Consider the following 57671-nt stretch of genomic DNA (forward strand, 5'->3'; position numbering starts at 1 on the left):
GCAGCGCTGGCCTGGCACCCACCTCGGGCGTGGTCGAGACGCCTTCTTTTTTGTTTGCGCTGGAGCTGATGCACACCACCGACATGCTGTCGCTGCAGCCCGCCGCGCTGGTCGAAAAATACGTGAACAAAGGCCTGCTGGCCCGCATCCCGGTGGAGCTGCCAGACCGCATGCCCGACTATGGCCTGATCACCCGGCTGGGCGAGCCGCCGACACCGGCCGCGCAGGCCTTTATGGACGTTCTGCGCGAGGCGGCCAGTCGCCCAATGGACGGTTTTTGATCGCCCCGATCAATAACGAACAGTTATTGAAAAACAGGTCGATGGCTGCAGGCAAGGGCTGTGCTTGACGGTGCAATGGCCCTGTTCGGTGGCTCTGAATCGCAGCTTTCAGTGCAAGGTGCCCCGAGCCGTTATGCTCTGCGCCCCTCCTTCGCCTCCTTGGCCTTTTTCGCCCCGCCCATGCAAGACACCCACGACACGACCGACGCTGTTCAGGAACCACGCCTTTGGAGCGACGGCCGCTGGACGGCGCGTGTCATCAAAAACGAAGACGATGACGGCTGGGCCGTGGCGATGACGCTGCAAGGCGAGGCAGAGCCCGCCCTGGTGGGGCCCTGGACCATGGGGCGCGACAAGAAGAACCCCAAGCCCCTGGATGTGTCGGCCTTCAACACCCTGGTCAAAACCGCCAGCGAGGTGATTCGCCGCCACGAGCAGCAGTTGCATGCCCAGCTCAACAAGAGTGTGCACGTCACCGTGCAAGGCCAGCGCCTGCGCGTGGCCCTGGCCATCGTGCCGGACGAAGAGGGCGCCACGGCCACCCTGAGCGCGCATGACGAACTGGGCGAAGAGCTGGGGCGCGTGCGTGTGCCGCCCACCTTCAAGCTCACGGTTGCCAGTGCCGCTGCCTGGGCTGAGGGCGGCTTTGAGCGGCCCCGGTGAGTCGTGTGCAGCAGCGCTTGACCACGCAGCCCTGAAAAATCGCACTGCCAGAGTGAGCAACGTGGGCAAAGCGGTCGACGGCAACGGCATGGTTGGGTGGGCCTAGAATCGCCTGCGCCGGGCTTGGAGCCTTTTCACGCCCGGCAGCGTTCTCAGGGCGGGGTGAAATTCCCCACCGGCGGTATCTGTGGCCTGACAAGGTCGTAGGAGCCCGCGAGCGCCTGCAGGGCCGTTCCTCCTTCCGGAAGAACCACCCCGCAGGGTCAGCAGATCTGGTGCGATGCCAGAGCCGACGGTCACAGTCCGGATGAAAGAGATCGCGAAGCCATGGGCCTCCCGTTCAGTGGGGTGCCCGTGTGTGGCGCTGCGCGTGTGGCTGCGGTTGGCTTGCTGTGCCTTTTGGGGGCACGGCGGGTGGGCCGCGCAATGCGCGTGGGGCTGTGCGCGGGTGCCTTTTGCTGCACGGGGGTCTTTGTTCGCGCGCGCCCTGATTCTGGTAACCCTTTCTTCGCAACGAGATAAGTCCATGAATCAGTCCTTCCATTCCCATGCCGCAGCCGCCAACGCCGAGTTGGGCCGCACCAGCGCAGTGCCCCGCAACGAGCGCGTGGCCATCCTCTGCGCCAACTGGCATCGGGACATCGTTCACCAGGCCCGCGATGCTGCGGTGGCCGAGTTCGCTCGCAGTGGCTTGCCGCCCAGCCAGGTGGTGCACTACGAGGTGCCTGGCGCCTTCGAGATACCGCTGCTGGCCAAAAAGCTGGCGCGCAGCGGGCGCTACGACGCCATCGTGGCCTGCGCTTTGGTGGTGAACGGTGGCATCTACCGCCACGAGTTTGTGACCTCTGCCGTGATCGACGGGATGATGCGTGTGCAACTGGACACCGAAGTGCCCGTGTTGTCTGCCGTGCTCACCCCCCGCGACTTTCACGAGCACGAGGACCATCTGCGCTTTTACCGCGAGCACTTCGTGAAGAAGGGCGTTGAAGTGGCCCAGGCCTGCCTGGCCACGCTGGACAACCTGGGCGCCCTGGTGGAGACGGGCCGCGAGTAATTGGTTTGCTATTAAAAATATAGCTGCTAGCGCTTGTATATCAAGCGCTAGGCTGTGTTTTTATATAGACAGGGCGGCCCCGCTTCAAGCTCGCTGCAGGGCATGGCTGGCTATTGCAAACCGCCTTGATGTCTGTCAAATCGCCGCGAGCCCTGCGCGCAAGAATGGGGTTTTTGACGATTTTGTGACGTGCACCCAGGTGCGCTGCGACGCTTGCTGTATGGCCCTTGAAGTTCATGCAGTCTGCAGCGTAGCCCCCTGGGGCACCCAACCGGAGACCTTGCCATGACATCACGCCGTGCTCCCACCACCCCATCCGCTTCGGCCAGTCCTTCGATTTGTTCCAGCCCTTTGGGCAATGCAGAGGCTGCGGCGCCCTCCACACGCCGCCGCGCAAGCGCTGCGGCGGGGGCTGTGGTGAAGGCCTCACCCCGCGCCGTGCGCACGGTGGCCCGGGGGGATGTGCCACCCAGCCTGCAGCCCGCCACGCTGGCCCGGCATGTGGCGCAGCAAGCGGTGCAGGCTGCGCAGGGGCAGCAGACGGCAGCGGTGTTGTCCTTGCTCAGCAGCGATGACGCCACCCAATCCACCCAGCAGCGCATTGCCAGCCTGCGGGCGCTGCTGGAGGGTGCATCGCAAGACGACCTGGAGGCGTTGCACGAGGCCCTGCGCCAGCATGTGGGCCGTGAGGCCAGTGGCGACGGAGATGCCGATGGCGTCAACCCCGACGAGGAGCTGGCCCGCGACTGGCGCCGGGGGGCCTACCCTTACCGCAACCTGTTGCGCCGCTCCACCTACGAGCGCGAGAAGTTTCGGCTGCAGGTGGAGCTGCTCAAGCTGCAGGCCTGGGTGAAGGAGACCGGACAGCGCGTGGTGATCTTGTTTGAGGGGCGCGATGCGGCGGGCAAGGGCGGCACCATCAAGCGCTTCATGGAGCACCTCAACCCCCGTGGTGCGCGCGTGGTGGCGCTGCAAAAGCCCACCGAAACCGAGCGCGGCCAGTGGTACTTTCAGCGCTACGTGCAGCACCTGCCGACGCAGGGCGAGATCGTGATGTTTGACCGCAGCTGGTACAACCGCGCCGGGGTGGAGCGTGTGATGGGCTTTTGCTCGGATGCCGAGTACAGCGAGTTCATGCGCCAGGCGCCTGAGTTTGAGCGCCACCTGGTGCGCAGCGGCGTGCATGTGATCAAGTTCTGGTTCTCCGTCAGCCAAAAGGAGCAACGCCGCCGCTTCAAGGAGCGCGAGGCGCACCCGCTCAAGCAGTGGAAGCTCAGCCCCATCGACACCGCATCGCTGGACAAATGGGACGACTACACCCGCGCCAAAGAGGCCATGTTTTGCGACACCGACACGGCCGATGCCCCCTGGACGGTGATCAAAAGCGACTGCAAGAAGCGCGCGCGCCTGAACGCCATGCGCTACGTGCTGCACAAGCTGCCCTATGCCGCCAAAGACCTGGCACGCCTGGGCACGCTCGACCCCCTGATCGTGGGCCGTGCCCATGTGGTGTATGAGCGCGGGGAGCAGCCGGGCGCGATTTTGTGAGTGGCCTTTGTGACCTGTGCTAGCAGCGCGTGGTCAGCCTGCCGCCAATTGCAGGCTGCCTGCGGGGCCTGCCAGAGCGCGCGTGTCGGCATCGTGCGCTGACAGGCGGAACACCGCCACGGCCTCCACCAGTTGCTGCGCTTGCACCCTGAGGCTGTCGGCTGCGGCAGCGCTTTCCTCGACCAAGGCGGCGTTCTGCTGGGTGACCTGGTCCATCTGGGTGATGGCCTCGCCCACCTGGCTCACACCCTGGCTCTGCTCGCTGCTGGCGGCGCTGATCTCGGCCACGATGTCCGTCACGCGGCGGATGGAGGCCACCACTTCGGTCATGGTGGTGCCCGCTTGATCGACCAGCGCCGATCCTTGCTCCACCCGCTCCACGCTGGTGTGGATCAACCCCTTGATCTCTTTGGCGGCTTGGGCGCTGCGCTGGGCCAGGCTGCGCACCTCGCTGGCCACCACCGCAAAGCCCCGGCCTTGCTCGCCCGCGCGTGCGGCTTCCACGGCCGCGTTCAGGGCCAGGATGTTGGTCTGGAAGGCGATGCCGTCGATCACGCCAATGATGTCGGCAATCTTCTTGCTGCTGTCGTTGATGCCGCGCATGGTGCTGACCACCTCGGCCACCACGTTGCCGCCTTGCACTGCCACCGAGGATGCATTCACTGCCAGCTGGCTGGCCTGGCGCGCGTTGTCGGCGTTGGCCTGCACGGTGGAGTTGAGCTCCTCCATCGAGGCTGAGGTTTGCTCCAGCGCGCTGGCTTGCTGCTCGGTGCGCATGGAGAGGTCGTTGTTGCCCGTGGCAATCTCGGCGCTGGCACCGGCCACGCTGTGGGCGTTGGTGCGCACGCGCTGCACCACCTGGGCCAGGCTGCCTTGCATATCGTGCAGGGCGTTGAGCAATTGTGCGATCTCATCCTTGCCGCGCGACGGGTTGGCGGCCGTCAGGTCGCCCTTGGCCACGGCCTGTGACACCTGCACCGCCTGCCCAATGGGGCGCACCACCGAGCGGCTGAACGCCAGTGCCCCCACCACGCTGGCCGCGCACACCACCAGCATCACCAGCAGGCTGATGGTGTTGGCTTGGCTGGCCCGTTGGCCCGCCGCTTTGGCCACCTCCGCGCTGGCCTGGGCAATCAGGTCGCCCGCCTGGTCCAGCAGTTGCGAGGGCTCCCGGTCCATGCCCTGCACGGCTTTATCCCCTGCCTGGGCATCGTTGTCTGCGGCCTGAAAGGCCTCGTAGCCCTTGCGGTAGGCCGCGCCCATGCGTTCGTGCGCCTGACTGAAGGCCCGCACTTTGTCCAGCGCCGGGCCGCTGGGCAGGTCGCTTTGCAGCTGGCTGGCGGCCTGGGCCACGGCTTTTTCCTGCTTTTGAAAGGCTGCCCAGTAGCGGTCGCGTTGGGCGGCGTCCTTTCCGCGCAGCAGTACGTTCTTCCACTCTTGCACCTGCACTTTGAAGTCTTGCAGCATGGTGGCAGCCCGCCGCTCGTGCTCATAGTTGTGGGCCACCGTGGTTTCGTACACGTTCAGCGCCTGGTTGAGCTGCTGGATGCCGAACAGCGCAGCCATCATGAGCAGCAGCAGCGCGGCCATGAATGCGAGTGGGAGCTTGACACTGAGCTTCATGGGAACCTCCTGCAGTGGACACGGGGTCCGTTGGGGCAAAGGGAAGGCCGCAGCACGCCTCGCTGCCACGCGCACATAGTGGCGACATGGGTGGGGGCTGCCCCATTATCAGAATGCGCAGGCTTTTGTGAAGCGCTAAATGGGTCGCAGGGGCGGTGGCTTGCTGGCAAGGATGGTTGAAAGTTGCGGCACCAAAGAAAAAGCCCCGCACAGGGCGGGGCTCAGAGGGGCGAATGCCCAAGGCCTGAAGGTGCCCAGGTGGGCGCAGGTGTTCAGTCCATGGTCAGCTTTTGCTTGGCCACCACGTCTTTGTAGACGGCCAGTTCTTCGCGCATCTGTTTGGCAAAAGCTTCCGGGGTGTCGGCCATGATGATCGAGCCCGTCTCCTCAATGCGTTTGCGGATGGCGGGGTCTTGCACCACCTTGCGCACGGCCGCGTTCACCTTGTCCACGATGTCCTTGGGCAGCCCCTTGGGGCCCACGATGCCGTAGTAGGCCATGCGGTTGACCTGCTCCAGGCCCACCTCTTTGAAGGTGGGCACATCGGGCAAGGCGGCCACGCGCTGCGGCGCCGCCACCACCAGGGCGACCAGGCGCTTTTCCTTGATGAAGGGCAGGGCGGAGGGCAGGTTGTCAAAAATCAGTGGCACCTGGCCCGCCACCGCGTCGGTCAGCGCAGGGCCGGACCCCCGGTAGGGAACGTGCACCATGAAAGTCTGGGTGTCCAGCTTGAACATCTCCATCATCAGGTGGGTGATGCTGCCGTTGCCAGGCGAGGCGTAGGCGTATTTGCCGGGCTCTTTCTTGATGGTGGCCAGCATGCCTTTGTAGTCGTGAAACGGCAGCTTGGGGTTGGCGGCAATCACATTGGGAGTGGCCGCAATGTTCACTATGGGCGTGAAGTCGGTGGCCACGTTGTACGGAATCTTGGGGTTGATGGCCGGGTTGGTGGCGGTGGTGGACACCGTGGCCACGCCCAGGTTGTAGCCGTCGGGGGTGGCGCGGGCTGTTTCTGCTGCGCCGATGCTGCCGCCACCGCCGCCCTTGTTTTCCACCACCACAGGCTGGCCCAGTTCGCGGCCCAGGGGCTCAGCAATGGTGCGGGCCACCAGGTCGGTCGTACCCCCGGCGGCAAAGGGCACCAGCAGGCGAATTGGCTTGGTGGGCCAAGCGGTTTGGGCGTGTGCAGCTGTGCTGATAACAGCGGCGGTGCTGGCGAGTGCGAGGACGCCCAGGGACAGGGCGGTGCGACGGATCATGGTGTTGTCTCCTTGTTATATGTGGCGGGCAGCACAGGCTGGCGCGGGGAATCTCAGCAAAGGGCGCCTGTGCGCCCTGGGGGTTGTCAGAGTGGCCACATCACTTGGCGGGCGCTGTGGCAGCGCCGCTGGGTGGCGCAAGCCGCCCTGAGCGTTTGGCGTTGCCTCAAGCCGTCAAGCGGTGAAGCGGAACCGGTCAAATGGCTTTGGCGGCCCGCAGCGCTGCAATGCGCGCGTCATCCAACCCCAGTTCACGCAGCACCTCGTCGGTGTGCTGGCCCAGGGCCGGAGGCGCGTTGCGCAACACCGGCGGTGTGGCCGACAGGCGCAGCGGGCTGGCCACGCCGGTGATCTGTTGCACGCCATCGCCTGCCTCGCCATCCTTCCACCGTGGCAACGATACGGCCAGGCCGCGCGCCTGCACTTGCGCGTCGTCAAACGCTTGGGCAATGGTGTTGATGGGGCCGCAGGGCACGGCCTTGTCTTCCAGCAGGGCGATCCAGTCGGCGGTGGTGCGCGTGCGGGTCACGGCCTCCATGGCGGGGATCAGCGCGGTGCGGTTTTGCACGCGCAGCGTGTTGGTGGCATAGCGCGGGTCGCTGGCCCACTGGGGTTGCTCGGCGGCGGCGCAAAAGCGCTGGAACTGGCCGTCGTTGCCAATGGCCAGCAGCATGTTGCCGTCGGCGGTCGCAAAGTCCTGGTAGGGCGCGAGACTGGGGTGGCTGTTGCCCATGCGCCCGGGCGCCTTGCCCGTGGCGAGGAAGCCCGAGGCCTGGTTGGCCAGCACGGCCATGCCCACGTCGAGCAGGGCCATGTCGATGTGCTGGCCCTGGCCCGTGCCGCTGGTGGCGTTGTCGCGCACATGCAGCGCGGCCAGAATGGCGTTGCTGGCGTACAGACCGGTGAACAGGTCGATCACCGCCACGCCCACACGCATCGGGCCACCGCCGGGCTGGCTGTCGGCCTGGCCGGTGATGCTCATCAGGCCCGTCATGGCCTGCACCATCAGGTCGTAGCCTGCGCGCTCGGCATAAGGACCGTCTTGCCCGAAGCCGGTGACCGAGCAGTAGATGAGGCGCGGGTTGAGTGCGCGCAGGCTCTCGTGGTCCAGGCCGTATTGCTTGAGGCCGCCGACCTTGAAGTTCTCCACCACGATGTCCGCCTCTTGCGCCATCTGCCGGATCAGCGCCTGCCCGTCGGGCGATGCCATGTCGATGGTGACGGAGCGCTTGTTGCGGTTACAGGCGGTGTAGTAACTGGCCTGGTTGGTGTCGTTGCCCTCGGCGTCCTTCAAAAAGGGTGGGCCCCACTGGCGTGTGTCGTCGCCCACACCGGGGCGCTCCACCTTGACCACGTCCGCCCCCAGGTCGGCCAGGATCTGAGTGCACCACGGCCCGGCCAGCACGCGGGAGAGGTCGAGCACCTTGATGCCTGCGAGGGCGCCTGCGTTCGGGATGGGTGTGGTCATGGGGTTAGTGAACTATAAAATTGATAGCTGCTAGCGCTTGTATATAAAGCGTTAGAGGCCAAAAACGTGTGAAATTGGCATGAGGGCTGAGGTGGGCGTGTCTCCATGCCAGGGACGCCGAGCAAGGGCCGCCCCGCAGCGAGGGCGTCGTCCCCCTTCCCGGCGAAGCCGAGAGAAGGGGGAAGGCGCGTAGCGCCTCAGGGGGATGTCACGAAAACGCTGCAATCCCCGTCTGCGCACGCCCCAGGATCAGCGCATGCACATCGTGCGTGCCTTCATACGTGTTCACCACTTCCAGGTTCACCAGGTGGCGGGCCACACCAAACTCGTCGCTGATGCCGTTGCCGCCCATCATGTCGCGCGCCAGGCGGGCGATGTCCAGCGCCTTGCCGCAGCTGTTGCGCTTGATGATGGAGGTGCCTTCCACGCTGGCGGTGCCCGCGTCCTTCATGCGGCCGAACTGCAGGCAGGCCTGCAGGCCGATGGCGATTTCGGTCTGCATGTCGGCCAGCTTCTTCTGGATGAGCTGGTTGGCAGCCAGGGGGCGGCCGAACTGCTTGCGGTCCAGCGTGTACTGGCGGGCGGTGTGCCAGCAGAACTCGGCCGCACCCAGTGCGCCCCAGGCGATGCCGTAGCGCGCGCTGTTCAGGCAGGTAAAGGGGCCCTTCAGGCCCTGCACTTCAGGAAACGCGTTTTCTTCGGGCACGAACACATCGTCCATCACGATCTCGCCGGTGATGGAGGCGCGCAGGCCCACCTTGCCGTGGATGGCGGGGGCCGTCAGGCCCTTCCAGCCCTTTTCCAGCACAAAGCCGCGGATGGGGCCCACGGCACCGCCTTCGGACACTTCCTTGGCCCAGACGACGAACACGTCGGCCACGGGGCTGTTGGTGATCCACATCTTGCTGCCCTTGAGCTTGTAGCCGCCGTCCACCTTGTAGGCGCGTGTGGCCATGCTGCCGGGGTCGGAGCCGTGGTCGGGCTCGGTCAGGCCGAAGCAGCCGATCCACTCGCCGGTGGCGAGCTTGGGCAGGTACTTCTGCTTTTGCGCTTCGGTGCCGAACTCGTGGATGGGCACCATCACCAGTGACGACTGCACGCTGGCCATGGAGCGGTAGCCCGAATCCACGCGTTCCACCTCGCGGGCGATCAGGCCGTAGGCCACGTACGACAGGCCGGGGCCGCCGTACTCCTCGGGGATGGTGGGGCCCAGGAGGCCCACTTCGCCCATCTCGCGGAAGATGCTCACGTCCATCTTCTCGTGGCGGAAGGCGTCGAGCACGCGGGGTGCCAGCTTGTCCTGGCAATAGGCGGCGGCGGCGTCGCGGATGGCGCGCTCGTCGTCGGTCAGTTGCTGGCTCAGGAGGAACGGGTCATCCCATTGAAAAGCGGCGTTGGCCATGTGTGTCTCCAAGTCGAAAGAAGCGTGAAAAGAAACGGGTCTGGGGTGCATCGTAGGTTGTGGCGTGGCGCCCCGCAAGCGAGTTCTTTTCATCCAGACATGCGTTTATGGAATGTATGGAATACTTGCCACAGACTGCTTCAATGGCTGGTTTTCTTTCCACAAGTTCCTCTTCATCATGCGCCGCAACATTCCATCGACCCAGGCACTGGCCTGTTTTGAAGTCGCAGCCCGCCACGAGAGCTACACCCGCGCCGCGCAGGAGCTGTCGCTGACCCAGAGCGCCGTGTCCCGCCAGATCCAGGCGTTGGAGGAGTTCTTGGGCGTGCAGCTCTTTCGCCGCACACGCCACGGCGTGGTGCTTACGCCCGCCGGCGCACACTATGGTCGCCAGGTGGCGCGCTGGCTGCAGGGGCTGGAGCGCGACACGCTCGATGTGATGGCCCACCAGGGCGAGGGCGGCACGCTGTCGCTGGCGGCCGTGCCCACGTTCGCCACCCGCTGGCTGATACCGCGCCTGCCGCAGTTGGCGCAGGTGCACCCCGACATCGTGGTGCACATCGATACGCAGACGCGGCCGTTCTTGTTTGTAGACACCACGTTCGACGCTGCTCTGTATGCAGGAACGCCCGAGCAGGTTGCCAATTGGCCCGGTGTGCAGGCCCAGTTGCTGATGCACGAAGAGGTCTTGCCCGTGTGCAGCCCGCGCCTGCTGGAGTCCACAGCGCCCAGAGGCCGGGGCAGAGCCCACCAGCCCGTAGCCGCCGAAGCCCTCGCTGACTTGCCCTTGCTGCAGCAAAGCACACGCCCATACGCCTGGCGGCAGTGGTTTGATGCGATGGGAGTGGACGCCTCCCGCGCATTGGACGGCCCGCGCTACGAATTGTTCTCCATGCTGGCGGTGGCAGCCACCCATGGCATGGGCGTGGCGCTCATGCCGCCCATGTTGATCGAGGCCGAATTGGCCAGCGGCGATCTGGTGGTGGTTTGCCAAAAACCGTTGCGCGGCGAGCGCGGCTATTACCTGGTCAGTCCGAATGCGCCGGAGCAGTCGCCGGTGCTTCAGGCGTTTTCGCGGTGGCTATTCCATGTGGCGAAAGCCGCGTAGAGCGACGGTCGTATTCCATAGATTCGCAGCTGGTTATGTGTTTCAGCTGACCGCCAGGTGGCTTGAGAGCAAGGAATGAATCAGAGCACCACGCAGGCAGCATCAGCAGCCCTGCGACGCCCTTTTCAAATCTGCAATGGAGATATTTGCAAGTGCGTCCCGTGATAGCGTAGCAGGGTCGATGAACTGATTGCAGTCTCCATTGCGCCACGGGTGACTTATGGCTGACTCCATCCGCTCAAACGCTGTATTTGGAAACTGGTCGGTCCGGCAGTCAGCGCGTCATAACTGACCATTAGCCAACGCCCTTGCGAGTCGGGAAGTAAGCGAATGGGTGATTGGTTGGAGAGGGGGCCTGTAAAGACCCCTCCAGTACCGAAATCAGTATCAGCAGACCCATTGGCTTTCATGCGCACCCACACCGCACCTGCCTGGGGGTTACTGAAATTTTCCCCATACACGACACGACTGCCTAAGACCATCAGACTGTCGTCCGGCAGCGGTACAGCAGACTGGAGGTTTGTTCTCGCCGGTAGCCCGATTTTGCCAACGCCGTTATTCCCGAAGGACAATTGCAATGTGCCTGCAGTGCCGTAACGGGCGACACCCAGTTGGCAATTGTCATTGTTGGCATCGCAAACGGTACCAATGGACATGAAGCCGCCTTCAGATGTCGGTTGGAGCGACCGAAACCCCAAGTTGCCACCCAATTTAGTCCAAGTGTTTGAAGTCTGCTCACCGGCGTCTTGGGAATGCGTCGCAATGCAGACCCCTGGGTGTTCTGCAGGATTCGTGTAAGTGGTCCCGCCTCGCGTTCCCGCCGACACAATCCTGCCTGAGTTTTGAATGAGCAACGAAGTGCCGGAGGCCAAACATTCAGACGCTGAATTGGCTGTGGTAGTTTTTTGAGCTAACACGCCGTCTGCAGAGAACATATCTAAAACGCGGCCATATTCACTCAGTCCTGTCAGTTCATACCCGGTTGAACGCAGTAGAAAAATGCGTTGATCACTATGGACGGCAAGTGAAAGGGACTCGGGGTTGCGGCTTGCAGCAGTGGATGCCACGCCGCTCTCGCCAAACGTCTTATCGATCGCACCCTCCTGCGTAAGTGCTATCAATTGGCTGAAATACTTGGCGTTCGAACCAGCAGATGTGAGGCAGGGTGCGGTGAGTGAATGCTCTTGAACGGAACACGGCTGGGCCGCATTGACTGCGACTAGGATGCGCCCGTTTTTTTGCAATTTAATATCGCTTGGCGTGTCGCTGCCAAGTACGGAAATCTTTACTTCCCCGTTGGTCCCGAACGTGGTGTCTAGTGTCCCGCTCGCCGTTAAACGGATGACGAATACTTCACGGGCGGCGCGCCCTGTCCAACTGCCAGCTGGTAGAGGTGCTGTTTGTCGCGACCCCGTCAAAACCAACTTGCCATCGGTTTGCAGCACCAACGCAGATGGAAGTGGCCAATCGACTTGAGCTGTCCCTTCAGAGCCGTAAGTGGTATCCAATTTGAGCGGGTTACTTGTCGGCCCCGTTGGGATCGAACCACTTGACCCACTGCCTCCGCATGCTGTCAGTAAAGCGAGCAGGGTAGCGGCGGAAAAAGCGGTTCGTATTGTTTGAAGCGGTGGCGTGTGCGTTATACGCATGACAGATTCTCAAGGTTGTTAGAACGGAAAGAGCCATTTATTCCGCGATTCTCGCGTTGGCCACCTTCGCCTCTAGGGGCCTTTTGCACGAATCGAGCGGACAGTGTGCGTTGTGGATCGGGATCTGCTGCTAAGCGCAAATACTCGCAATAGCCGTCGCTATTGCGAGTATTTGCAACGCCGCAGATTGCTCGAGGCTGCAGGTGCAGACGAGACGGCGCGGAGATTTGCGCAGGGGCTCGCTGGGGGCTAGGCTTGAGGCCTTTAGGGTTTGCTGTGTCCCACTACGCGCTGAACCAGAACAGTGTTGTTGCTACCGGCTGTTTGTCTGTTTTCGCTGATTACCAGCCACCGTCCTTGTGCATCTGGCACAAAGTGCGTAGGTCGCGCGGCGGACAGAGGAGTGGTTAACAGCCCTTGGGTGCCAAATTCTTTCACCGGCTCGCCCTGGGGGCTCATGCGCATCCATACGCTGCCAAATGTGGGGTTTTTGCCGTTGGCGTCGTAAACAGCCCTGCTTGCGAGAACCATCACGCTGTCATCAGGTAGGACCCGTGTCGACGCAATGGTCGAGTTTTGGGGGATTGCCATGAATGCCAGACCTTGTTGTCCGTACGAAGTCTGACGTTCAGTATCAGCTCTGTAGCGAGCTATGCCAAGTTGGCAACTTTCATCGCCACAATTGGTGCCCACAGCGACAAATCCATCGTCTGAAGTTGGCTCTAATGAAGAGAGTGCGTAATTGCCACCGAAGCTTGTCCATGAGCCTGCGGTCTGCAGGCCTGAGTTAGGGTCGTGAGCCGCAATACATAAACCAGGGTGCTCACTCGGTTTGGCGTAAGTCACGAGGCTTCGCCCGCCCGCTGAAATAATGCGCCCGCCCTTTTGAAGCAACAGTGACGCACCATCGGCTTCGCATGGTGGTTGTGGGGAAATCTGTGGTGTGGAGGTATCCCGAACGCCATTGGCTGAAAAACGATCTAGGCTGCGGCCATAGATACTGAAACGTGAGTTCCCCGTGGATCTCAGTAAAAGCAGACTCTCGTCGTTTTTCACCACCAGCGAAAGACGCTGGGGATTTTGGCTCGAGTATGTCTCTTCCACTCCCGCTTGGCCAAAGGTGCGGTCTAGCAAACCTTCAGGTGTCAGTGCAACAAGGTTACTGCTCCTCAATGCGGAAGTCCCGGCTGCGGTTGTGCAGGGCGCGTAGAGGCTAAGAAAACCTACCACGCATGGTTCGCCTGCAAGCACCGCGACGATGATCCGACCATTTTTTTGCAGTTTGATATCCGCAGGCGAGTCGCTACCTTTGACGGTGAAGCTGACTTCTCCATTGTTTCCAAAGCTCGGATCGGGTGCGCCGTTGGCTGTGAGTCTGCGCACGATGACTTCCTGTGCCGGCGCGCCACCGTAGTTGACTGCTGGGAGTGAGCCTGTTTGCCGTGAACCTGCCAGTAGCAGTTTTCCATCAGGCTGTAGCACCGCTGCGGACGGTACGAGCCCATTGAGTTTTGCAGAGCCGTCGGTCCCGTAGCTAGTGTCTACCTTCAACGGATCTACGGGTAGCAGGGAAGGGCTGGAGTCCCCGCCACTGGAGCCGCCCCCGCAGCCGACCAATGTTGCCATCAGAATGGCAGACCAAGTAATGGTCAGGGTAGTCCGGCTTGAGAGACTGAAGGGCATCGTTGGAGTTCGCATGGGCGATTTGGAAAATGGTTCAGATTTTTCGATTGTGAACCATTGTTAAATTTCCGCCTGTAACAGCAGAAGAAAACTGTTGCTTTAGGGCGTGTTGAGAATCAACGGGAGTTAATAACCCCAGCTGCGAGATAGATCATCGCTGCGAAGCTGCTATCCGTCTTGTCGCTGCGCATTGCGATACGGTTGAACTCCTTGAGCTTGCAAAAGAAGTTCTCGATCAAGTGACGCCATTTGTAGACCTCCCGGTCAATCTCCAGTGGCGCTCTCCTTCGCGGCATCTGTGAGATCACCACCTGCGCCCCGCGCTTGTCCAACTCCTGGATCAGCCAGTTCACATCGAAGGCCTTGTCGGCGAGCAAGGCTTCAAAGCGCACATCAGCGATCAGCTCTTTGACTCCTTTGGTGTCATGGCGCTGCCCTGGCATCAAGACGAAATTCACCAGATTGCCCAACGCATCCGTCAGCGCCAGTATCTTCGTGCTCATGCCACCCCTCGAGTGGCCTATGGCCTGGCCCGAAGTCCCCCTTTTGCCCCCTGGCCGTGCCGATGCACTTTCACAATCGTGGCATCCACCATCGCGTATTCCATGTCCGGCTGCTCGCTCACTGCATCGAACAGGCGTTGGAACACATCGGCCTTAACCCAGTCTCTAAAGCGTTTGAACACCGTGTTCCACTTGCCGAACTCTGACGGCAGGTCTCGCCAGGGGCTACCTGTGCGGGCAATCCACAGCACTGCCTCAACGAAGCGGCGGTTGTCTGTGCCGCTGCGTCCAGGATCACTTGGCTTGCCAAGGCATTGATGCTCCATTTTGGCCCATTGCTCGTCTGTCAGTACCCATCGAATGCTCATGCGCCTATTGCATCACAGCCCTCCGAGCCGTTGTGCTTGATTCTCAACAGCCCCTAGCCCAAGCGACGTTGTGAAGTCAGCTGCGCACAAACTCCGGCCGATCATTCTGTTGCGGCTTCAGCGGCGCGGCATTCTTGCCTTCGGCCCGTTCTTTGCGCCACTGTTCCTTACGGGCAGTCCACTCGTTGAGGCGGGCATGTGCCACGGTGCTGTCTTTGGCCATCTGTTCTTCGTTGGCCACCTGCGCCGCCAGTTCCAGGCGGATGCCGTTGGGGTCGAAAAAGTAAATGCTTTTGAAGATGTGGTGGTCGGTCACGCCCAGCACTTCCACGCCGTGGGCTTGCAGGCGGGCCTTGGTGTTCTCCAGCTCTTGCACGGTGTTGACGCGAAAGGCGATGTGGTTCACCCACAGCGGCGTGTTCGGCGAGGGCTCGGGTTTCACATCGTCACCCAGGTCAAAAAACGCGATGAACGAGCCGTCCTGCAGGCGAAAGAAGAAGTGCGTGTAGGGGCAGTACTCGCCCGTGCTGGGCACGTAGTCGCTTTGGATGATGTGGTACAGCGGCAGGCCCAGGATGTCTTCGTAGAAGTGGCGGGTTTCCTCGGCATCACGGGCCTTGTAGGCGTAGTGGTGCAGTTGCTGGACGGCGGCCGGGGGGGGCAAGGTGGTGGTTGGCGCTGGGGTGCTGGGGGCGGTCATCTGGCGTCTCCTGAATGTGGATCAAATTCTACTATTCATAATTGATTTACTTAAAAATAATTTCAGAGAGGCGGTAGGCGTAAAAAAGCCACCGCTGCGGCATGCGCAGCGGTGGCTTCGGATGACTGCTGGGGCGTGAATTACTGCTTCACGGCTTCCACTTGCACGACCAGGCGCACGTTCTTGGCAAAGCCCCAATCCACGCCGTAGTTCATGCCCCACTGGGTGCGGTCGATGGTGGCCTCAAAGTCGCCGCCGCACACTTCGCGCTTGAGCATGGGGCTTTGGTAGCAGGCGAACTGGTTGGCCTTCAGCGTGATGGGCGCTGTCTTGCCCAGCAGGGTCAGCTGGCCAGTCACTTCGCTCACGTTGTCGCCTTTGAAGCTGAACTTGTCAGAGACGAACTTGATGGTGGGGTGGGCCACGGCGTTGAACAGGTCAGCGCTTTGCAGGTGCTTGTCGAATGCGGGGGTGCCTGAGTTGACCGAGGTAGCGTCGAAGCTGATCTCGACCTTGCCGCTCTTGCCAGCGCGGTCAAATTGCACGGAGCCTTCCTTCTTGTCGAAGCGGGCACGGTTCACAGCAGCACCAAAGTGGCTGATTTCAAACGTCACAAAGGTGTGGGTGGGATCGATCGCGTAGTCGGCGGATTCGGCCTGTGCAGCACCGGCAAACAAAGCGGCGACGGCGGCCAAGGCGAAGAGGGATTTGCGCATGAAAGGCTCCTGAAAAACCAGAGGTTGAAAGAAAAGATCGCAGGGAGAGAAAACGGAAGGGTCTGAAGGCGCTTACGCCTCAGAGCTTGGCCACGCCGGTCAGCGCCAGTTTGAACTTGACTTGAACGTCGTCGGCCACCATGGAGGTGTCTGCCCACTCGTTTTCGCCAATCTTGAATGCCAGACGTTTGATGGGCAGGGTGCCGGTGGCCGTGGTCACTGCACCGCTTTGGGTGAGCGTGACGGGGGCCACGACGTTGACCGCATTGCCCTTGATGGTGAGCTTGCCGGCCACTTCAAACTTGCCACCGCCCAGGGCCTTGATGCTGCTCGATTCAAAGGTGGCTTGCGGGAACTTAGGTACGTTGAACCACACGGCCTTGGGCAGCTCTGCATCGGTTTCCTTGGAGCCCAGGGTGGCGCTGCCGGTGTCCACGCTGAAGGTGATCTTGCTGGCAGCCAGCTTGGCGGGGTCGAAGGCGACCTGGGCGTCAAATTTCTTGAACTGGCCGTCCAGGGGCACACCCATTTGGCGGGCGGTGAATTGGACTTCGCTGTGGGCGGTGTCCAGTTTTTGCTGGGCCCAGGCGGCGGGTGTCAACAAGGCGGTGCCCAGGGTGATGGCGGACACGATGCTTGCAATCTTCATGAAAACTCCTTGGTGCGGAAAAGGTGCGCAGCGCAGTGGGGCTGCAGGGGTGTGGGGGCTCAGCGGGGGCCGGGCAGCATGCGCTGCAGCAGGCCGTCGCGGTCAATGATCTGGTGCTTGAGGGCGGCTGCGACATGCAGCAGGACGAGGCCCGCCATGGCAAACGCTGAGATCTCGTGCCAGGGCTTGATGGCCTCGGCCAGTTCCTTGCTCACGGGCACAAAGTCAGGCAGTTGCCACAGGCCCAGAAACACGATGGGAAACCCTGCGGCCGAGCTGTAGGCCCAGCCGATCAGCGGCACGGCAAAGAACAGCACATACAGCAGATGGTGGGTGGCATGGTGGGCCACTTTTTGCCAACCGGGCATGGCCTGCTCCATGGCGCGGGGCAGTGCGGGGGGGCGATGGGTGGCGCGCCACACGAGGCGCAGCAGCGACAGGGCCAGAATGGCCACCCCGGCCCATTTGTGCCAGTTGTAGAGCTTCAGGCGCTGGGGCGAGAAGGGCAAGCCGGTCATGTACAGGCCCAGGCCGAAGATGGCAATCAGAGCAATGCCAAGCACCCAGTGCAGCAGGATGGCAACGCCGGAATACCGGGCGGGGCGAGGACTCACAGGGTGAGGGGTGGAAGACATGGGCAGTTGGGTCGAAGGGGTTGTTGAACGGGGCCGCCCGTTGGGTGCTGCGGCCGGTGCACTGGGTGCAATGCCTGCAGTTTAGGAAGAGCGCCCCTGTGGCAGTTTCAGGTGGATTGATGCCTTGATTCAAAAAAACTGAATTGATAAGGCTTTTGCGCTCAAAGTTCCCCAATGTTTGAGGGGCACATGCGACTTGCTGTCGCCGTCTCGTCTTGACGCGGGTCACGGCGCCATGGGGGCAGAGACGTGCACAAAGAGCGGTTCCGGCTCTAGTGCTCTGGGTGTTGAGCATCACCGCTGCGCGTGCGGTGGGCTCTGGATGGGTTGGCTGGGAGGCCTGCGGTGGTTGCTGTTAGCCTCCAGCGCAGGGCTGTGCTCAGTGCTGCAGCGCGGCTGCTTTCCAGGCTTGGGCGGCGGCGTCTGCATCGCCACGCTGCTCTGCCAACTCGGCCAAGTGTCGCCATGCGCTGGCGCGCAGGGGGGCGTCATGCAGGTGGGAGCTGGCCTGGGTCAGCAATTGTTGGGCTTTGCCCCACAGCTGCCGCTTTAGGCAGGCCATGCCTGCGAGGTATTGCAGGCGGGCATCGCGCGGGTTGGATTGCTGGGCGGATTCGATGCGGGCCAGCCAGCCTGCATCGATGGTGTCCAGCCCGTCTTCCAGCGAGCGGATCAGCTTGAGTGCCAACCCCTCGGGCAAGCCCTCTGGCAAGTCCACCATCCGCTCCCACACGGGCAGCAGCCAGGCGCGCACCTGGCTGGCATCGCCACCCAGATGGGCCAGGCGCTGGGCGGCTTGCACGGCCAGCTCGGGCATGTTGCGCTCGGTGTTTTCCAGCGATGCCCAGATTTGCACCAGTTGCACCGGGTCGTGCGCCGACTGGATCAACTCTGTGGCCAGGCCGCGCACAATGCTTTGCGCCGCTCCGGCCGAGAAGGCGCGGTGCTTGCCCAGCAAGCGGGCTGTGTCGAGGGCCTCGCGGGTTTGGCGGGCCTGGCGCGTGGCCTTGAGCTTGATGCGCAGGGCCAGCGTGCGGCGGGCGGCGCCTTGGGGCAGGGCGGCCAGGCGCTCCAGAGTGACCTGGGGGTCGCGGTCGTCCAGGCTCCAGCGCGCCGCGCGGATCTGGGCGCCTTCACGCAGTTCTTGCTCTTGGCCGTTGCCGCGCACGGGGGCTTCTTCCAGGGCGTTTTGCAGATGGCTTTCGCGGGTAGCTCGGTCTTGCAGGGCGTGGGACGATTCGGCGGCAATCAGGTGCGCCAACGCACGCAGCTGCTTGCCGTGTGGAACGGGCTCACCCGCCGCCTGCAACGCGCTTTCTTGGGAGAGGGATGCCAGCGCCGACTTGCGAGAGCGCAGAAAACGCCCCGCCAGCATGTGCGTGAGGGCATCGAGCAACGCGTGGTGCATGGCGCGCTCTTTTTGCTGCACGCGCCAGCGGCGTGCCTGGTGCGGCAACTCCAGCAGCGCGGCCAGCGCCCGCAACGCGGCGTACACCGTGGTGAAACCGCCTACCAGCAGCAACACGACCAAGTTCAGCGACAGGTCGACGCGGTGAGGGGGCCAATACAGGGTGATGGTGCCCTGATTGTTTCCTGCAAACAGCGCGGCCGCTACGGCAACGCCAAACAGAGCCAAAAGCCAAAGAGCTGCACGCATATCAGTTTTCCAATGCTCCGCGAGCGTCCTGGACCTGCAAAAGCGACTCAGGGTGCGTCATCTCATCGCCCCGCTGCGGCCGTGGCCAGTGCAGAGAGGGTTTCGTCCAGCCGGGGCAGCTCGGCGGCCTTCATGTGCTGCTGGGCTTGCTGCAGCATGGTGGCTGCGTTTTGGGTGCGGCGGGATGCGGGGTCGAAGTACTTGTTCAGTGCGGCCGTGGCGGCCGTCAGGTCTGCGCGGGCAGAGTCAAACTGCCGTGCCAGCACGCCCAGCCGGGCGTTGAGCAACTTGAGTTTGAGGTTTTCGCGCAGGAAAAAAGTTTGCTCGGGTGCCAGCAAAATGGCCTCGGGCTGGTCGATGCGGCTGACGCGCACCAGCCCACGGGCTTCGTCGCGCACTACTTCCCAGCTGCGCTGCAGTGCGGCTTGCCACCACGGCATGGCAGGGTCTTCGGCGGTGCCTGTGCTGCTGGCTGGGGTGGCTGCTTTGCGGGTGGCGGGCGCCTGTGCCACGGCGTTGAGCACGGGCAGTTCATCCACCTGACGCACCAAGTCGTCCAGGCGGCCCAGCAGGCCTGCGGTGTCGGTCACGGTGGCGCGGGTCAGCCGGTCCAGGTCGCGCGCAATGGCCCTTTGCAGGGGGGCCAGTCGGGGCTGGGCTGCCCGGTCAATGCGTTGGTTGGCGGTTTTCAGTGTGGCGACCAGGGGCTCCAGGCCGCCGGTGAGCTGGGCCTGTTGCTGCGCCAGCCGAATGGCCGATTCAATGTCCACCACCAGGTTTTCGTCGCGTGAGCGCGACAGGCTTTGCATCAACTCTTCCAGTTGGCTGCGTTGCAGGGCAACTTCGCTCACCCGGGCTTCGGCCACCGAGAGGCGGGCAGCGGTCTCGCGCACCTGGTCTTCTGCCTGGCGGGCGATGGTGCGGGCCTCGATGGCCAACGTACCCGAGTCGGCCGATTGCCTGGCCAGTTGCTCTTGAATGCTGCTGAGCTTTTGCCACAGCAAGACGCTGCTGGTCAGTGCCGCAGCGGCCACGGCCCCCAGCAGCAGGTTGGCCAAGCCGATGCCCGCCGTGCCGCTGGGGCGTGTGGGGGCGGTAACAGGGGGCGCTGCCGGGCCTGGATGGGATGCGGCTGGAGCTGCGGGCGCAGGGGGCTGCGGCAGATCAGTGGGGGGCACAGAACTCATGCGCCCGATTCTATCGAGGCCACCACGTCCGCGAAGGCTGGGCGGCATTCCCGCACCTCGCCAAACCCGGCGTCGCGCGCAGCCTGGGCGATACGGGGGTGCGTGGCCAGTGCGCGCGCTGTACGCCAGTTTTGCTGGGGCAGGGCGGCCGTGAGATGGGCCACCGCCTCAGAGCTGCTGAGCAGCCAGAGGGATCCGTTGTGGGCGGCTTGCCGGGCCAGGTCCAGGTCTTGGGCTGACAGGTGGGGGGCTACGCGCTCATACGCCACCACAAAGTCCACCTGGGCGCCTGCGGCTTCGATCTGGCGAGCCAGCCAGTCGCGGCCCGAGCCCTGGTTTTCATGCACCCCGGCAGAGCGCCCGCGCACGATCAGGATGCGGTCGCCTGGCTGCACCTGGGGGTGGACTTGTTGCCACAGGGCTTCGGAGTCAAATTGCGGAGCATCGGGCGCAGGGCCGTCGACGCGCTCGGCGGGGAATCCTGCTTCCAGCAGCACCCTTGCAGTTCCCGGGCCGGGTGACCATGCTCTTGTTTTGATAGCTACTAGCGCTTGATTGGAAAGCGCTAGGGCCATATTTTGTTCAAAAAAGTACAGCGCCGCGTTGCCGCTGACGAACATGGCGGCGCGGTAGTCGCCCAAGCGCGCACGGGCCTGATGCAGCGCTTGCACAAGGACAGGGTCTGCGGCTGGGCCGACATGGATCAGGGGCAGGGCTGCAGCGGCAATGCCCCGTTGGGTGAACTGCTGTACCCAGTGCGCAGCCTCGCGCGCGGGGCGGGTGACGATGACCTGGGGGGCCGCGGCGGTCAAGGCTGTGGCCTGCGGGCTTCAGGCCGTTGCATGGGGCGTGGCGCCTTGGGCTCCACCGTCGCGCAGTCGCTGGGCAATGGCCAGGCCCAGGGCATCGGCTTCGGCCAGCGTGGTTACCCGGGCGGTGGCGCTGGCGCGCACCAGTGGGGCTTGGCCTTCGGTGTCGCCCCAGGCTGCATCCAGTTGCAGGGTGTCGCCTGTCAGGGTGCCATGTGCTGCCAAGGGCATGGAGCAGCTGCCGCCCATGGCGCGGCTCACTGCGCGCTCGGCGGTCACGGTCAGCCAGGTGGGCTGGTGGGCTAGGGGGGCCAGGGCGTTGATCAGGTCTTGCCGGTCACTGCGCACTTCAATGCCCAGGGCGCCCTGGCCGGCTGCGGGCAGCATGGCGGTGGGTTCGAACGTGGCGCGGATGCGCGCACCCAGTTCCAGCCGTTTGAGGCCTGCTGCTGCCAGCACAATGGCGTCGTACTGGCCTTCGTCCAGCTTGCGCAGGCGGGTGTCCAGGTTGCCACGCAGGGGTTCAATCTTCAGGTCGGGCCGCAGAGCCTGCAGCAGCACCTGGCGGCGCAGGCTGGAGGTGCCCACCACAGCGCCCTGGGGCAATTCGTCCAAGCTGGCGTAGCGGGGGGAGACAAAGGCATCGCGGGGGTCTTCGCGTTCCATCACGCAGGCCAGGGCAAAGCCTTCGGGCAGCTCCATGGGCACGTCCTTGAGCGAGTGCACGGCAATGTGTGCGCGGCCTTCTTCCAGCGCCACTTCCAGCTCTTTCACAAACAGGCCCTTGCCGCCCACCTTGCTGAGCGAGCGGTCGAGGATCTGGTCGCCCTTGGTGGTCATACCCAGCAGCTCAACTTGGTGGCCCCGCGCGCGCAAGAGGGCTTGCACATGCTCTGCCTGCCACAGCGCCAGGCGGCTTTCGCGGGTTGCGATGACGATGGTGGAGGGGGCTTTCGCCGCCGGGCCGCCCCAAGGCGAAAGGCTCCCCCCTTGGGGGGGCAGCGACCCGCGAAGCGGCGGAGCGTGGGGGGCGTCTTTTTGGGGGCTCAAGTTCGTAACCTGTTTGTAATCATTCAGCGGCGGGCGATGCTAGCATGCGCCCGCATCGGTGACCTTGATCTGGCGCGTGTCCCTTGTGGGGGTGGCGCTGGCGAGGCGCCTCTTTTCAATCTCCGGAGACCCTCGCGCATGAAACGATCCGACAAGGACCAGCCCCTGATTGACGATATTCGCCTGCTGGGGCGTATTTTGGGCGACGTGATCCGCGAGCAAGAGGGGGTCGATGCCTATGAGTTGGTCGAGCAGGTGCGCAAGCTCTCGGTGGCTTTTCGCCGCGATGCCGACCAGGAGGCCGACCGCGCGCTCAAGAAGCTGCTCAAGTCCTTGTCGGGCGACCAGACGGTGAGCGTGATCCGCGCCTTCACCTATTTCAGCCACCTGGCCAACCTGGCCGAAGACCGCCACCACATCCGCCGCCGTGCCGTGCACGAGCGCGCGGGCGACACGCAAGAGGGCAGCATCGAAGTGGCCCTGTCGCGCCTGCGCTGGGCGGGCATTGCCCCTAAGGCGATTGCGCAGACCCTGGCCAGTAGCTACGTGGCACCGGTGCTCACCGCCCACCCCACCGAGGTGCAGCGCAAGAGCATCCTCGACGCCGAGCGCGACATTGCGCAATTGCTCGCGACGCGGGACGACATCCAGGTGCGCGCCCAGCTCTATAACAGTGCCAAGGATGCGCTCACGCCGCGCGAACTGGCCGCCAACGAGGCCCTGCTGCGCGCCCGCGTGGCCCAGTTGTGGCAAACCCGCCTGCTGCGTTACAGCAAGTTGACCGTGGCCGACGAGATCGAGAACGCTCTCTCTTATTACGAAGCCACCTTCTTGCGCGAGATCCCCAAGATCTATGCCGACCTGGAAGCTGAACTGGGCCAGTACCCCGTGCACAGCTTTTTGCGCATGGGCCAGTGGATTGGGGGCGACCGCGACGGCAACCCCAACGTCACCGCGCAGACCCTGCAATACGCCTTGGGCCGCCAGGCCGAAGTGGCCCTGCGCCACTACCTGACCGAAGTGCACTACCTGGGGGGCGAGTTGTCGCTGTCGGCCCGCCTGGTGCAGGTGTCGGCCGAGATGGAGGCCCTGGCACTGCGCTCGCCCGATACCAACGAGCACCGTGTGGACGAGCCTTACCGCCGGGCGCTCACGGGTATCTATGCGCGGTTGGCGGCATCGCTCAAGGACTTGACCGGTGGCGAGGCCGCACGCCATGCCGTGGTGCCGCAAAACGCCTACGCCAGTGCGGAGGAGTTTTTGGCCGACCTGCGGGTGATTGAGGCGTCATTGAAGGCCCACCATGGCGAAGCCCTGGCTGCCGAGCGCCTGCACCCTCTGATCCGCGCCGTGCAGGTGTTTGGCTTCCACCTGGCCACGGTGGACCTGCGCCAAAGCTCCGACAAACACGAAGAAGTGGTGGCCGAGCTGCTGGCCAAGGCGCGCATCGAACCGAACTACGCCAGCCTGCAAGAGGCCGCCAAGCGCGCGTTGCTGATCAAGCTGCTCAACGACGCGCGCCCCCTGCGCGTGGTGGGTGCCGAATATTCCGCCCACGCCCAGGGCGAGCTGGCCATCTTTGAAACCGCCCGCGTGATGCGCGAGCGCTTCGGCCACGAGGCCATCCGCCACTACATCATCAGCCACACCGAAACGGTGAGCGACCTGCTCGAAGTGCTGCTGTTGCAAAAGGAAGTGGGCTTGATGAACGGCACACTCGATGCCGAGTCGAAGAACCACCTCATCGTGGTGCCCCTGTTCGAGACCATCGAAGACCTGCGCAACGCAGCGCCCATCATGCGCGAGTTCTACAGCCTGCCCGGCGTGGCCGCGCTGGTGCAGCGCAGTGGCGGCGAGCAGGACATCATGCTCGGCTACAGCGACAGCAACAAGGACGGCGGCATCTTCACCAGCAACTGGGAGCTGTACCGTGCTGAGATCGCGCTGGTGGAGCTGTTCGATGAGCTGGCCACCAGCCATGGCATCCAGCTGCGCATGTTCCATGGCCGTGGCGGCACTGTGGGCCGGGGCGGTGGCCCCAGCTACCAGGCCATCCTGGCCCAGCCCCCCGGCACCGTGCGCGGCCAGATCCGCCTGACCGAGCAGGGCGAGGTCATTGCCTCCAAATACGCCAACCCCGAGATCGGCCGCCGCAACCTCGAAACCCTGGTGGCCGCCACGCTCGAAGCCACGTTGCTGCAGCCCACCAAGCCTGCGACCAAGGCCTTTTTGGACGCCGCCGCGCAGCTCTCGCTGGCCAGCATGGGCAGCTACCGTGCGTTGGTGTACGAAACGCCTGGCTTTACCGATTACTTCTTCAACTCCACGCCCATCCGCGAGATCGCCGAACTCAACATCGGCTCGCGCCCCGCATCGCGCAAGGCCAGCCAGAAGATCGAGGACCTGCGCGCCATCCCCTGGGGCTTCAGCTGGGGGCAGTGCCGCCTCACGCTGCCCGGCTGGTTCGGCTTTGGCTCTGCGGTGGAAGCCTTCATCAACACCGAAGGCAAGGACCCCAAAGCCCAGTTGGCCCTGCTGCAGAAGATGTACCGCCAGTGGCCGTTTTTCCGCACCCTGCTGTCCAACATGGACATGGTGCTGGCCAAAAGCGACCTGGCCCTGGCTTCGCGCTACAGCGAGCTGGTGACGGATGCGCGCCTGCGCAAGAAGGTGTTCACCGCCATTGAGGCCGAATGGCAGCGCACGGCCGAGGCGCTGACCCGCATCACGGGCGACAAGCAGCGCCTGACGCACAACACGGCGCTGGCGCGCTCCATCAAGCACCGCTTCCCGTATATCGATCCGCTCCACCATCTGCAGGTCGAGCTGGTACGCCGCTGGCGTGCCGGGCAGGGCGATGAGCGGGTGCAGACCGGTATTCACATCTCCATCAACGGCATTGCCGCAGGGTTGCGGAATACGGGTTGAAGCTGTGTGTGCTCAGTTGCTGTGTGCAAGGCACAGCTTGCAGAACTAAGCGGGCCCAGGGCCCGCTTTTTTTGGCCAATGGACGCTGTGGTCCTTCACACCATGCGGTGGCATCTTCTGCCTTCATTCATGCGAATTCAGCAAGAGTAAGCGTGGATTCGCTGACTTCGGCTGGCATGCATCTGGAGTGTTGCAATCCCCCCACCCTTTGAGAAAGATTGTGTCTGACCGTACAGCATTGTTTGCAATTGGTGAATGCTTTTGCTTCGAAAAAGATAGCTGCCTATTATTGTTTTAAAGGCTTATGAAGCACATTCTTTTGTTTTATTGAATTGTAATTGTTTGTACTTTGTTTCAGTTAACAGTAGGTTGACTTTTGCGTTTTCCCTGTTGACTTTAGTTTGCAATTGATATTTTTGAGGCTCCCTAGAATCCGCGACTCACAAGAGAGTTGTTTGGACTTCAGAGGGGAACTCATGACACATTTGCAAGGGAGATGGGCGCGAATGCGCTCCGGGGCCAAGGCCTTGGCGCTGTGCGCGGTGTGGATGCCTGCGCTGGCGTTGGCGCAATCTGCGGACATTGTTGTCAACCATTCGGATTCGCCAGACCCGGGTCCAGCGGGTGGTGTTTTCACTTACACATTGCGTCTGGACAACAACGGCCCCAACCTTGCGCAGGGTGTGACGCTGGCCGACACACTTCCTTCGGGCGCCACCTTTGTCGATGTGAATACCACGAAGGGCAGCTGTGCCGCTCCCTCCGGTGGGGTTGTCAACTGCTCTATTGGTGACATTGCTTTTACAAGCTCTGAAACCGTCACGGTTCGGGTGCGCTTGCCGGTCGCTGGCGTGTACACCAACCGGGTAACGTCAGGTGCCACGACGGCGGATTCGAACAGCAGCAACAACACCAACAGCGTCCAGAATACGACGGCGCTGGCGGCTTCCAACCTTGCCGTGACTGCCGCTTCCTCCTCCGCCAATGTGGCCGCAGGTCAGGGTTACAGCTACACCGTCGGGGTGGCCAACCAAGGGCCGGACGACGTGCCTGCGGGTGGTGCCGTTACGGTGACATTTGCAGTGCCCACGGGCTCTTCCATTACCAGCACGCCAACCGGTTCCGGCTGGAGCTGCACGCCCTCTGGCGGCTATCCGCTCAGCTCGGGCTCTATCACCTGCACGCGCTCTGGCAGCCTGGCCAACGGCGCAGCATCGGCTAACCTGACCATCCAGGCCGTGGCCAATGTGGCGGGCGCGGTGACCGCATCGTTCAGTGCGGCAGCCTCCAAGGCGGATGCGTCTGCGATGCCCGACAGCGACATGGCAAACAACACTGCGACCGTCACTGTGACCTCTACGTCGGGATCGGACGTGTCGGTCGCTATCAGTGCATCGCCCACCAATGTGGCGCAGGGCAGCGACGTGACGTACACCATCACACCCCGCCATGAAGGGGGCGAGGCTCCGGGTGCATCGGGTACCGGCATCATCACGGTGACGGACACCCTGCCAGCCGGCTTGAACTATGTCTCTGCCACCGGCACTGGTTGGAGTTGCGGTGCTGCAGGGCAAGTTGTGACTTGCACACGCCCAGGCCCTTACACGGGCGGCAATTTCACCAATATGCCGGTGATTACGCTGGTGGCAACGGCCACGACCGTGGGGGCGTTCAGCAACACTGCGACTGTCTCGATTCCTGAGACAGACAGCAATCCGGCTAACAACTCCGCTAGCGCCAACATCACCTCGACCAACGACGCGGACCTGCGTTTGATCAAGACGGCCAGCCTGAGCCCGGTGGTGCCCAACCAAGGCTATACCTACTCGCTGGTGGCACAGAATCTGGGGCCTTTGGCCATCGCTGCGGGGCAGACCATTACCGTGACCGACACGCTGCCTGCAGGGGTGTCACTCACAGCGATGCCTTCGGGCTCAGGCTGGACCTGCTCGCCCAGCAGCGGTTTCCCTGTGGATGGCGCAGCAGTCAGCTGTACGCGCCCAGGGCCTCTGGCTGTGAATGCCAGCGCGCCGACCATTACCTTGAGCGCGACCCAACCCACGGCGGGTGCACGTTCCAACACGGCTTGCGTCGCACTGAGTGGCGCGGGCCCAGTGGACAACGCCGCTGGCAACAACTGCAGCACTGCTTCCGTTTCCTCCACCGCAACCGAGGCTGATCTGGAGGTCGTCTCTAAAACCGCAACTCCCACCACTGTGGCAGCGGGGAGCGATCTCACCTATGTGATCACTGTCCGCAACAACGGCCCGGCAACTTCGACCAATGTGCGCGTAACCGATACGTTGAGCAGCTTGGTGAGCACAGGAGGCTTGCAGTCGATTGTTGCTTCGCAAGGCTCTTGCTCGCCCACGGCGCCCCGCAACGGCAACTTGCAAAACCTGGTGTGTGATCTTGGGGACATGACCTCCGGCGCAATGGCCACGGTGACGGTGGTGGTTCGCCCCAGCATTGCAACCACCGGCAATCGCACCAACGCAGCGTCCGTGACGTCACTGGATGTGGGCGATCCGAACCGCAGCAACAACAGCAACTCGGTCACCAGCACCGTCACTGCCAAGGTAGACATTCGGGTGGCCAAGTCCGCCAGTCCTACCACTATCCCGGCCGGCGCGCCGCTGACTTATGTGGCCACCGTGACAAACGACGGCCCCTCGACCGCTCAAGCTGTCAACCTTGTGGACACGCTGCCGACCAACGCGACCTTCATCAGCGCAACGGCTTCTGGTTCTGGTTCCTGCACGACGCCGACCGTTGGGGCCGTGGGTGGAACGCTCAGTTGCACCTGGGGCAGCATTAACACGGGTTCTCAGCAAACTGTCACCTACAAAGTGCGTCCGCTGCTGTCTGCCGTCGGAGGCAATTTGGTGAACGCGGTTGCGGTAACCACCACAACCGCTGAAGACAACACCGCCAACAACTCGGCCACCACCACCACCCCGGTGACTCCCGCGCAGTTGGACGTGTTGATCAACAAGACCGACAGTTCAGACCCGGTGAACCTGGGTGACGAAACGACCTACACGGTCACCATCACCAACAGTGGCCCGTCCTATGCGACGAATCCCGTCGTGGTGGATACTTTCCCGGCGCCTGGCTCCACACCCACGGCCACCTTCAGCTACGAAGGCGCGCTCACGGTGAGCAACGGGGGCTCCTGCACCCAGCCCACAATTGGTGTGACGAGTGGCGTGCTGCGCTGCACGTTTGCGGGGCTGGATGCCGGGCAATCGGCAACGGTGACCTACAAGATGCGGGCCCAGACCTTGACCCAGCTGGGTGCCACCAGCGGCACGGCCTTCAATCGCGCCACGGTGTCTGTGGACGAAACCGAAACCCAGACACTCAACAATTCGGTGGATGAGTCGACCACGGCACGGCGCAATGCGGCGGCCCTGCCCACAGACCTTGGCATCACCAAGACAGGGCCGACCAGCCCTGTGAAGGCGGGTGATCTGGTGAACTACATCGTCACCGTGCGCAACAACGGCCCCCAGGTCAGCACCAGTGCCCAGATGCAGGACGTGCTGCCCGCAGGCTTGTCCTTTGTCTCGGCGCCAGGTTGCCTGGAGGCTTCGGGCACGGTCACCTGTCCTGTCGGCACGCTGGCCGTGGGCGCTTCGGTGGTGTTCAACATCAACGCGCGTTTGAACACGCCCTACACGGGGGCCAGCCCGCTGGTCAACACGGCGTTGGTCGATGCCGTGGGTGATACCGACCCCACCAACAACTCTGCTTCTGCCAGCACACCCATTGCGGTGCTCACACCAGCGAGCATTCCAACCTTGTCTGAGTGGGCGCTGATCTTGATGGCCGCCTTGTTGGGGTTGCTGGCCATGCGCCAGCTGCCGCAGCGACGCCAGTGAGTGAGGCGGTGCCGGTTGAGCCGGCGCACAGCCCACCTGATTCCATGCGCTAGCACCTTGCAGCCCACGTAGGTCTTTGGCCCACGTGGGCTGATTGTTTTGTGCTCGGCCTGGCCTGCGGCACTTGGCGGAGTTTGAGTGGCGCGTGAAGCCTTGGATTCAATGAGCATTGAATAGGGGCTATGGGGGCTTCAAGTGGGGGCTGATGGTGCCGCTTGGTGCTCGCTCGCTCGCCATTGACCTCTGAACTGTTGCAACCCCTGCAGCGTGCAGGGCCGTGAGAGCAGATAGCCCTGGGCCTGTGTCGCGCCCATGCTGCTGAGCATGGCCCACTGGGCCTGCGTCTCCACGCCCTCGGCCACTGTGCGCATGCCCAGTGCCGATGCCATTTGCACGATGCTCCTCACAATGGTCTGGCCGCTGGTTTGCTCAACGGCTTTTTGGACAAAGCTGCGATCGATCTTGAGGGTGTGAAAAGGGAACTGGCTCAGATAGCTCAGGGACGAGTAGCCTGTGCCAAAGTCGTCCAGTGCAATGCGTACACCCAGCGCTTGCAGTTCGTGCAGCTGCTGCAGTGCTCTGGGCGCATCCTCGATAAAGATGGATTCCGTGATTTCCAGTGCCAATCGCTGTGGGGGAAGGCCCGAGCGTTCAAGGACGGCCTGCACCTGGGAAACGAAGTCGGCCTCGCGCAGTTGCAGGGTGGACACATTGATGGAAATGTCCAGCCCTGCCAGGGCAGGCTCTCTTACGGCTGCCTCGCAGGCGTTGCGCAGCACCCAGTCGCCCAGTGCGTCAATGGCGCCTGACTGCTCTGCGATCGCGATGAATTCTGCAGGGCAGATGGGCCCCAGCGTCGGATGTTGCCAGCGCAGCAACGCCTCTACGCCGGCGATTTCGCCTGACTCGATATCGATCAGCGGCTGCCAATGCAGGCTCAGCTCCTGTCGTTGAATGGCCTCGCGCAGGTCGTTTTCCAGCCGGGCGTTGCGCTGGGTTCTCTCGCCCATTTGCAGTGTGTAGGCCGTGTACCTGCCGCGTCCCTGGTCTTTGGCTTCGTACAGCGCCGTGTCGGCTTGCACCAGCAGTGCATCGACATCGGTGGCGCCTGGCTCAAAAAGTGCGACGCCAACGCTGGCGCCAATGCGCAGGCGCCTTCCATCTACAGGCAGTGGCTGGTTCAGTGCATTCACCAAAGCGTGCGCTTGTTCTTGGACATAGGGCAAAAAGTCTGCTGCTTCAGGGCTGTGCCGCAGCAGCACAGCGAATTCGTCACCCCCGAGCCGAGCCACCAGATGCTCTGCCCCTGTGATGGATTGCAGGCGCTGGGCCACTTTCTGCAGCACCGCGTCGCCCACAGAATGTCCCAGGCTGTCATTGATGGATTTGAAATAGTCCAGATCAATCAGCAACAGGGCCCCATGCCGATGGGCGCGCATCTCCTGGGCGATGGCGTGGTGCATGAAGAAGCGATTGGCCAACTGGGTCAGCGAGTCGCTGTGGGCCAATCTCTCCAGTTGCTCTTGCGCCTGCACGATGGACGTCTTGTCCGCCGCCACACCCCGCCAGCCGTAGATATGGCCCCATTCGTCCTTGATGGGTTTGCCAGTGAAGGCCAAGTGAAATGGCTCTCCGTTCACATTCAGGGCGATGGGCAAACTGTGGAAAGGGGCCTGCTTGTGCAAGGCCTGGGCAAATGCTGTTGGATCCGACGTGCAGTGCTGCGCAATCCACTGGGGCAAGGCGATGTCTGTCGCATGCCCGTTTGGCAGTCGCAGCAAGCTGCTCAGCCGTGCGGATGTTTGGGCCAGTCTTCCATCGGCGCCGATTTCCCACAGCGCCTCGTTGGCGCTTTGCTCAAAGTCTTGGAACATCACGGCGAGCAATTGTTCTTGCCGAAGGGCCTCGCTGCGTGAGATGAGCAAAGCCGTGGCTTTGCGCCAGGTTGAGAGCGCACCCACCACGTTCATAGGAGCGTAAAACCCGAGCAGCACAGCAACACTCGCCATCATGGGGTCGGAGGAACTCCACAGGGCCCACCACGCCGCCGCTGAAAAGATGCAGGCGTAGGCCACGCTGGCCTTGGGCAGAGGGTTCAGAACAAAGGTGCCAGCGCTCAACATGCCCGTGAACAGCGTGGCAATGACCAGCTGTTGGCCTGGGGATGCAGTAGAGAACCAACAAATGGGCAGCAAAGACCACAAGCAGGCCAGCGCACTGGCCTGCAGCGTTGCACGCCTGACGGCGTGCACTGAAGCCGTGTGCAAAGGCTTGCCCTGGCGCTGCGCCCAGCGGTGAACTGCGGCCACAGCGACGGCCACCAGGGCCAGGAACCACAAGTACAGGCCGGGCCCATGCTGGCGGTGCAGTGCCCACAACACCAGCAACGCGCTGCCCACATTGGCGGCCATGGCATAGGGGGTGAGCCGCATCACGGCGCTGAGGTGCTCGGCCCGGATTTTCCCGGCCTGCGCATCCTCGTCCTGGTACATGCTGCTGATGCCCGCCCAAAGCTGTTTGTAATCTGCGAGCAATTTGAAAAGCATCGCCATTTGTATCATATTTGCCGAAATTTGTCTTCCGGAAAGCTGCGCTGAATGTGATACCGCAACGTGCGTCTGGCGTGTCTGGCGGCTTTCTCCCTCCTTATTCGGCCAATGGGCCTGGGGGCTTGGCGCTACGATTCCCTCAGGCCTGACTTGAACGATTGCTGCTTTATGAACTTCCTGTGCGCACACCACTGGAGCTGGCGCCCCTTGCTGGCACTTACCGCCACCTTGGCGCTGGCGGGTTGTTCCTCGCTGGATGTGCCACGGGCCGACAACTACCCTGCCAGCGACCAAAAGAAGGCGCGTGCGGTGCACCACTGGGATGTGCTGGCCGACGATGTGGCGGGGCGCATTGCCGACAAAATCCGCCAATGGCCGCCAGGGGAGTACCCCATCCATGTCTCCACCGTGAGCGATGCGTCCTTTAATCAGGGCTTTCGCAAGCTGCTGAGCACCCGCTTGCTGGACCGTGGCGTGGCGTTGTCTACCCAGCCTTCTGGCGTGCAACTGGTGGTAGAGACACAGGTGGTGCAGCACCCGGCACCCACCATGAACCTGAACCGTGCCCCGATGCCGGTGACCCGGCTGGCCCTGGGCATTGCCGTGGCGCGTGACCTGGTGCATGCGCCGCCCGCCGCAGCCTCGGTGGCGGGCAGCCTGGGCGCGATGGCGCTGCTGGCCGATGCCACCAGCTACCTCACCGAAGGGGGAGCCAGCGGAGGCCCGACACGCACCGAGGTGTTGATCACCACGTCGCTGGAGAACGCTGACCGCTACCTGGCCCGCACCGCCGACGTGTACTACATCGAAGACGCCGATGCTGTGCTGTACCAAGCCAAAGAGCCGACGCCGCCTGCGCAGCCCGTGCCCCTCAAGAGCTGGCGCGTGGTGGCGCCTACCAATACAAATACAGTTGTGCCTTTGACTCCGTATTGATCCCCCCGCAACCTTCCGAGCAAACCTTGAGCGCTAAGCCATGAATCGCCGACATTTCCTCAGCACGGCCCGGGTGGTCGCCACCGCACTCACCGTGGGGGGCTTGTCTGCATGCAGCAGCTTTTACTACGACGACAGGCCGGGGGCGGTGTGGTTTCCCACCAACCTGATCGAGGCCAACCACCGGGCGGTGGATGCCTTGCTGGCGCAGGCGCCGCTGGACGCGCAGCACCCCATCATGGTGGGCACCTTGGTCAATGTGGACCGGGTCACAGAGTCGTCGCGCCTGGGGCGCATTTTTTCAGAACAGATCGCGGGGCGCATGGTGCAGCGGGGACTGCGCGTGGTGGAGCTGAAGCTGCGCGACAGCGTGGCGCTGCAGCGTGAGCAGGGTGAGTTGCTGCTGTCGCGCGAGGTGCGAGAGGTCAGCCAAAGCCACGATGCGCAGGCCGTGGTGGTGGGCACCTATGCTGCGTCTGCCACCGCGCTGTACATCAGCCTGAAGCTGGTCACCCCGGCGGGCAATGCCGTGGTGGCGGCGCACGATTATTCGCTGCCCATGGAAGACAACGTGCGCGTGCTGCTGGCCAACGGAGCGTTGCGCTACTGACGGGGTGGATGGGTGGCCCGGTGCTGCTGGGGCTGATGCCATGCGAGCACCTGGAGCATCTCTTTGTACAACAGGGCAATCGCATCTAAATAGATGCAGCTATTTGCGGCGAAACTGCAGCGTGTGATCACCCAACCAACGCTCCCGTGACCCTGCTGCAGCACCTGCAAGTCATCCCCGACCCGCGCCTAGAGCGCACGCGTCGCCATGAACTCCAATCCATCCTGGCCATAGCGCTGTGCGCAACCATCGCAGGCGCAGACAACTGGGTGGAAGTAGCCGAGTTCGGCGAGTTGCTCCACGACTGGTTCATTCGTTTCGTTCCGCTGCCCTCAGGCATTGCCTCGCACGACACCTTCGCGCGAGTGTTTCGCCTGCTTGACGCCAAGCAACTGGAGCTGGCCTGCCAACAGTGGCTGGCCCAAGTGGCGGGCCGGGTATACGGCACAGTGGCGATTGACGGTAAAAGCGTGCGCGGCAGCAGCAAAGGGGACGCTCGCAGGCCACTGCACATGGTCAGCGCCTGGGCTGCAGACATGGGATTGCTACTGGGCCAGTGCAAGGTTGACGGCAAGAGCAACGAGATCACCGCCATCCCCGAGTTGCTCAGGCTGCTGCACCTCAAAGGCTGCATCGTCACCATCGATGCCATCGGCTGCCAAAAGAGCATCGCCCAGCAGCTTCACGAGCATGGTGCGGCTTATGTTCTGTCCCTCAAAGGCAACCAGCGGCACATGCACGCAGTGGTTCAAAAGCACTTTGAAGTGCAGGCGAGCCAAGAGCCGCCCGATGAGAACACCTACACCGAGCGCTCAAGCGGCCATGGGCGCCAGGAGCTGCGCAGCTACCGGCTCAGCCCCGTGCCCGAGGCATTGCAGCGAGCGGCAGTGCACTGGCCGGGGCTGGCCAGCGTGGTGCAAGTCACGCGCCAGCGCCAACAAACAGGAGGCGAGGCCAGCGAAGAAGTCAGCTACTACCTGAGCAGCTTGCCAGTGCACACGCCTGCACGGGTGCTGGCGCACAGTATCCGTTCGCACTGGGCGGTGGAGAACCAGTTGCACTGGAGTCTGGATGTGGCGATGCGCGAGGATGCGGCGCAGTCCTATAAAGACCAGGGACAGCACAACCAGACGCTGCTGCGGCGCATGGCGCTGCAGTTGCTCAAGAGTGACACGTCGGTGAAGGTGGGTGTGCAGGCAAAGCGCAAGCGCGCTGGCTGGGATGTGGGCTATCTGGCACATGTCCTGGGCATCAGGGTTTAGATGCGATTGCCCTGCTTTGTACAATAGTGCGCTATAAAAATAATAGCTGCTAACGATTGTAAATCAAGCGTTAGCAGCTATTTTTATTGGAAAGAATGCGTGCGTTTCAGTGCAGCATCAAGGCGCCAGCCGTCTTGCTCTTGCCTGCGCGAGCAGGGGGGTTGCACAGGCCGCAGGTGAAATGGCGGTTTTCATACAACTCGGTCACAAACTGGCCGCTGCACTGGCTGCACTTGGTGCGCGTGAGCATGCCTGCGTCCACAAACTTCACCAGGCGCCAGGCGCGGGTGAAAGACAGCAGGGGCTCGATCTCGGCGGTGGCCACTTGCTCGTTGTACAGGCGATAGGCCTTGGTCAGCAGTTCCACAGCGTCCAGGTCCACGCCCTTGGACAGGTATTCGTAGATGTTCAGGAACAGCGAGCTGTGGATGTTTTCTTGCCAGGTCAGAAACCAGTCGGTGGAGAAGGGCAACTGGCCCTTGGAGGGCGACTTGCCAGCGATTTCTTTGTACAGGCGGATCAGGCGCTCGTAAGACAGCGTGGTTTCCGACTCCAATACCTGCATGCGGGCACCCATCTGGATGAGCATGGCAGCGCGTTCGATCTGCTTGGATTCATTCAGTACGCTTTTGACGGTGGCGGCGGGTGCGGACATGGCGGGCTTTCGTGAGGGGCTGGGGGCAGAAGCGGCGGTAGTCAGTGCTCAGAGCACTTCCGACACGCGGCTGGCCATGAGGATGTTGGCGTGCAAGGTGTTGGTGGCTTCGTTGCCCACCTTCTTGGCCGTGTGGTTGGTCAGCAAGCTCCACACCAGGTTGTCGTCCACACGGAAGCTGCACAGCAGCGTGTTGCGTGAAGCCAGCTTGAGCACCTGGGCGGCAGACAGCGAGGCCAGAATGTCAGCGGCTTCTTCGTTCATGCCCAAGCGGAACACGGCTTCGGCCTTGTCCTGGCGAATCAGGTTCTGGGCCAGCATCAGGTAAGTGAGGTTGGCTTCGCGGATTTCGGCGAGGATTTGTTCGTTGGTCATGGCGGCTTCCTTTTTTCCAGTCCCGGGTCTTGCGTTGCATGCGGCTTGCATGTTTTGCGTGATCCGTTGAAATGGATTGTGAAACCGCCCCAATCAAAAATTAAGTCCGTTTTTGACTGTGCTGCGTGTCTGGTTTAGGGGTGGGCTTTGTAGGAATTTGCCTTACACGAACCTAAGGCCAGAAGGCCTTCTCCCCAGGTAAATGCGTGCTGCTAACAACTTGTTGCAACCATGTCCGGTGTGTTTATCCGCGTTCAACAGGGCGGGTGGAATCACTGCACCACTCGCTCCAGCTGCCCGCAAAAAGTGATGTTTTTCCGAGTCCGGCGACTTCCATGGCCAGCACATTGGGCACCGCGCTCACGCCGCTGCCGCACTGGTGCACCACAGAGCCTGGCGCGCGGCCTGCCAGCAGCGTTTCAAACTCCGCACGCAGCACGGCGGCAGGCTTGAAGCGGCCGTCAGGCCCCAGGTTGTCGCCAAAGGGCCGGTTCAGCGCACCCGGAATGTGGCCCGCCACCGGGTCCAGCGGTTCCACCTCGCCCCGGTAGCGCGGCGCACCCCGTGCGTCCACCACGGTCTGCCCAGGTTGCTGCAGGTTTTGTAGCACCTCAGTGGCTGTGACCAGGCGGCGCAGAGGCTCCTTTAGTACAAAGTGGCTTTGAAAATGGCTGGGCTCGTCGCCGCTGGCCACTGCGCCGCCTTCGGCTTGCCAGGCTTGCAGGCCGCCGTCGAGCACGGCCACGGCATCGTGGCCCGCCCACTTGAGCATCCACCACAGGCGCCCGCAGTAGTTGGCGCCGTTGCGGTCGTACACCACGGCCTGCATGCCATTGGCAAAGCCCACGCTCGACAGCCACGTCGCAAAGCGTTCGCGGCTGGGCAGGGGGTGGCGCCCGCCAGAGGCGGGCTGGTCTGCCTCTTGGGCCACCATGGTGCCGTGGGCGCCCGGGGTGCCGTGCTTGGCGCTCAGGTGCTTGTCCAGGTCGGCGTACACCGCGCCGGGGATGTGCGCCTGCGCAAACGCTTGCGCCCCGGCCGATGGCTGCATCAGCTCAAAGCTGCAGTCAAACACCATCAACGGCTGGCCGCTGGCCTGCAGGGCTTGCAATTCGGTGGGGGTGATGAGGGTGGTGTAGGTCATTGGCAAAGGCTCCATGGGTGGCACTTTAAAGCGGCAAATAAAACTCTTTTGGCGTCGTTGCTGCGTCTTGTCGTACTACTCGTACTGCCTGCGACGCAGCGCCTGGCCATCACCGCTTCGCTGAGTTTTGTTAGCCGCTCCTAATGTTCTTCCGCTGGGCTGTCGGGGGCGGCACGCGCACGCAGCACGGTCGCCACGATACCGCTGCCCACAATCAACACCATTCCCACCCATCCAATGGTTGGGATCTGGTCATTGAACAGCACCACGCTGTAGATGGCGGCAAACACAATGCCCGAATACTGCAGGTTGGCCACCACCAGCGTGCCGCGTGGGGTTTTGGCGGTGGCGTAGGCGCGCGTCATGCACAGCTGGCCACCTGCAGCCAGCACGCCAATGGGCAGCAGCCACAGGGCGGGCCAACCTGGCCAGGCCGAGGTGCCGGTGAACAGCAAAGCCAGCCCCCCGGCGGCGGCAGACCCCACGGCAAAGTAAAAGACCGTGCGCGACTCAGGCTCGCCCAGGCGCGACAACGCCATCACCTGCATGTAGGCGAAGGCGGCCGTCATGCCAGAGATGAGGCCAATGAGCCCGGCGAACGCCTGGTTTTGGTCCAGGCTGGGGCGCAGCATGAGCACGACGCCAACGAACCCGGTGAGCACCGTGACCACCAGCGAGCCCTGAAAGGCGGGCCGTGGGGAGGTGGCTGAGGGGCGCCATGCAATCAGTGCGCCGCCCACCAGAAATGCGGCAATCCACACGCTGCTCATGTAGTTGAGCGTCATGGCCGTGGCCAGGGGCAATTTGCCGATGGAGTAGAACCACGCCCCCAAAGACACCACGCCCACCAGGCTGCGCCAGGCGTGCATGCCAGGGTATTGGGTGGCCAGGGACACCCGTTGCGAGCGGGCGAGCAGCCACAGGATGGCGATGCCGATGAAGCCCCGATAGCACACCAACTCTGCCGCGTTGAAGTGGGCCGATGCCATCTTCACGCACACCCCCATGCTGGCAAAAAGGAAAGCGGCCAACACCATCCAGAGGGCTTGCATCGAGGGTGAACCTGTTCAGAGGGTTGAAGTAAAAATAGCCGCCAAGGCTGGTTGATCCAGCGCTGGCAGCTATTCTAATGAGAGCAATTCACAGCCGTCCGTTCTATTGGCGCTGTTTTGCCATCGTATTCAGGGCTTTGTGCCGAAGGCGTTGTCTCAGCCCTTGGGGCCCGCATCGCCCATGGTCTGGCGGTACCACTCGTGAAAGTGCTGCATGCCGTCTTCCATGGGGCTCTGGTAGGGGCCGACCTCGTTGTCGCCGCGTTCCAGCAAGGCCTTGCGGCCCGCATCCATGCGCTCGCCGATCTCGTCGTCCTCGATGCAAGTCTCCATGTAGGCGGCCTTCTGCGCCTCGACGAATTCGCGCTCGAACGCTGCGATTTCTTCGGGGTAATAGAACTCCACCATGTTCAGTGTCTTGGTCGGGCTGATGGGGTGCAGCGTGGACACGGTGAGCACATGCGGGTACCACTCCACCATGATGTGCGGGTACAGCGTGAGCCAGATGGCGCCGTGCTTGGGCGGCTCGCCATTGCGGTAGGCCAGCAGGGCTTCGTGCCAGCGCTCATACACGGGGCTGCCGGCCTTGCCCAGGCGGTTGGCCACGCCCACGGTCTGCACCGAGTAGTTCTTGCCAAACTCCCAGCGCAGGTCGTCGCAGGTGACGAAGCTGCCCAAGCCGGGGTGGAAGGGGCCGACGTGGTAGTCCTCCAGATAGACCTCGATGAAGGTCTTCCAGTTGTAGTTGCACTCGTGCAGCTCCACATGGTCCAGCACATAGCCCTCAAAGCTCAGGTCGGCCTGCGGGCCCATTTGTGCCAGGTCTGCGGCCACGTCGTAGCCGTTGTCTTCAAACAGAAGACCGTTCCATTCGTGCAGCTTGTAGTTGTTGAGGTTCAGGCAGGGGTCGTGCGCAAAATGCGGCGCGCCCAGCAGCTCGCCCTTGGGGCTGTAGGTCCAGCGGTGCAGCGGGCACACGATGTTGCCGCCCGCGCTGCCTTTTTGCTGGGTGTTCAGCGACCCCTTGCCCTTGAGCATGACCGCCTGGCGGTGGCGGCACACGTTGGAGATGAGTTCAATCCCGCCCTGGGCGTTGCGCACCAGTGCGCGGCCCTCGCCCTCCTGGGGCAGTGCGTAATAGTCGCCCGCATTGGGCACAGACAATTGGTGCCCCAGATAGCGGGGCCCGCGCTGGAAGATGGTGTCCAGCTCGCGCTGGAGCAGCGCATCGTCAAAGTAGCTTGAAACTGGTAGTTGGCTCGCGGCCTGCTGCAGTTGAAGACTTAAATCAGACATGGGTGACCTGACCTAAAGACTCCCCACAGGGAGAAAGTGCGGGAGGTGCGCAGAATGCGCATCTGGGAAAAAAAGAAACCGGCTAGGGTGGGTAGCCGGCTTGACGGGAATGGGATTATAGGCGGTGGGGTTATTCCCGCAGCCCCCTTACGTGTATTGAGAATTGATCGAGGACAGGGTCTTGGCAGTTTTTGCGATGGCGTGGCGGGCCGTGATTTGCAATAAACGGCCCTGTAGTCTGTCTCGGTGTGGAGGCTGCGCCTAAAATCGCCCGTTTTCATCTGCGCGCACTGCCCACAAGCCCATGCCCAAGGCCACCCCCAAGACCGAACTGCCCCAAGAGCCCGCCAGCTACGAAGCTGCGCTGGAAGAGCTGGAGCAATTGGTCACCCGCATCGAATCGGGCCAGATGCCCCTGGACCAGATGCTGGCGGGCTACCAGCGCGGCGCTGTGCTGCTGGCGTTTTGCCGCAAGCGGCTTGATGCGGTGCAAGACCAGATCAAGGTGCTGGACGAAGGCAGCCTGCAAGCTTGGGGGCAAGAATGAGCGCCGCGTGGGACCTGGGAAGCTGGAGCCGCGAACACCTGGAGTGCGTGGAGCAGGCCCTGTCGCGCTGGGTGGGGCAGGGTGCCCCGGCCGGACTGGGCGATGCCATGCGCTACGCCGTGCTGGACGGCGGCAAACGCCTGCGTCCGCTGCTGGTGATGGCTGCGTACGAGGCCGCACTCAGTGCGCGCCAGAGCACTTGGGGCGCTGCCGAGCGCAGCGGTGCCGACGAAGCCGCCTTGCGCGCAGCCTGCGCGGTGGAGTTGATCCACGCTTACTCGCTGGTGCACGACGACATGCCCTGCATGGACAACGACGTGCTGCGCCGTGGCAAGCCCACGGTGCATGTGCAGTTTGGCGAGGCCCAGGCCCTGCTGGCGGGCGATGCGCTGCAGGCTTTTGCCTTTGAGCTGCTCACCCCTGACGATGAGCGCATTCCGGGTGCTGTGCAGGCCAGCCTGTGCCGCCAACTGGCGCATGCGGCTGGCTCTGCCGGCATGGCTGGTGGGCAGGCGATTGACTTGGCCAGCGTGGGGCTGGCGTTGACCGAAGACCAACTGCGCGAGATGCACCGCCTCAAGACCGGAGCTTTGCTGGAGGGCAGCGTCATGATGGGCGCCGCCTGCGCCTGCGTGCCGCCCCAGGCCAAAGCGGCCTTGCAAGCCTACGGTGCAGCCGTGGGGCTGGCGTTTCAGGTGGTCGACGATATCCTGGACGTGATTGCCGACTCGGCCACACTGGGCAAAACGGCAGGCAAGGACGCTGCCAGCGACAAGCCCACCTATGTGTCGCTGTTAGGGCTGGCTGCAGCGCAGGCCTACGCCAGCGAGCTGCTGGCCGCCGCCCATGCAGCGCTGGCAGACAGTGGTTTGCCCGATGTGCGTGCCCTGGCGGCTCTGGCCGACATGGTGGTGCGCCGATCGCACTGACCGGGCGACGCTGCGGCCCACCCTGCATGTCGCCTGGAATATGTATTCAATCAGCCCCTAGTGCTTATAAATAAAGCGCTAGCAGCTATCAAAATAATAGTAAATGGCCACGACCTCCTTCCCCCTGCTGCAAACCATCAACGACCCGGCGGATGTGCGCAAGCTGTCACGGGCAGACCTCAAGGTGCTGGCCACGGAATTGCGCGGCTTTGTGCTGGAGAGCGTGTCGCAAACCGGCGGGCACCTTAGCTCCAACCTGGGCACCGTAGAGCTCACCGTGGCCCTGCACCACGTTTTCAACACCCCCGAGGACCGGCTGGTGTGGGATGTGGGCCACCAGACCTATCCTCACAAAATCCTGACCGGGCGGCGCGACCGCATGGCCACCTTGCGCCAGCTGGGGGGTATCTCGGGTTTCCCTCAGCGGGCCGAAAGCCCCTACGACACCTTTGGCACTGCGCACTCCAGCACCAGCATTTCTGCCGCACTGGGCATGGCCATGGCGGCCAAGCGCAAGGGCGAAAGCCGCCGTGCGGTGGCCATCATTGGCGACGGAGCCATGACGGCGGGCATGGCCTTTGAAGCCCTGAACAACGGCGGCGTGACCGATGCCAACCTGCTTGTCATCCTCAACGACAACGATATGAGCATCAGCCCCCCCGTGGGCGCACTTAACCGGTACTTGGCGCAGCTGATGAGCGGCCAGTTCTACGCCGCCGCCAAGAACGTGGGCAAGACCGTGCTGCGCCCCGTGCCTCCGCTGCTGGAGCTGGCCAAGCGCTTTGAGCAGCAGGCCAAGGGCATGGTGGTGCCCGCTACGCTGTTCGAGAAGTTCGGCTTCAACTACATCGGCCCCATCGACGGGCACGACCTGGATTCGCTCATCCCCACGCTCGAGAACATCAAGGGCCTCAAAGGCCCGCAGTTCCTGCACGTGGTCACCAAAAAGGGCCAGGGCTACAAGCTGGCCGAGGCCGACCCTGTGGCCTACCACGGCCCTGGCAAGTTCGACCCCGCCGTGGGCTTGGTCAAAAGCACGTCCGCACCCAAGCAGACCTTCACCCAGGTGTTTGGCCAGTGGCTGTGCGACATGGCCGCGCAAGATGAGCGCCTGGTAGGCATCACCCCCGCCATGCGCGAAGGCTCGGGCATGGTCGAGTTTGAAAAACGCTTTCCCGATCGCTACTACGACGTGGGTATTGCCGAGCAGCACGCGGTGACCTTTGCCGCAGGCATGGCCTGCGAAGGCGTCAAGCCCGTGGTGGCCATCTACTCCACCTTCTTGCAGCGCGGCTACGACCAGCTCATCCACGACGTGGCGTTGCAAAACCTGCCTGTGGTGTTTGCGTTGGACCGCGCGGGCCTGGTGGGCGCCGACGGTGCCACGCATGCGGGGGCGTACGACATCCCGTTCGTGCGCTGCATTCCCAACATGAGCATGGCCTGCCCGGCCGACGAACGCGAATGCCGCCAGCTGCTCAGCAGCGCTTTTGAGCAAGACCACCCGGTGGCCGTGCGCTACCCCCGTGGCAGTGGCGCGGGTGTGGCCCCCCTGGCCACGCTGGAGGGGCTGCCCTTTGGCAAGGGCGAGGTACGCCGCGAGCGCTCGGGCCTGGCCGCAGGCAACCCACCGCGCATCGCCATTCTGGCGTTTGGCACCTTGCTGTACCCCGCGCTGGAAGCCGCCGAAGTGCTGGATGCCACCGTGGTCAACATGCGCTGGGCCAAGCCGGTGGATGTGGACTTGCTGCTGGACGTGGCCTCGCGCCACGATGCGCTCGTCACGCTGGAAGAGGGCTCCATCATGGGCGGTGCAGGCAGCGCCGTGACCGAGGCGCTCAATGCCGCTGGCATCACACTGCCCGTGCTGCAACTGGGCCTGCCCGACGTGTTCATCGAACACGGCGACCCGGCCAAGCTGCTGTCGTTGCAAGGCCTGGACGCTGCGGGGATTCGCGCCGCGATCGAAAAGCGGTTCTTCTGACGGGAGCCTTGCGACCCTGGGGCTGAGCGCCTTGTTCTACCCCCTGGGTCATCTGGAAAGGGGCCGTTCATCAGGCCTCTTTTTTTGTGCCTGGGATGCGCTTAGTGCGCCCTTTTCTGCAGCGCCCTGACAGCGCGGCGCCAGCTTGCTTGCAGAACCCTGAACGCCCCTCGCAGCAGGGGCTTTTTCGCGGGAAAACCCCCAAAGCCTGGGGTGGCCATATTCCTACAATGAATGCGGCTGAAACAAGTCCTCGGCACGGCTGCGTACCGCGCGTGCATGCTGGGTTTTGCAATCAAATATCGGAGAGAACCTCATGGATCGTCGTTCCATCATCAAGCGCGCAGGCATTGCCGGCGTGCTGGCCGCAGGTGCTGCGCCCGCTGTCCACGCGCAAGCGGCCGTTCGCTGGCGCCTGGCTTCCAGCTTCCCTAAGTCGCTGGACACCATCTTCGGTGGCGCAGACGTGTTTGCCAAGGCCGTCAAGGCCATGTCGGGCGGCAAGTTTGAAATCTCCGTGCATGCAGGTGGCGAACTGATGCCTCCCTTCGGCGTTGTGGACGGTGTGCAGCAAGGCACGGTGGAAATGTGCCACTCGGTGCCTTACTACTTCTACGGTAAGAACCCCGCCTTCGCGCTGGGCTCGGCGATTCCCTTTGGCTTCAATGCGCGCCAGATGGATGCGTGGATGTTGCACGGCGGTGGCCGCAAACTCATGAACGAGTTCTATGGCGGCTACAACATGGTCAGCTTTGCGGGCGGCAACACCGGCACGCAGATGGGTGGCTGGTTCCGTAAGGAAATCAAGACCCCCGCAGACTTCAAGGGCCTGAAGATGCGCCTGGGTGGCGGCCTGGTGGGCGAAGTGATGCAGAAGCTGGGTGCTGTGCCCCAAAGCATTCCTGGCGGCGAAATTTACCAGTCGCTCGAAAAGGGCACGATCGATGCAGCTGAGTGGATTGGTCCCTACGATGACCAGAAGCTGGGCTTTAACAAGGTGGCTCCCTTCTACTACTACCCAGGCTGGTGGGAAGGCGGTCCTGAGGTGGATTTCTTCATCAACAAGAAGGCCTTTGAAGGCGTGTCGTCTGAATTCCAGGCCATCATCGAAGCTGCATCTGCTGTGGCCCACAATGACATGCTGGCCAAGTACGACGCACTGAACCCCACTGCGCTCAAGCAACTGGTGGCTGCCAAGACCAAGGTGCTGCCTTTCTCGCAAGCGGTGATGGATGCTTCGTTCAAGGCCTCGATGGAAGTATTTGCCGAGAACGATGCCAAGAGCCCAGAGTGGAAGAAGATCTACGCGGCTATGCGCTCATTCCAGCGTGACCAGATCCTTTGGTTCCGCTTCGCCGAAGCCCGTTACGACACCTTCATGTCGTCGCAAAAGATCTGACGGTTGCTGGCGCTGCAGGGCTTTGAGCCCTGCATGCCGATGCCCCCGAACCCACTGGCACTCCGTGCCAGTGGGTTTTTTTATGTCCTGTTGTCCTGACCCAGGTAGGCGCAATGTCCTGTCAGTGCGCTGACTTGGGAAGGCCGTGAGTGGCGCTTGAGGGAGCGTCGGTGGATGGGGCAATGCAACAGTGCCTTCAGTAGAGGGCTCCCGCCCTGGCGTGGAGCGCATGGGCTGGTGGTGTTGAGCAATTTTTATCTGCAGGTGATGCCCCACAGGATGGCGGTGTTGCAGCCTGTGGGTGCTGTTGGGGCTGAGTGATGCGCCGTTGGATGCCATACGCAAAAAAGCCCCGGCAGACGCAGTGTCTGCCGGGGCCCGGGGGCTTGAATAGGCGCTGGTGTTTGGGTAGCGCCCTTTTTTTCGTTGTGCCTTACTTCTTCTCTTGTTCCAGAGAGTCTTGCAGGGCCTTCAGTGGGTCATCTGCTGGAGCGGATGCTGCGGGTTCGGCGCTGGTCGAGCCTTCCATGCCTGCCGTGGGGTCTGCGGCTTCGGGCATGGCGTCAGGCATGGTGGCTTCCATTTCCATGCGCACCTTGTCCAGGTCATAGACCTCTTCTTTGTCCAAACCGCTGGAGACGATGCCTGGGAAGGCGATGACCAACCCTACCATGGTCAGCTGAATGATCAGGAAGGGGATGGCACCCCAGTAGATCTGCGGCGTGGTCACCGGGGCGATCATCTTCTTGGTGACCTTGTCCATGTACTCTTTGGCAGGGGCCACGCTGCGCAGGTAGAACAGCGCAAACCCGAACGGTGGGTGCATGAACGAGGTTTGCATGTTGATGGCCAGCAGCACGCCAAACCAGATCAGGTCAATCCCCAGCTTGTGGGCTACGGGGGCCAGCAAGGGCACCACGATGAAGGACAGCTCAAAGAAGTCCAGGAAGAACGCCAGGAAGAACACCATGATGTTCACGACGATCAGGAAGCCCAATTGGCCACCTGGCAAGCCTGACAGCAAATGCTCCACCCACAGCGGGCCGTCCACACCCTGGAAGGTCAGACCAAAGATGGTGGCGCCCACCAGAATGAACACCACAAAGCACGACAGCTTGGTCGTGGTATGCACTGCCTGGGTCAGCAGGCTCATGCTCAAGCGGCCTCGCAGGATGGCCATGATGGTGGCGCCCAGTGCGCCCATGGCGCCGCCTTCGGTCGGCGTGGCCACACCCAGGAAGATGGTGCCCAGCACCAGAAAAATCAGCAGCAGCGGTGGAATCAGGACAAAGGTCACACGTTCTGCAACGCGCGACAGCAGGCCCAGGCGGGTGATCTTGTTGATGCTGGCGGCCACGAAGGCCAAAGCCACGCCAAAGCACATGGACACCACGATGGTCTCATCCAGTGCAACCTTTTCCACCACTTCGCCAGACCACCATGTGTGCAGGGCTGGCATGTTTTTGGCCACGTAGACAGAAGCGGCCGTGCAGACAGCGGTCAGAGCCAGCAACGAGGGCAGGCCGTTCTTGCCGTTGTCTTCACGCAGGGTGCGCGCTTCGGGAGGAAGGGCAGGCACCCACTGTGGCTTGAATACCGCGAGCAAGATCACATAGAGGGCGTAAAAACCCGTGAGCATCAGGCCGGGCACAAACGCGCCCTTGTACATGTCGCCCACGCTGCGGCCCAGTTGGTCGGCAATGATGATGAGCACCAACGATGGGGGAATGATCTGAGCCAGCGTACCGGAGGCGGCAATCACCCCCGCTGCCAGGCGGCGGTCGTAGCCGTATCTGAGCATGATGGGCAATGAGATCAAGCCCATCGAGATCACCGACGCCGCCACCACCCCGGTTGTGGCGGCCAGCAGTGCGCCCACAAAGATCACGGCCAGCGCCAGACCACCGCGGATGGGGCCAAACAGTTGGCCAATGGTGTCCAGCAAGTCTTCAGCCATGCCGCTTCGCTCCAGGATCAGCCCCATGAGCGTGAAGAACGGAATGGCCAGCAGCGTGTCGTTTTGCATGATGCCGAACATGCGCAGCGGCACAGCTTGCAGCAGGGCTTCGGGCAAGACGTTCAGCTCAATCCCGATGAAGGCGAAAAACAAGCCGCAGGCGCCCAGGCTGAAGGCCACAGGGAAGCCCACCAGCAAGAAACAGATGAGCCCCGCAAACATGATGGGGGCGAGGTTGTGTGCAATGAATTCCATGGTGTATGTCTCCGCTTGTGGGGCCGTTCAATGGGCCTCGGCCTTGTTCTTGCCGTTGCCCTTGGCGGCTTCGGCCAAGTTGCGGATGGATTCGGCCAGCTCTTCTTCTGCTGTCTTTTCTGCCTTCTTGGAGGTGGGGTCGTCGATCAGACCTTTGAGGAACGCCAAGCGCTTGATCAGCTCAGACACGCCTTGCAGCCACAGCAGGCTGAAGCCCATGGGGATCATCAGGTACACGGGCCAGCGGATCAGGCCGCCTGCGTTGCTGGACATCTCGCCCGAGGCCAGTGCGCGGGTGAAGAAGGGAATGCCATACCAAAGAGCCGCAAAGCACATGGGCGTGAGGAAGGCGATGTAGCCAAACACGTCGATCCAAATCTGGGTGCGCTTGGAGAAGCGGCTGGAGACCACGTCTACCTTGACGTGCTCGCCTTGCAAGAGGGTGTAGCCCGCAGCAAGCAGGAACGAGGCAGCAAACAAATACCACTGCACTTCCAGGAACGCGTTGGAGCTGACGTTGAACGCCTTGCGCACCACGGCGTTCACACCGCTGATGACTGTGGAGGCCAGGATCAGCCAGACCACGTATTTACCGACCTGGGTGTTAAGCCAGTCGATCCCCCTGGATAACTTCAATAGAGCCTGCATGGTGTCTCCAATAAAAAGGCTTTGCCGACATCGCGCTGGCCTTTCGTCCCGGTAGGGCGAAAGGGTGCACGAACTTTTACAACGGCGCGATTCTACGGAGCACTGTAAGCCGAGTCTGACAGCTGCGTGACGGTGTTATCCCTATGGCTGTATTGGTTCTTTAGCTACTAAAAGTGTAGCAATTAGGGTTTCTTCCTAGGCGTTGAAGTGCGTTTGGGACCCGCAAATTGCCACCACGGCAGCACGCTGCTCATCGCCAGAACCTCGCCGCTGCGCATGGGCGTGTAGCCGGGCAGCTGGGCCATGTGCAGTTGCCAGGCGGGCGACAGCAGCAATGCCCGCAGCGCCCGTGTGGCCGGTTGCTCCAGGCTCGATTTGAGGCAGGCCAGGTGGTAGCGCTCGTCCACCAGTGGAACAAAATCCAGCCCGCGTGCGCGGGCCGCCATCTCGATGCCCAGGCCTGCGTCTGCAGCCCCGGCCACCACCGCCTGTGCCACGGCGGTGTGCGAGGGCTCATCGTGGTCAAAGCCCGTGATGTGCTGCCCGGTCAGGCCCGCCAGGGCCAGTTGGTCTTCCAGCAGCACGCGGGTGCCACTGCCCAGGGGCCGATTCACAAAGCGCGCGCCGGTGCGGGCCACATCGGCCAACGACTGCAGGCCCAGCGGATTGCCCTTGGCCACGATCAGCCCTTGCGTGCGCTTGGCAAAGCCAATGATCTTGTGCAGGCCCGGTTGCAGCAGCGGCTTGTAGGTGCGGGCGGCCAGTGAGCTGGCTGCGGGTTGCTCCAATGTATGAAAACCCGCCAGCGTGCAGCGGCCCTCGTTCAGCGCCCGTATGGCGTCCACGCTGCCAGTGAAGCGGATGTCCAGATGCAGCGCCCCTGACTCGCCGGGCGTGGCCGCATGGGCACGCAGGGTGGCCAGCGCGTCGTCGTGGCTGGCGTACATGGTCAGCACATGGGCGCTGTCGTCAAAGGCCACGGCAAAGGCGCGCTCCAGGTCGGCGTGCAGGGCTGCGATTTGCGGTGCCAGGCGGGCCTGGGCCTGGCGCTCGGCCCACAGCAGCTTGGTACCGAACTCGCTGAGCTGGGCGGACTGGCCCTTGCCCCAGATGATCAGCTCGCCGCCCAGTTGCTCTTCCCACCGCTTGAGGGCGCCCCAGACATGGCGGTACGACATGCCCAGCGTGCGCGCTGCGGCAGAGATGGACCCCTGCTGCGCCACGGCCTCCAGCATTTCGGGCAGGGGGTTGCGGATCTGGGCGTCGCCCGCATCGCGGCTCAAGGTGTAGTGGAGTTGGATCCTATGCACAGGATTTCATATCGCTGGAGATTGGCTGGGTGCATACGATAGTCGAATCCATGTCCACCGTTACCGAAAGCGCGAACACAGCGCTGCAACTCACTTTCTCTGCCGACCCCGCTTTGTGGACCATCGTCGGCCGATCCCTGTCTGTCAGCGCCACCGCCTGCCTGTTGGCTTGTGGTGCGGGCTTGGTGCTGGGCGCCTGGCTGGGTGTGGCGCGCTTTGCCGGGCGCGGCGCGGTGCTGGCGGTGCTCAATACCTTGCTGGCCGTGCCCTCGGTGGTGGTGGGGCTGGTGGTGTATTTGCTGCTGTCGCGCAGCGGGCCACTGGGCAGCTGGGGCTGGTTGTTCAGCTTCAAGGCCATGGTGCTGGCCCAGGCGCTGCTGGTGCTGCCGGTGGCCACGGCGCTGACGCGGCAGGTGGTGGAGGATGCTGACCGTGTGCATGGCGAGCAACTGCGATCGCTGGGGGCAGGGTCGTTGCTGCGCAGCCTGCTGCTGGCCTGGGATGAACGCTACGCTTTGCTCACGGTGCTGTTGGCCTCGTTTGGCCGCGCCATTTCTGAAGTGGGCGCCGTGATGATCGTGGGCGGCAACATCGATGGCTTTACCCGCGTGATGACCACGGCCATTGCGCTGGAGACCAGCAAGGGTGACCTGCCCCTGGCACTGGCGCTGGGCTTGATCTTGCTGTCAGTGGTGCTGGCGCTGAACGTGGTGATTGCGCTGCTGCGGCGCTGGCGCGAGCGGGTGGACGGTGCCAGCACCGATCTGCCTGTAGGAGTGGCCGCATGATGGCCGACTTGCCCATGGACGCCATGGCATCCCCTGTGGCCGCGCCCCTCATGGATTTGCAGGGGGTGGACGTGCGCTTTGGCCGTGTGCATGCGCTGACGGGCGTGACGCTGCGCATTGCCCCGGGCGAGCGTGTGGCCCTGGTGGGCGCCAATGGCAGTGGCAAGAGTACGCTGCTGCGCGTGCTGCACGGCCTGGTGCCCGCCAGCGCCGGGCACTGCCACACGGCGCTCGCGCGCCAGCAGGCCATGCTGTTCCAGCGCCCGCACATGCTGCGCACCAGCGCGCAAAACAACGTGGCGCTGGCGCTGTGGCTGCGTGGCAGCCGCTGGGCCGATGCGCGCGCGCAAGCGCTGGCAGCGCTGCACCGCGTAGGGTTGCAGTCCATCGCCTTGCAAAACGCCCGCACCTTGTCGGGCGGCCAGCAGCAGCGTGTGGCCCTGGCCCGCGCCTGGGCCCTGCGCGCCGAGGTGTTGCTGCTGGATGAGCCCACCTCCAGCCTGGACCCGCATGCCAAGCGCGAGGTGGAAGCCTTGATGGCCGAGTTTGCCCTGAGCCATGACCTTGGCCACGAACCAGGCCACGCCATGCGCGCCAGCGCGCAGCCCGTGACCATGGTGTTCAGCAGCCACAACCTGGGGCAGGTTAAGCGCCTGGCCAGCCGGGTGGTGTACCTGGAGCATGGGCGCCTGGTGGCCGATCTGCCGGTGCATGACTTTTTCAATGGCCCCTTGCCAGAGGCCGCCCGTTTGTTTGTCAAAGGAGAGTCGGTATGAAGAATTTCAAGGTATTTGGTGCTCTGGCGCCCGTCCATAAAGCGCTGGCAGCTATTGTTTTGATAGCGTGTAGTGCTGCGTCGGCGCAGTCCATCACCATGGCCTCCACCACCTCGACCGAGCAATCGGGCCTGTTCTCGCACCTGCTGCCTGAGTTCAAAAAGGCCAGCGGCCTGGACGTAAAGGTGGTGGCCTTGGGCACCGGCCAGGCGCTGGACACCGCCCGCCGCGGGGATGCCGACGTGCTCTTTGTGCACGACCAGGCGGCTGAAGAAAAGTTCGTGGCCGATGGCTGGGCCGTCAAGCGCTACCCTGTCATGTACAACGACTTCATCCTGGTGGGCCCCAAGGCCGACCCCGTGGGCACCAAGGGCAAGGACATTGTTGAAGCGCTCAAGAAGCTGGCCACCTCCAACGGCGAATTTGTCTCGCGCGGTGACAAGAGCGGCACGCATGCGGCCGAGCTGCGCTACTGGAAGCTGGCGGGCGCTGAGGCCAGCAAGGGCAGCGGCTACAAGGAATGCGGCTGCGGCATGGGCCCGGCGCTGAACATTGCCGCCTCCAGCGGCGCCTACGTGTTGGCCGACCGGGGCACCTGGCTCAACTTCAAGAACCGTGCGGATCTGGCCGTGCTGGTCGAGGGCGATACCCGCCTGTTCAACCAATATGGCGTGATGGTGGTGAACCCCGCCAAGCACGCCCATGTCAAGGCGCAAGACGCGCAGAAGTTTGTGGACTGGGTGGTGTCACCCGCTGGGCAGAACGTGATTGCCGCCTACAAGATCGGTGGCGAGCAATTGTTCTTCCCCAACGCTGCCAAGTGATTTGCCATGCCCATATGCAAGTCCCTGCCCAGCAGCCGCACAGCCTCGGTAGGGTCTGCACACGTTGTGCTGGCTGCCTTGATGTTGGGAGTGGCAGGGTGCTCCGCACCAGCTTCCAAGGCACCGATGGCTGACGCGCTGCCCATTGCGGTCTACGCCGCAGGCAGCTTGCGCGAAGCGCTCACTGACATTGCGCGGAACCACGAAGCACGCACGGGCCAGCCCGTGCGGCTCACGTTCGGTGCATCTGGCTTGCTGCGCGAGCGCATCGAGCAGGGAGAGCCCGCCCAAGTGTTCGCTTCGGCGGACACCGAGCACCCGCAGCGCCTGGCCGCCCAAGGGGGCTGGCAGCCTGTCGTCGTCTTCACACGCAACGCCCTGTGTGCGCTGACAGGGCCCCACATCCATGCCACGCCAGACACCTTGCTGCCCACCCTGCTGCGCAGTGAGGTGCGGATGGGCACCTCCACCCCCAAGGCAGACCCCTCGGGCGACTATGCCTGGGCCTTGTTCCGCAAGGCCGATGCTGTGCAGCCAGGGGCCTACGCGGTGCTCGATGCCAAGGCGCTCAAGCTCACGGGGGCGGCCGATTCGCCCAAGCCACCGGCAGGGCGCGGCACCTACGCATGGGTGATGGAGCAGCGCCAGGCCGATGTGTTTTTGACCTACTGCACCAACGCTGTGTCGGCCCAGGCCGAGGTGCCTTCGCTGCGCGTGGTGCCCTTGCCGGCAACGCTGCAGGTGGGGGCCGCCTATGGCCTGGCAGTGCGCACAGATGCCCCGGTGCAGGCCCAAGCGTTTGCACAGTCGCTCACCGAGCCAGCGGCACAGGCCGTGCTGCAGCGGCTGGGTTTTGGGCGGCCTTGAAGGGGCCTGAATCGCCCTGCGTGGGGATGATTCAATCGCCTTGCCGCAGCTTGGCGTAGGCGGTTTGTACGGCACACGCTGCACCAGCCTGGTGGGGTGCAGCATGTGTCTTTTTCCTTCAAGGGACTGCAGCCGGGTTTGCGTTGCCCTGGGTGGCCACCGCAGCTTGGCGCAGGCGCTTATGCCTCATCGTCACGGTGGTGGCTGCTGCGCCAGATGGCCCGCACCAGCCACAGCCCGCACACCACTGCCCCAAAAAAGCCGAGAAAGCCAAAGGCGGGCAGGCCGAACAGGGTGGGGCCACCTTTGACCGTCATCACGATGGACGAGCCAATGATGAGCGCAGCGATCACCAGCGCCATCGCCAGGCGGTTGGCCGATCGGTCAATCTGATCGCCCACGCGTTTGAGGTGGGCCAGTTCAATGCCCACCTGCAAGTGCCCGCGCCGGGCGTTGCGCAGCAGGCGCGAGATGTCGTCGGGCAGCTGCTCCACGGTGGCCAGCGTGCGCCGCAGCGTTTGCCAGGTGCGTGTGGCAACGGCCTTGGGCTGGTAGCGGGCCTTGACCACTTGCTGCAGCAGGGGTAAGGCCTCGGACGCCATGTGAAAGCCCGGGTCGAGGTTGCGGCCCATGCCCTCCAGCGAGATAAAGGCCTTGATGAGCAGGGCCAGGTCCGAGGGCAGGCCCAGGTGGTGCTCGCGCAGGATGGCCGTCACGTCGGCCAGCATCTGGCCCAGGCTGAGCTGCGCCAGCGGCACGCCGTGGTACTGGTCGACAAAGGCTTCAATCTCGGTTTCCAACTGGCCCAGTTGCGTGCCCGGCCCATCGCCCGTCCAGTCCAGCAGCACATCGGCCACGGCCTGGGGCTGCTGCTCTACCAAGCCCAGCAGCAGCTGCAGCAGCTCATCGCGCCGCCGCTGCGACAAGCGCCCCACCATGCCAAAGTCGATGAAGGCGATCTGGTTGCCCGGCAGGTAAAACACATTGCCGGGGTGCGGGTCGGCGTGGAACACACCGTCTTGCACAATCATCTTGAGCACGGCCTGCGCACCCCGCTGGGCCAGCACGGTGCGATTGAACCCGGCCTCTGGCGTCAGCGCATCCAGCGCTCCCCCGGGCGTGCCTGCGATGAAGTCCTGCACGTTGACCCGCTCGCTGGTGTGGTGCCAGTACACGCGGGGCACGGTGATCCAGGGCAGGGTCTGCAGGTTGGCGGCAATGCGTTCGGCCTGGCGGCATTCGCCCGCCAGGTCCAGCTCGCGCCGCAGCGACCGGGCAAACTCGCGCACCAGTTGCTGCGGGTGGTAGGGCTTGAGGGCAGGCAGCTCGGCCTCGGCCAAGGCGGCCAGGCGCTGCAGCAGGCGCAGGTCTGCGGCAATGGTGTCGGCAATGCCGGGCCTGCGGATCTTGACGATGACCTCGGTGCCATCGTGCAGCCGTGCGCGGTGCACCTGGGCGATGGAGGCGGCGGCCAGGGGCACCGTGTCGAACCAGGCAAACACGGCTTCGGGCTCGCCGCCTAGGTCTTCGCGCAGTTGGGGGCGCAGCGCCTCAAAGGGCACGGCGGGCACCTGGCTGTGCAGCTTCTCCAGTTCGGTGATGAATTCGGGGCCAAACAGGTCGGCACGGCCTGCCAGAATTTGTCCGAACTTGACGAAGGTGGGGCCCAGTTCTTCCAGGGCCAGGCGCACCTGCACCGGGGGCTCGATGCGGGCCAGGTCTGCGGCGTGGGGCCGGTGCAGGGCTTGCCCCGCACGTTCGAGCTTGTCGGCCAGGCCCAGGCGGCGCACGGTGTCGCCAAAGCCGTGGCGCACCATCACCCCCAGAATTTCCTTGAGGCGCCCCAGGTCGCGCGCGGTGTCCAGAGTCTCGATGAGCATGCCGGGATGATAGTGCGCAGGTGGTGGCATGCCTTGTCCCGGCACAACCCGAGTGCGATGCCGCTGGATGGGGGCAGCCCAGGCCCTCACCCCCAACTCGGGGCACTAGGGGGTTGATGAGGGCTGGCCCGTCGCGGTCGTGCACGCCTGCTGGGTCTGCTGCCAGGCTGCAATGTCTTGTGCATGGATGGCCAGAAACTGTGCCAGCCGGGCAAAGCGCTGCTTCGTCTTGCGTGCAAACACCCAGTGCACCACGGGCTTTAGTCCACTGAATCCTTGAAATCAGCGGTGCGTGAGGGTCTGGCAAGGCCGCAATCTAGGCGCCGGGCGCAGCCGGGTTGGACACCCGGCGAGCACGGCAACGACGAGTGCGGCCTTGCCAGACCCTCACCCTGCGGGCCGGGGCTGCAGCGGGCAGCCCGGCTGCGTTGCATGCTTTGCCAAGGCGGCCAGCCTTGGCTGCAGCATGCGCCTTGCCGTGCATCCCGCTGCAACCCCGGCGCACCGTCGATTTCAAGGATTCAGTGGACTGGCACCCAGCGCAGCGGGGCTGGGCCTACCTCAAAGGTGTAGATGAGTTGTGAGCGGTCTGCACCATCGGCCTGGTGGCGCATGGAAGCCGCCCACTGTGTGAACGGAAACGAGCGCCCCACCATCTTGGCGGCGGCCAGCATGGGCCTGTCGTAACTGACGAACTGCGTGCGCATGGACAAGGCCCGCAGCGCGCCTGCCCCCGTGTTTTCAGAAATGGCACCCACGCTGGGGCAGGGGGCGCCATCTTGCACGTGGGTGCGGCTGACCAGCGGGTCCCACTGCGCACGCCAGTGTTGGTAGTGAAAGGCATCAAAAGCCAGATCGGCCCGCGCGGGCATGGGGAAGGTCAGTTTTTGGTGTGCCATGCGTTGTTCAATGTGGGCCAGCTTCGTCCACGGTATCGGTCTGCATGCCCCATTTGGCAAATTCAGGGGCGAAGGCGTCCAGCGGCAGCAGGCCGGTGCTGGTCCAGGCCCCGATCGGCAGCGGTTGTCCCTCGGCCAGCTGGCGCGCCAGCAAGATGGCGGCCATGCACGGAATCTCCGGCCCATGGTCGTGGTCTGCCGCAATGTGCCAGGCGCGTTGGCTGGGCTGGCCTTGCGCATTGCTCCCTGATACGCGCACCACCATGCCGCCCAGCGGGGTGCCCAGTGCGTCAAATAGCCCGCCACCACGGTGCATGAGCGCCGCCAGTTTTTCTGGCTGCTTTAGCCAACCCCATTGGCGTAGCCTGGCCAGCACACTGAAGGCGCTTTGCGCCAGGCCCACTTCCAGCGCCGCCCGGAAGCTGACCCGCCGTGCCACCCGGTAGTGTGCAGGGAACAGCTCCAGGTCAGGGATGTCGCACACCGCGCCACGGCGGGGCCGCAGGCGCAGAAAGTGCACGGGGGTAGGCTGCGCCCAGCCCAGGCGGTGCTGCCAGCGCCCGTCTTCCCACACCGCGATGGGCAGGCCGCAATAGCTGAGCACGGCGGCCAGTGTGGCCTCGCCCCGGGGTGCCCGCTGTGCGGGGGCGATGCAGATGTCGATGGTGTCGATGCTTTGCCAGCCTGCGCTCAGCGCATCCACCACGGCCGAAGACAGCGCGGGCACGGTGCTGGCGCCAGCCACTGCTGTGCGGCCAGCGCTGGCAAATGCGCTGTGCAGCGCCGCTGGAAAATCACACACAAACCGGCGTCCGTCGGCCAGGTCGATGTAATGGGCCCCAGCCTGCGCGGCGGCCAGTGCCACGCCATAGGCCTGTGCTTGAAAGGGCCCTGCCGTGTGGATGACCAGGCCTGCGCCCAGCGCCTTGAGCTTTGCTGCCAGGCCTGGGGCTTCGTGGTCCAGTGCCACACCTTCAGCGCCGCCGCCCAGTGTGTCTGCCAGTGCCTGGGCTTTGCCGGCATGGCGCCCGGCGATCTGCAGGTGGATTTGCGGATGGCCCGCCAGTGCCTTGCAGATGCGGGTACCAAAGTTGCCGTAGCCGCCCAGCACCAATACGTTCATCGCGGTCAATCGGGGGCTCCTGCTCAAGTCGGGACGGTTGGGTGATAGCCCGGCATTGTGACCGGATGGGCCTGCGGTTCAGGGCAACACAAGGGTCGTTCTGTTTGCCGTCTTTTCTAACTGCTAGGGATCCTCTGCACGAATCGAGCTGGCCAAGTGTGCGCTGCGGATCGGGATGGGATGCAAGGCGCAAAACGCAGCAATAGCCATCGCTATTGCGAGTATTTGCAACGCCACAGACTGCCCGAGACCGCAGATGCACACGGCGCGGTGATTCGTGCAGAGGGTCCCTAGGCAGCTCAGGAGGGCATGGGCGCCGGGGCCGCCAGGAACGGTGATGCCGCGACCGAGGGGCGCGGGGGCAGCACCGTGATCTCTGCGGGGCGATAGGCTTTGTGCCACTGGGGCACGGCCTCTGGTGGCATGGCTTTGCTGAAGAAGTAGCCCTGAACATTGCCAATGCCGCTCTCCAGCACCGACTGCAGCTCCTGCTCGGTCTCCACCCCTTCTACGACCACCTCCAGTTGCAGGTCCCGTGCCAGCCGCACCACATGGCGCAGCAGCGACTGGCGGCGAGGGTCTTGTGGTAGCTGGCGCACAAAAAGCCGGTCGCACTTGATGCCACTGATGGGCAGGTCGGCGAGCACACCGAGCGATGAATAGCCGGCCCCAAAGTCGTCCATGAACACGCCAACGCCCAGCGTCCGCAGGTCGTTGATGGCCTGCACCATGTGCGCACCGCAGGCAATGATGGCGTGCTCTGTCAGCTCCAGCTGCAGCATGCCCCAAGGTAGCCCGCGCCGTTGGAGCTTGGCGCCCAGCCATTGGGCAAAGCCGGGCTCCAGCAGCGTGACGGGTGCCACATTCACGCACACCGTGCTGCTGGGCATGCCCTGGGCCAGCCAGCCCTGGGCCGCGTCCAGCGCATTGGCCAGAACCAGCCGGTCCACCTGGCTGGTTTTGCTTTGCAGCTCGCACACCAGAAAGAAAGCGTCGGGGCTCAGGGGCCCCAGCAGCGGGTCATTCAGGCGCAGCAGCGCTTCGTAGTGAACCTGGGGGCCATACAGGTTGACGATGGGCTGAAAGTGCAGCGTGAGGCTGTTGCGGTTGAGCAGCCGGGGCAGGTGGTCGGCAATCAGCGACAGCTGGATGTCGTGCTCGGGCGGCTTCTGGTGGGCCAGGGTGACGCGCATGAGCGACAAACCCAGCCGCTGCAGATGCTGGCGAACCTGGTCGGAGCGGATGTTGCGCAATTGCTCCACGGCCAGCGCCAGTGTGAAGACGAGCAACACCGCCAGCAATGCCAGGCCATTCGTCTGGCCATTGGCGTTTGGCTTTTGCAAGGGGAAACAGTTGATCAGCAACCAGTGCAGTACGAGGATGGCCCCGCCGCTCAAGAACTTGTCGCGCCAGTTTTGCGGGGTGTAGCGGGGCGTCAGTGCGCTCATCTTGGCGGCGCGGTGCCGGATGGCGGTGTAGCAGGCCACCCCCATGGCGGTGGCAATCGCAACGGCAATGGCCAACGCATTGACCTCTGAAAAATCGGCTACGTAGCTGTTGGCCAGCAGAAAATGCCCCGCCAGCATGCCCAGGGCCAACACCAGCCCGGCAGGAATCAGACTGCGAGTGCTTGTGCTGGAGCTCAGCGTGGGGATGGTGAGCCGGGCGCTGAATACCATCACCAGCAAGCAGCCCAGTGCGGGGCCCAGCTCCAGTGCGTGGTGAGACAGTTCGGAGTACATGAACAGACCCACTACATCCAGCGCCCAGACAATGCAGCCAATGCACAGAGCTGCATGTGACGCGCTGATGCGCCTGCTGGAGGGATCGACCGAGAAGGCCGTGTGCTCTACCAGCCGCTGGCACACGTGCACGACCAGCGATGCAAAGCCCCAGTACAGCAGGCTTTGCATGGGCGGCGGAAAACCCACCACAAACGCCTGTGTTGCGCCTTGCCAGATTGAAGCTGCTTCCACCCTGTGTTCACCCTCGTTTGATGCGGCCATCATACGGTTGAGGTACAACGGGAATGCAATTGACACTCACTTGAGTATTTCTGGACAAAGCTCAAGATACATTTCGTTGACATTTTAAGGGGTCAACAAAAATACCCGCTCAAACGCTGGCCGCGCAGTCGGGCCGTGGCGTTGAAAACGTCGATCTTTGAAGGGGTGAACAGGGGTTGCCTTTGTGCGCGGTGTGCCGCGCACTTGGCCAATCCGAATCAGTTCACGATGGCGATGCCCTTGATTTGGGCGAACACGGGCAGCCCGGGCCGCAACTGCAGTGCCTGGGCCGAGCGCTGGGTGACGCGGGCCAGCAAGCGGGTGTCGCCAGCGAGCAGGGCCACCATCCACTGGCCTGGGCTGTCTTCGCGCATCTCCGCCACGGTGGCGGGCACGATGTTGAGAATGCTGCTGTCCTGCGGCGGGGTCAGGGCCAGGCTCACATCGCGGGCCTGTACGCGCAGCTTGACGGTTTGGCCAGGCGCACGGGGCTGGGGGCTGACCAGCAGCAGCTCACCCCCGGCAAACGCAACGCTGGTGACGTGGTCCTGCGGCGCGTGGTGCGCGACGGTGCCGGTGACCACTGTGGCTGCGGCGTCGCCTTGGGCCAGCGGCAGGTCCAGCCGGGCAATCAGATCGGCCGTGGGGCCACTGGCGCGCACGCGGCCCGCCTCCAGCAGCACCATGTGCTCGGCGAGCCGGGCAACCTCGTCCAGCGCATGGCTGACGTACACCACCGGAATGTCCAGCGCGCTGTGTAGCCGCTCCAGGTAGGG

47 protein-coding genes and 1 riboswitch (2 of these 48 running past the window's edge) are annotated in these 57671 nt (G+C 63.3%); of the genes, 18 read left to right on the forward strand and 29 right to left on the reverse strand.

Annotated features, from left to right (window positions below; translation table 11 throughout):
* The 4 genes from CLU86_RS04105 to ppk2 form a co-directional block, all read left to right on the forward strand.
* Window positions 1-281: the final stretch of a LysR family transcriptional regulator gene (locus CLU86_RS04105; protein ID WP_099654970.1), read on the forward strand. Its footprint begins 688 nt before the window's first position; the window shows 281 of its 969 coding nt (coding positions 689-969); its start codon lies off the left edge, out of view; it ends in the stop codon at window positions 279-281.
* Window positions 282-461: 180 nt separating this feature from the next.
* Entirely contained in the window at window positions 462-944 is a 483-nt protein-coding gene (locus CLU86_RS04110) for a hypothetical protein (RefSeq protein ID WP_099743262.1), read from the forward strand.
* A 144-nt stretch (window positions 945-1088) separates the two neighbouring features.
* A riboswitch (FMN riboswitch) is annotated at window positions 1089-1267 on the forward strand.
* Between the two features lie 203 nt (window positions 1268-1470).
* Complete coding sequence (locus tag CLU86_RS04115) at window positions 1471-1998, forward strand: 6,7-dimethyl-8-ribityllumazine synthase (RefSeq protein ID WP_099740731.1); 528 nt, start codon at window positions 1471-1473, stop codon at window positions 1996-1998.
* 285 nt (window positions 1999-2283) lie between these two features.
* Window positions 2284-3546 (forward strand): polyphosphate kinase 2, encoded by a 1263-nt coding sequence (gene ppk2 / locus CLU86_RS04120; RefSeq protein WP_099740732.1) that lies wholly within the window; start codon window positions 2284-2286, stop codon window positions 3544-3546.
* A 33-nt stretch (window positions 3547-3579) separates the two neighbouring features.
* Here the strand turns inward: ppk2 and CLU86_RS04125 are convergent, their stop codons facing one another.
* The 4 genes from CLU86_RS04125 to CLU86_RS04140 form a co-directional block, all read right to left on the reverse strand.
* Window positions 3580-5169 carry a methyl-accepting chemotaxis protein gene (locus CLU86_RS04125; protein ID WP_099740733.1) on the reverse strand — a complete coding sequence of 530 codons (1590 nt, stop codon included), beginning with the start codon at window positions 5167-5169 and terminating at the stop codon, window positions 3580-3582.
* Window positions 5170-5441: 272 nt separating this feature from the next.
* Complete coding sequence (locus CLU86_RS04130; RefSeq protein WP_099740734.1) at window positions 5442-6428, reverse strand: tripartite tricarboxylate transporter substrate binding protein BugE; 987 nt, start codon at window positions 6426-6428, stop codon at window positions 5442-5444.
* A 196-nt stretch (window positions 6429-6624) separates the two neighbouring features.
* Window positions 6625-7896, reverse strand: a complete 1272-nt coding sequence (locus CLU86_RS04135) for a CaiB/BaiF CoA-transferase family protein (protein ID WP_099740735.1) — start codon at window positions 7894-7896, stop codon at window positions 6625-6627.
* 208 nt (window positions 7897-8104) lie between these two features.
* Window positions 8105-9298: an acyl-CoA dehydrogenase gene (locus tag CLU86_RS04140; RefSeq protein ID WP_099740736.1), complete on the reverse strand. Its 1194-nt coding sequence runs from the start codon at window positions 9296-9298 to the stop codon at window positions 8105-8107.
* 178 nt (window positions 9299-9476) lie between these two features.
* Between CLU86_RS04140 and CLU86_RS04145 the strand changes: the two genes are divergently transcribed.
* Window positions 9477-10406, forward strand: a complete 930-nt coding sequence (locus CLU86_RS04145; RefSeq protein ID WP_099743263.1) for a LysR family transcriptional regulator — start codon at window positions 9477-9479, stop codon at window positions 10404-10406.
* Between the two features lie 218 nt (window positions 10407-10624).
* Here CLU86_RS04145 and CLU86_RS04150 read toward each other — a convergent pair whose 3' ends face one another.
* From CLU86_RS04150 to hemC, 11 genes are all read right to left on the reverse strand, one after another.
* On the reverse strand, window positions 10625-11914 hold the full coding sequence (locus CLU86_RS04150) for a hypothetical protein (protein ID WP_158236304.1): 1290 nt from the start codon (window positions 11912-11914) through the stop codon (window positions 10625-10627).
* 405 nt (window positions 11915-12319) lie between these two features.
* Window positions 12320-13606, reverse strand: coding sequence for a hypothetical protein (locus CLU86_RS22540; protein WP_158236305.1), 1287 nt, complete (start codon window positions 13604-13606; stop codon window positions 12320-12322).
* Between the two features lie 248 nt (window positions 13607-13854).
* A protein-coding gene (locus CLU86_RS04155; RefSeq protein ID WP_099740738.1) for an IS5 family transposase occupies window positions 13855-14609 on the reverse strand; the annotation gives its coding sequence in 2 pieces (ribosomal slippage) (window positions 13855-14276 and window positions 14276-14609; 756 coding nt in all).
* A 76-nt stretch (window positions 14610-14685) separates the two neighbouring features.
* Window positions 14686-15309, reverse strand: coding sequence for a VOC family protein (locus CLU86_RS04160; protein ID WP_099740739.1), 624 nt, complete (start codon window positions 15307-15309; stop codon window positions 14686-14688).
* A gap of 140 nt (window positions 15310-15449) precedes the next feature.
* Entirely contained in the window at window positions 15450-16025 is a 576-nt protein-coding gene (locus CLU86_RS04165; RefSeq protein WP_099740740.1) for a YceI family protein, read from the reverse strand.
* A gap of 79 nt (window positions 16026-16104) precedes the next feature.
* Window positions 16105-16674 carry a YceI family protein gene (locus CLU86_RS04170; RefSeq protein ID WP_099654982.1) on the reverse strand — a complete coding sequence of 190 codons (570 nt, stop codon included), beginning with the start codon at window positions 16672-16674 and terminating at the stop codon, window positions 16105-16107.
* A gap of 59 nt (window positions 16675-16733) precedes the next feature.
* Entirely contained in the window at window positions 16734-17309 is a 576-nt protein-coding gene (locus CLU86_RS04175) for a cytochrome b (protein ID WP_199175084.1), read from the reverse strand.
* A 379-nt stretch (window positions 17310-17688) separates the two neighbouring features.
* Window positions 17689-18966: a heme biosynthesis protein HemY gene (locus CLU86_RS04180; protein ID WP_099740742.1), complete on the reverse strand. Its 1278-nt coding sequence runs from the start codon at window positions 18964-18966 to the stop codon at window positions 17689-17691.
* A gap of 62 nt (window positions 18967-19028) precedes the next feature.
* The gene (locus tag CLU86_RS04185) at window positions 19029-20153 is read right to left on the reverse strand and encodes a uroporphyrinogen-III C-methyltransferase (protein ID WP_099740743.1); all 1125 of its coding nucleotides are present in this window, start codon (window positions 20151-20153) and stop codon (window positions 19029-19031) included.
* Window positions 20150-20965 carry a uroporphyrinogen-III synthase gene (locus tag CLU86_RS04190; protein WP_099740744.1) on the reverse strand — a complete coding sequence of 272 codons (816 nt, stop codon included), beginning with the start codon at window positions 20963-20965 and terminating at the stop codon, window positions 20150-20152. The genes CLU86_RS04185 and CLU86_RS04190 overlap by 4 nt, the downstream gene beginning before the upstream one ends.
* An 18-nt stretch (window positions 20966-20983) precedes the next feature.
* Complete coding sequence (gene hemC / locus CLU86_RS04195) at window positions 20984-21901, reverse strand: hydroxymethylbilane synthase (RefSeq protein ID WP_099743264.1); 918 nt, start codon at window positions 21899-21901, stop codon at window positions 20984-20986.
* A gap of 249 nt (window positions 21902-22150) precedes the next feature.
* Between hemC and ppc the strand changes: the two genes are divergently transcribed.
* Both ppc and CLU86_RS04210 read left to right on the forward strand, forming a co-directional pair.
* Complete coding sequence (ppc, locus tag CLU86_RS04205; protein WP_099740745.1) at window positions 22151-24940, forward strand: phosphoenolpyruvate carboxylase; 2790 nt, start codon at window positions 22151-22153, stop codon at window positions 24938-24940.
* A gap of 506 nt (window positions 24941-25446) precedes the next feature.
* Window positions 25447-28824 carry an IPTL-CTERM sorting domain-containing protein gene (locus tag CLU86_RS04210; protein ID WP_233194776.1) on the forward strand — a complete coding sequence of 1126 codons (3378 nt, stop codon included), beginning with the start codon at window positions 25447-25449 and terminating at the stop codon, window positions 28822-28824.
* Window positions 28825-29015: 191 nt separating this feature from the next.
* On the opposite strand, the gene CLU86_RS04215 is transcribed toward CLU86_RS04210, so the two are convergent.
* A complete protein-coding gene (locus CLU86_RS04215) occupies window positions 29016-31370 on the reverse strand; it encodes a bifunctional diguanylate cyclase/phosphodiesterase (protein ID WP_158236306.1) in 2355 nt (784 codons plus the stop codon).
* Window positions 31371-31541: 171 nt separating this feature from the next.
* Between CLU86_RS04215 and CLU86_RS04220 the strand changes: the two genes are divergently transcribed.
* The 3 genes from CLU86_RS04220 (at window position 31542) to CLU86_RS04230 (ending at window position 34181) form a co-directional block, all read left to right on the forward strand.
* Complete coding sequence (locus CLU86_RS04220) at window positions 31542-32309, forward strand: hypothetical protein (protein ID WP_099743267.1); 768 nt, start codon at window positions 31542-31544, stop codon at window positions 32307-32309.
* A gap of 40 nt (window positions 32310-32349) precedes the next feature.
* Window positions 32350-32919, forward strand: a complete 570-nt coding sequence (locus CLU86_RS04225; protein ID WP_158236307.1) for a FlgO family outer membrane protein — start codon at window positions 32350-32352, stop codon at window positions 32917-32919.
* 146 nt (window positions 32920-33065) lie between these two features.
* Window positions 33066-34181 carry an ISAs1 family transposase gene (locus CLU86_RS04230; RefSeq protein ID WP_099740747.1) on the forward strand — a complete coding sequence of 372 codons (1116 nt, stop codon included), beginning with the start codon at window positions 33066-33068 and terminating at the stop codon, window positions 34179-34181.
* A gap of 106 nt (window positions 34182-34287) precedes the next feature.
* Here the strand turns inward: CLU86_RS04230 and flhC are convergent, their stop codons facing one another.
* The 5 genes from flhC to CLU86_RS04255 all read right to left on the reverse strand — a co-directional run bounded on the left by flhC (window position 34288) and on the right by CLU86_RS04255 (window position 38703).
* Entirely contained in the window at window positions 34288-34836 is a 549-nt protein-coding gene (gene flhC / locus CLU86_RS04235; RefSeq protein ID WP_099654990.1) for a flagellar transcriptional regulator FlhC, read from the reverse strand.
* A 48-nt stretch (window positions 34837-34884) separates the two neighbouring features.
* A complete protein-coding gene (gene flhD, locus CLU86_RS04240) occupies window positions 34885-35211 on the reverse strand; it encodes a flagellar transcriptional regulator FlhD (RefSeq protein ID WP_099654991.1) in 327 nt (108 codons plus the stop codon).
* Between the two features lie 244 nt (window positions 35212-35455).
* Window positions 35456-36355, reverse strand: a complete 900-nt coding sequence (locus tag CLU86_RS04245; RefSeq protein WP_099740748.1) for a sulfurtransferase — start codon at window positions 36353-36355, stop codon at window positions 35456-35458.
* A gap of 140 nt (window positions 36356-36495) precedes the next feature.
* Entirely contained in the window at window positions 36496-37407 is a 912-nt protein-coding gene (locus tag CLU86_RS04250) for a DMT family transporter (RefSeq protein ID WP_099654993.1), read from the reverse strand.
* A gap of 156 nt (window positions 37408-37563) precedes the next feature.
* Window positions 37564-38703 (reverse strand): aromatic ring-hydroxylating dioxygenase subunit alpha, encoded by a 1140-nt coding sequence (locus CLU86_RS04255; protein WP_099740749.1) that lies wholly within the window; start codon window positions 38701-38703, stop codon window positions 37564-37566.
* A gap of 304 nt (window positions 38704-39007) precedes the next feature.
* Between CLU86_RS04255 and xseB the strand changes: the two genes are divergently transcribed.
* The 4 genes from xseB (at window position 39008) to CLU86_RS04275 (ending at window position 43562) form a co-directional block, all read left to right on the forward strand.
* Window positions 39008-39250, forward strand: a complete 243-nt coding sequence (gene xseB / locus CLU86_RS04260; protein ID WP_099740750.1) for an exodeoxyribonuclease VII small subunit — start codon at window positions 39008-39010, stop codon at window positions 39248-39250.
* Window positions 39247-40179, forward strand: coding sequence for a polyprenyl synthetase family protein (locus CLU86_RS04265; protein ID WP_099740751.1), 933 nt, complete (start codon window positions 39247-39249; stop codon window positions 40177-40179). Before xseB ends, CLU86_RS04265 begins: the two co-directional genes overlap by 4 nt.
* Window positions 40180-40282: 103 nt before the next feature.
* A complete protein-coding gene (gene dxs, locus CLU86_RS04270) occupies window positions 40283-42163 on the forward strand; it encodes a 1-deoxy-D-xylulose-5-phosphate synthase (protein ID WP_099740752.1) in 1881 nt (626 codons plus the stop codon).
* 316 nt (window positions 42164-42479) lie between these two features.
* Window positions 42480-43562, forward strand: coding sequence for a TRAP transporter substrate-binding protein (locus CLU86_RS04275; RefSeq protein WP_099740753.1), 1083 nt, complete (start codon window positions 42480-42482; stop codon window positions 43560-43562).
* Window positions 43563-43995: 433 nt separating this feature from the next.
* Here CLU86_RS04275 and CLU86_RS04280 read toward each other — a convergent pair whose 3' ends face one another.
* From CLU86_RS04280 to CLU86_RS04290, 3 genes are all read right to left on the reverse strand, one after another.
* Window positions 43996-45774, reverse strand: a complete 1779-nt coding sequence (locus CLU86_RS04280; protein WP_099740754.1) for a TRAP transporter large permease subunit — start codon at window positions 45772-45774, stop codon at window positions 43996-43998.
* A 27-nt stretch (window positions 45775-45801) separates the two neighbouring features.
* Complete coding sequence (locus tag CLU86_RS04285; RefSeq protein WP_099740755.1) at window positions 45802-46422, reverse strand: TRAP transporter small permease subunit; 621 nt, start codon at window positions 46420-46422, stop codon at window positions 45802-45804.
* A gap of 182 nt (window positions 46423-46604) precedes the next feature.
* A complete protein-coding gene (locus CLU86_RS04290) occupies window positions 46605-47732 on the reverse strand; it encodes a substrate-binding domain-containing protein (protein WP_099655001.1) in 1128 nt (375 codons plus the stop codon).
* 50 nt (window positions 47733-47782) lie between these two features.
* Between CLU86_RS04290 and CLU86_RS04295 the strand changes: the two genes are divergently transcribed.
* From CLU86_RS04295 to CLU86_RS04310, 4 genes are all read left to right on the forward strand, one after another.
* A complete protein-coding gene (locus CLU86_RS04295; RefSeq protein ID WP_099740756.1) occupies window positions 47783-48520 on the forward strand; it encodes an ABC transporter permease in 738 nt (245 codons plus the stop codon).
* On the forward strand, window positions 48517-49296 hold the full coding sequence (locus tag CLU86_RS04300; protein WP_099740757.1) for an ATP-binding cassette domain-containing protein: 780 nt from the start codon (window positions 48517-48519) through the stop codon (window positions 49294-49296). The genes CLU86_RS04295 and CLU86_RS04300 overlap by 4 nt, the downstream gene beginning before the upstream one ends.
* Window positions 49293-50120, forward strand: a complete 828-nt coding sequence (locus CLU86_RS04305; RefSeq protein WP_099740758.1) for an extracellular solute-binding protein — start codon at window positions 49293-49295, stop codon at window positions 50118-50120. Before CLU86_RS04300 ends, CLU86_RS04305 begins: the two co-directional genes overlap by 4 nt.
* 126 nt (window positions 50121-50246) lie before the next feature.
* Entirely contained in the window at window positions 50247-50987 is a 741-nt protein-coding gene (locus CLU86_RS04310; RefSeq protein WP_233194777.1) for a molybdate ABC transporter substrate-binding protein, read from the forward strand.
* A 179-nt stretch (window positions 50988-51166) separates the two neighbouring features.
* On the opposite strand, the gene CLU86_RS04315 is transcribed toward CLU86_RS04310, so the two are convergent.
* The 5 genes from CLU86_RS04315 to modC all read right to left on the reverse strand — a co-directional run.
* A complete protein-coding gene (locus tag CLU86_RS04315; RefSeq protein ID WP_099740759.1) occupies window positions 51167-52867 on the reverse strand; it encodes an AarF/ABC1/UbiB kinase family protein in 1701 nt (566 codons plus the stop codon).
* Window positions 52868-53388: 521 nt separating this feature from the next.
* Window positions 53389-53766 carry an SRPBCC family protein gene (locus CLU86_RS04320; protein ID WP_199175086.1) on the reverse strand — a complete coding sequence of 126 codons (378 nt, stop codon included), beginning with the start codon at window positions 53764-53766 and terminating at the stop codon, window positions 53389-53391.
* A 7-nt stretch (window positions 53767-53773) separates the two neighbouring features.
* Complete coding sequence (locus CLU86_RS04325; RefSeq protein ID WP_099740760.1) at window positions 53774-54889, reverse strand: saccharopine dehydrogenase family protein; 1116 nt, start codon at window positions 54887-54889, stop codon at window positions 53774-53776.
* Between the two features lie 299 nt (window positions 54890-55188).
* On the reverse strand, window positions 55189-56898 hold the full coding sequence (locus CLU86_RS04330) for an EAL domain-containing protein (RefSeq protein WP_233194778.1): 1710 nt from the start codon (window positions 56896-56898) through the stop codon (window positions 55189-55191).
* Window positions 56899-57113: 215 nt separating this feature from the next.
* Window positions 57114-57671, reverse strand: the 3' portion of a protein-coding gene (modC, locus tag CLU86_RS04335; RefSeq protein WP_099740761.1) for a molybdenum ABC transporter ATP-binding protein. Its footprint extends 570 nt past the window's final position; only the last 558 of its 1128 coding nucleotides appear in the window; its start codon lies off the right edge, out of view; the stop codon is at window positions 57114-57116.

The sequence above is a fragment of the Acidovorax sp. 62 genome (genome assembly GCF_002754495.1).
Classification (GTDB): domain Bacteria; phylum Pseudomonadota; class Gammaproteobacteria; order Burkholderiales; family Burkholderiaceae_C; genus Acidovorax.

Bases quoted from the DNA above. Each gene is read 5' to 3' on its own strand.
- CLU86_RS04110 (WP_099743262.1), top strand. From the start codon at position 462: ATGCAAGACACCCACGACACGACCGACGCTGTTCAGGAACCACGCCTT.
- CLU86_RS04115 (WP_099740731.1), top strand. From the start codon at position 1,471: ATGAATCAGTCCTTCCATTCCCATGCCGCAGCCGCCAACGCCGAGTTG.
- ppk2 (WP_099740732.1), top strand. From the start codon at position 2,284: ATGACATCACGCCGTGCTCCCACCACCCCATCCGCTTCGGCCAGTCCT.
- CLU86_RS04125 (WP_099740733.1), bottom strand. From the start codon at position 5,169: ATGAAGCTCAGTGTCAAGCTCCCACTCGCATTCATGGCCGCGCTGCTG.
- CLU86_RS04130 (WP_099740734.1), bottom strand. From the start codon at position 6,428: ATGATCCGTCGCACCGCCCTGTCCCTGGGCGTCCTCGCACTCGCCAGC.
- CLU86_RS04135 (WP_099740735.1), bottom strand. From the start codon at position 7,896: ATGACCACACCCATCCCGAACGCAGGCGCCCTCGCAGGCATCAAGGTG.
- CLU86_RS04140 (WP_099740736.1), bottom strand. From the start codon at position 9,298: ATGGCCAACGCCGCTTTTCAATGGGATGACCCGTTCCTCCTGAGCCAG.
- CLU86_RS04145 (WP_099743263.1), top strand. From the start codon at position 9,477: ATGCGCCGCAACATTCCATCGACCCAGGCACTGGCCTGTTTTGAAGTC.
- CLU86_RS04160 (WP_099740739.1), bottom strand. From the start codon at position 15,309: ATGACCGCCCCCAGCACCCCAGCGCCAACCACCACCTTGCCCCCCCCG.
- CLU86_RS04165 (WP_099740740.1), bottom strand. From the start codon at position 16,025: ATGCGCAAATCCCTCTTCGCCTTGGCCGCCGTCGCCGCTTTGTTTGCC.
- CLU86_RS04170 (WP_099654982.1), bottom strand. From the start codon at position 16,674: ATGAAGATTGCAAGCATCGTGTCCGCCATCACCCTGGGCACCGCCTTG.
- CLU86_RS04175 (WP_199175084.1), bottom strand. From the start codon at position 17,309: ATGTCTTCCACCCCTCACCCTGTGAGTCCTCGCCCCGCCCGGTATTCC.
- CLU86_RS04180 (WP_099740742.1), bottom strand. From the start codon at position 18,966: ATGCGTGCAGCTCTTTGGCTTTTGGCTCTGTTTGGCGTTGCCGTAGCG.
- CLU86_RS04185 (WP_099740743.1), bottom strand. From the start codon at position 20,153: ATGAGTTCTGTGCCCCCCACTGATCTGCCGCAGCCCCCTGCGCCCGCA.
- ppc (WP_099740745.1), top strand. From the start codon at position 22,151: ATGAAACGATCCGACAAGGACCAGCCCCTGATTGACGATATTCGCCTG.
- CLU86_RS04210 (WP_233194776.1), top strand. From the start codon at position 25,447: ATGCGCTCCGGGGCCAAGGCCTTGGCGCTGTGCGCGGTGTGGATGCCT.
- CLU86_RS04215 (WP_158236306.1), bottom strand. From the start codon at position 31,370: ATGCTTTTCAAATTGCTCGCAGATTACAAACAGCTTTGGGCGGGCATC.
- CLU86_RS04220 (WP_099743267.1), top strand. From the start codon at position 31,542: ATGAACTTCCTGTGCGCACACCACTGGAGCTGGCGCCCCTTGCTGGCA.
- CLU86_RS04225 (WP_158236307.1), top strand. From the start codon at position 32,350: ATGAATCGCCGACATTTCCTCAGCACGGCCCGGGTGGTCGCCACCGCA.
- flhC (WP_099654990.1), bottom strand. From the start codon at position 34,836: ATGTCCGCACCCGCCGCCACCGTCAAAAGCGTACTGAATGAATCCAAG.
- flhD (WP_099654991.1), bottom strand. From the start codon at position 35,211: ATGACCAACGAACAAATCCTCGCCGAAATCCGCGAAGCCAACCTCACT.
- CLU86_RS04245 (WP_099740748.1), bottom strand. From the start codon at position 36,355: ATGACCTACACCACCCTCATCACCCCCACCGAATTGCAAGCCCTGCAG.
- CLU86_RS04250 (WP_099654993.1), bottom strand. From the start codon at position 37,407: ATGCAAGCCCTCTGGATGGTGTTGGCCGCTTTCCTTTTTGCCAGCATG.
- CLU86_RS04255 (WP_099740749.1), bottom strand. From the start codon at position 38,703: ATGTCTGATTTAAGTCTTCAACTGCAGCAGGCCGCGAGCCAACTACCA.
- xseB (WP_099740750.1), top strand. From the start codon at position 39,008: ATGCCCAAGGCCACCCCCAAGACCGAACTGCCCCAAGAGCCCGCCAGC.
- CLU86_RS04265 (WP_099740751.1), top strand. From the start codon at position 39,247: ATGAGCGCCGCGTGGGACCTGGGAAGCTGGAGCCGCGAACACCTGGAG.
- dxs (WP_099740752.1), top strand. From the start codon at position 40,283: ATGGCCACGACCTCCTTCCCCCTGCTGCAAACCATCAACGACCCGGCG.
- CLU86_RS04275 (WP_099740753.1), top strand. From the start codon at position 42,480: ATGGATCGTCGTTCCATCATCAAGCGCGCAGGCATTGCCGGCGTGCTG.
- CLU86_RS04280 (WP_099740754.1), bottom strand. From the start codon at position 45,774: ATGGAATTCATTGCACACAACCTCGCCCCCATCATGTTTGCGGGGCTC.
- CLU86_RS04285 (WP_099740755.1), bottom strand. From the start codon at position 46,422: ATGCAGGCTCTATTGAAGTTATCCAGGGGGATCGACTGGCTTAACACC.
- CLU86_RS04295 (WP_099740756.1), top strand. From the start codon at position 47,783: ATGTCCACCGTTACCGAAAGCGCGAACACAGCGCTGCAACTCACTTTC.
- CLU86_RS04300 (WP_099740757.1), top strand. From the start codon at position 48,517: ATGATGGCCGACTTGCCCATGGACGCCATGGCATCCCCTGTGGCCGCG.
- CLU86_RS04305 (WP_099740758.1), top strand. From the start codon at position 49,293: ATGAAGAATTTCAAGGTATTTGGTGCTCTGGCGCCCGTCCATAAAGCG.
- CLU86_RS04310 (WP_233194777.1), top strand. From the start codon at position 50,247: ATGGCTGACGCGCTGCCCATTGCGGTCTACGCCGCAGGCAGCTTGCGC.
- CLU86_RS04315 (WP_099740759.1), bottom strand. From the start codon at position 52,867: ATGCTCATCGAGACTCTGGACACCGCGCGCGACCTGGGGCGCCTCAAG.
- CLU86_RS04320 (WP_199175086.1), bottom strand. From the start codon at position 53,766: ATGGCACACCAAAAACTGACCTTCCCCATGCCCGCGCGGGCCGATCTG.
- CLU86_RS04325 (WP_099740760.1), bottom strand. From the start codon at position 54,889: ATGAACGTATTGGTGCTGGGCGGCTACGGCAACTTTGGTACCCGCATC.
- CLU86_RS04330 (WP_233194778.1), bottom strand. From the start codon at position 56,898: ATGATGGCCGCATCAAACGAGGGTGAACACAGGGTGGAAGCAGCTTCA.